The sequence below is a fragment of the Rhodococcus sp. P14 genome, assembly GCF_000256505.1.
GTDB classification, from domain to species: domain Bacteria; phylum Actinomycetota; class Actinomycetes; order Mycobacteriales; family Mycobacteriaceae; genus Rhodococcus; species Rhodococcus ruber.
On the sequence record NZ_AJFC01000126.1, the window covers coordinates 1 to 41,816 of the forward strand.

The following is a 41,816-nucleotide window of genomic DNA, read 5'->3' on the forward strand; positions in this document are numbered from 1 at the left end:
AGTCGAGCAGCCCGAAGCGTCCCGGGACGAGGCCCCGCGCGCGGTGCAGACCGGCGCGGTGGGACATCAGTTCCCGGACGGTGATGGACTCCTTTCCGGCGGCCCCGAACTCGGGCCAGTACGTCGCGACGGGTTCGTCGTAGTCGACGAGTCCGCGCTCGGCGAGCCGGTGCAGCACGGTGCTCGCGACGCCCTTGCCCGTGGAGAACGACAGCGCGACGGTGTCGTGGGTCCACCGCTTGTCCCGGGACGCCCAGCCCGCCCAGATGTCGAGCACCGGCTCGCCGTGCAGGTACGCCGCGAGCGCCCCGCCGCCGTTCCGGGTGTCGCGGAACATCTTGAAGAAGCGGTCGGCGACCGGCAGGAAGCGGGGGTCGACGATCATCTCGGTCCGGGGGTGCTCGCCGTCCACCCGCCTGGCCGCTCCGGTATCGGAACTCATCACGCCACTCCTACCGCAGTCTCCAACTCCGACAGAGACCGCTCCGTCAGAGGTATCAACGTCGCGATGTCCGGTATTGCTTCCCCGCCGGCCACATATCCGAAACCGATCCGGTCGGCATACGAGCACACCGTGACGTTGAGGGCCATCCCGTCGTAGACGATCGACACGGGGTACATCTCCTCGAGGTGGGCGCCGTTCCAGTACAGCTCGGTGCGCGGACCGGGCACGTTGGAGATCGGCAGGTTGTACCCGGGCCGCAGCCCCGGGTCGAACGGAAGCATCGGGGCGAGGACGGTCGGCAGGATGCTCGGTGCCGTCACCACCAGCGACGGCACCGGCCCCAGCGCTGCGACGCGGTCCTTGGCGACCTGCATCGAGCGGTGGATCAGCCGCAGCCGGTCGGCCGGGTCGGCGAGATCGGTGCCCAGGGTGCACACCGCCGTTCCGAACGCATTGCCCGCCGTCGCGCCGTCCTGCCGTCCGCGCACCGAGACCGGGCAGATCGCCACGAGGGAGTCGCCGGGGAGTTCGCCGTGCTCGCCGAACCACGAGCGCAACGCCCCGGCCACCACGGCCGTGACGACGTCGTTGCCGGTCACGCCCGCAGCGCGCTCGATCGCGCGCAGTCGCGACTTCGGCCAGCCGGCGGCGGCGAAGACGCGTCCGGTTCCGAGTGGCCCGTTGAGCCGGGTGCGGGGCGCCCCGAACGGCAGCACCGTGGTGTCGGTGGTCAGACCCTGCACCGTGGCCCCGACCTGCCCCTCGACGGTCCGGCGAACCAGGCCCACACCGGAGGTGAGGGCCCCGAGGACCGAATGGGCCAGGCCGAGCGGCGTCGGAAGACCACCGTGCCCGGCGTCGGGCCGCGGGTGCCTGCCGGTGGCGAAGAACGGGGACATCGACCGGCGATCGGGGTCGGGCGACATCGACTCCTCGATCATCCGCAGGCCCGCGATCCCGTCGAGCACCGCGTGGTGGACCTTCGTGTAGAGCGCGAACCGGCCGTCGGGAAGGCCGTCGACAAGGTGGGCCTCCCACATCGGGCGGGAGCGGTCGAGCGGTTCTGCATGCAGCTCCCCCACCAGCTGCCACAGCGCGTCCCGTCCGGCGCCGGGCGGCAGCGACGCCCGCCGCACGTGGTAGCTCAGATCGATGTCGTCCACGTCGCGCCAGGCCCACCACCCGCCGGTGTCCACACCCCGGTGCGCCCGGCGTCGCAGCACCGGATCCACCTCGTCGCCCCGGCCGAGCGCGTCCCGGTAGGCGTCGTCGACGAATCGCGAGCCGGCGTCCTCGGGTGGGTTCAGGATCAGCACCACCCCGACGTGCATGGGGTTCGCCAGCAGCTCTGCCGTCATGAGAACCGCGTCGATCGGGTCCATCAGACCCACTCACCCACCCCGCTTCCACGTGTCTGTGTGGCTTCGGTCACGGTAACTCGAGCGCGGCGTGTCGCGGGCGGAGACGGCCCGTCGCCCGTACGCAGGCCCGTGCCGGGTGCGAGGAATGGGTGTAAGGATGGACGGCATGACCATCGTGGAGCATCCCCGGGCCCGACACTCGGGCATCGACCTGACCCACCTCGACGAGAGCACCCGAGCGCAGGACGATCTGTTCGAACACGTCAACGGCCGCTGGCTCGCCGAACACGAGATCCCCGCCGATCGTGCCCTCGACGGCGCATTCCGCACCCTGTTCGACAAGGCCGAGGTCGACGTCCGCACCCTCATCGAGGAGGCGGCCGCGTCCTCGGCCGAGCCGGGCACCGACGCGCAGCGCATCGGCGACCTGTACGCCAGCTTCATGGACACCGAGACCGTCGAGGCGGCGAGCCTGGACCCGATCGCCGGCGAACTGGCCGCCGTGGCGGACGCCGCGGACCGGAACGCGCTCGCGGCGGTGCTCGGCCGGTTGCAGCGCGTCGGGATCGGCGGCGCCGTCGGGCACTACGTGGACACCGACGCGAAGAACTCGGCGCGCTACCTGATGCACACGACGCAGTCCGGTCTGGGCCTGCCCGACGAGTCGTACTACCGCGAGGACGGTCACGCCGAGATCCGGGCACAGTACGTCGCGCACATCGGGCGCATGTTCGAGCTCGCCGGCATCGGGTACGACCCGCAGCGGGTGCTCGACCTCGAGACCCGCCTGGCGGCCGGGCACTGGGACGTGGTCAAGCGGCGCGACGCCGACCTGTCCTACAACCTGGTGACGTTCGAGGCGCTGACGTCCGAGCGACCCGGTTTCGACTGGCGCGGCTGGATCGGCGCGCTCGGGGCCACCGAGGAACAGTGGGCCGAGATCGTGGTCCGCCAACCGGGCTTTCTCGACACGTTCGCGCAGCTGTGGGCCGAGGCGGCCCTCGACGACTGGAAGGCCTGGGCCACCTGGCGGGTCCTGCACTCCCGCGCGCCGTACCTCACCGAGAAGCTCGTCGACGAGAACTTCGCGTTCTACGGCCGCACCCTCACCGGGGCGCAGGAGATCCGCGACCGGTGGAAGCGCGGCGTGGCGCTCGTCCAGGACCTGCTCGGCGAGGCTGTCGGCAAGCTGTACGTCGAACGGCACTTCCCGGCCGAGGCCAAGGACCGCATGCAGCAGCTCGTCGCCAACCTGCAGGAGGCGTACCGGCGCAGCATCGCCGAGCTCGAATGGATGAGCCCGCAGACCCGTGAGGCGGCGCTGCGCAAGCTGGAGAAGTTCACGCCGAAGATCGGCTACCCCGACAAGTGGCGCGACTACTCGGCCGTGACCGTCGCCGCGGACGACCTGGTCGGCAACTACCGCAGCGGCTACGCCGCCGAGTACGACCGCGACCTGGCCAAGCTCGGCGGCCCGGTGGACCGCGACGAGTGGTTCATGACACCGCAGACCGTGAACGCCTACTACAACCCGGGCATGAACGAGATCGTGTTCCCCGCCGCGATCCTGCAACCGCCGTTCTTCGATCTGCATGCCGACGACGCCGCCAACTACGGCGGGATCGGGGCCGTCATCGGGCACGAGATCGGGCACGGCTTCGACGATCAGGGCGCCAAGTACGACGGCGACGGCAATCTCGAGAACTGGTGGACCGACGACGATCGCACCGAGTTCGGTAAGCGCACCGCGGCACTGATCGCGCAGTACGACGAGTTCGAACCGAAGGGACTCGCCGGGCACCGCGTCAACGGCAGCTTCACCATCGGCGAGAACATCGGCGATCTCGGCGGGCTGTCCATCGCGCTGAAGGCGTACGAGATCGCGCTCGACGGAGCCGAACCGCCCGTGATCGACGGCCTCACGGGCCTGCAGCGGGTGTTCTTCGGCTGGGCGCAGGTGTGGCGGACCAAGGTCCGCGACGAGGAGGCGCTGCGCCGGCTCGCCGTGGACCCGCACTCCCCGCCGGAGTTCCGCTGCAACGGGGTGGTGCGCAACATCGACGCCTTCTACGAGGCGTTCGACGTGCACCCCGGCGACGAGTTGTATCTCGACCCGGCGCAGCGCGTGCGGATCTGGTGAGCCGGACGCCGGTGCGCCGCGCCCCCCGACGGGGCGGCGTACCGGCGTCCGACTAGGAACGCGAGGACTGTGGTACGGATACCCCGCGCGAGCCGAACCAGGCCAGCGGGTCCATCTTGGCGCCGCCCGGCTGCCACACCTCGAAGTGCAGGTGCGGCCCGGTGGACTGGCCGCGGTTGCCCATCGTGGCGATCACGTCGCCCGCCCGCACCTGCTGGCCGACCGACACGAGCGACTGGTCGATGTGCCCGTAGACGCCGATCGTGCCGTCGTCCTGCTGGATGCGCACCCATAGTCCGAAGCCGGAGGCGGGGCCGGATTCGATCACGGTGCCGTCGGTGACCGACTTGATCGGCGTGCCGATGGCGTTGGCGATGTCGATGCCGTTGTGCGCCGTTCCCCAGCGGGGCCCGAACCCGGAGGTCAGCGCCCCGATGGTGGGGAAGACGGCACTCGGGCGGCTCGCGAGTTCCTGCGCGATCCGCTCGGCTTCCTCCCGGGCGAGGCGCTCGGCTTCACGCCGGCGCTCCTCGGCCTCCGCGGCGAGGCGGGCGGTCTCGCGCTCGGCGGCGCGCTGCAACTGGTCGACGTACCGGTCGGTGCCGGCGTCCGGGAATTGCAGCACCTGCGGTGCGGTCGAGAGCCCGACGGTCGGCTGCTGCCGCTCGGGGGCGGCCTCGGCCCGGGGCTGCCCGGGGGCGGCCTGGGCCGCGGCGCTGCCGGCCGCGAGCACGGCGCCGACCGCCAGGGGAATGGTCAGCAATCGACGCGCGGGCCCGGTCCGGGTCGAGCGTCGGTGTGCCCCACGCCGAGGCGCTGCGGGTTCGAGTGTTTCGCTGAAGTTGTCACCATCGGGGCGGGCGTACGGGGCCAAACTGCTGTCCTCGACGTTCGAGTAGTCCGTTCAATAACGGATTGGTCACGGTCGAGTCACAGATTAGCGCATGCTTCGGGCTGTGGGTAGCGCCGCCTACCTGACCGAATGTCACATCCGGTCGGTTCAGCGACCCGAATGTGACATTCGGTCCACAGCGGCCGGCTCCCGCCGGGGGCCGCCTCGCTCAGCCGTCCGCCACCTGACGCGACGACCCGCCACCCGAAGCCCGGCTGCGGGCCCGCTCGGCCAGCACCGTGTCCAGCCAGTCGAACATCCGCTGATCGGTGAGAGCGCGGGCGAGGGGCTGGCAGTGGAAGTTGGCGCCCTCCGCAGCGGTGAACGCGACGAGTTCCGTCACCCCCGGCAGCCCGTCCGCGAGCCGGCGGGACTGGCCGGGCCAGAACTGCTCGTCCTCCGGATCGGTGACCAACAGCGGCGTCGTGATCGAGCCGGCGAGGTCGCCGAGCCGGTACTTCAGCACCTCGGTGAGGGTGTCGAAGTACGAGTCCATCCGACGGTAGGGGCGCGCCCGGAACCGCCAGGTGCGTTCGAGCCGGCCCGACAGCCGCATGCCGAAGGCCATGTCACGGTCGAACTTCTCCCGGTCGCCCTTCTCGAGCAGCTCGATCATGTTCTTCGGCATGTGGGCGAGCCACGACGCGGCCACGTCGACCACACCCGGGTCGGCGATTGCGGCGGCGATCCGGTGCTCGAAGGCCAGTGCGCGCGGAACCCAGTATCCGCCCTGGCTGATCCCGTAGAGGGCGATGCGCGAGTCGTCGACCTCCGGGTATCGGAGGAGGAAGTCCACGATCGGGGTGATCACCGCCTCCCAGTCGTGCCGGAACGGCACGCCGCGCTCGAACAGCATGGACTGCTGGCCCGGTCCGTCGAAGAACAGCACGTTGTAGCCGCGCGCCAGGGCGCCGGCCCCGGCGGCGGTCCACAGGCTGCTGATCGGTCCGTCGCTGCCGTTGTTCAGGATCAGCGTGGGGCGGGGCTCGCGGGTCTCCTCACCGAGCGGACGGAGCAGGTAGCCCGGCAGGAAGCCGTCCTCGTAGGGAATGTCGACCCGTTCGGCCGGGTGCGGGGTGGTCTCGACGAACCGGTCCCACGCCGCCCGATGCTGCCGGAACGTCGGCAGCAGCGGGCCGTCGTCGCCCAGCCCGTCGACGGAGTTGACCGCGGTGGCGAAATACGTTGCCGCACGCAGGTATGCGCCCGCGGCACTGACCGCGTGCCCGGCCTCGGCGGAGGCATCGGCGAGGCGTCGGACGCGAGTGCCGAGCGCAACCCAGGCGTCGAACCACTTCTCGTGGTCCTTCTCGCCGAGCGGGGCGATCGTGGCGAGCACTTCGCCGACGTCCGCCGCGCCGTGCACGGCCTGCCCGAGCAGGAAGCGGACGTCGAAGTCGAAGTCCTCGTCGCGGTAGAACCCTGCCGTGAACGCCTGGTGGGGATGCGCGAAGAAGGATGCGGGCATGTGAGCTCCCTCGGGCGGTGGCGGGGCACACCCACCGTACGCCCGAACCGGTCGTCCGGCTCGATTTCCGGTCACAGGCGGTGCAGTGCGACCTCGCCCAGTGCGCCGTCGGCGACGGCGGCGGTCATGAAGGAGCAGAACGGTTGTCGCCGGCGGTCCGTCGGCGACCCCGGGTTCAGCAGCCGCAGCCCCGTGGCCGTGGTGGTGTCCCACGGGATGTGGCTGTGCCCGAACACCAGGACGTCGGTGTCCGGATACGCCGCCGACATCCGCCGGTCGCGGCCCGCCGAGGCTCCGGTCTCGTGGACGACCGCGAAGCGCACATCCTCCAGCGTCACGCGTGCGATCTCGGGCATCCGGCCCCGCAATTCGGCACCGTCGTTGTTGCCCCAGCACGCGACCAACCGGGCCGCCCGCTCGGACAGGGCGTCGAAGAGGGCGATGTCGACCCAGTCACCGGCGTGCAGCACCACATCGGCGCGGTCGACCTCCTCCCACACCCGCGCCGGCAGGTCCCGCGCGCGGACGGGGACGTGGGTGTCGGCCAGCAGCAGCAACCTCATGCGACCAGTGTGCCGCCCACCGGGACATCCGAGGTTTCGCACGGCTCCCACCGGGCACCCGGCCCCGAGTACGCGACGAACGCATACACGACGAACGATGCCCACGGCGGACGGCGGGCACCACCGGGAGGAACACCATGGCCAACGTCGCCGACGGGATTGTCGACCGGCTCCGGGCCTGGGGCGTGCACCGCGTCTTCGGTTACGCCGGAGACGGTATCGACCCCATCCTGGCCGCGCTCGACCGCGCGGGCGAGCACATCGAACTCGTCACGGCCCGGCACGAGGAGATGGCCGCGTTCATGGCAACCGGCCACGCCAAGTACACCGGCGAGGTCGGGGTGTGCCTGGCCACCCAGGGACCGGGAGCGGTGCATCTGCTCACGGGGCTGTACGACGCCAAACTGGACGGCAAGCCGGTGGTGGCGATCGTCGGGCACGTGGTGACGACGGCCCAGGGCAGCGGCTACCAGCAGGAAGTCGCGTTGCCCACCCTGTTCAAGGACGTGTGCGCCCAATACGTGCAGACTCTCGACACCCCCGAACAACTCGGCGCGGTACTCGACAACGCGTTCCGCACCGCCCGGGCGACCTCGAGCCCGACGTGCGTGATCGTCCCGCACGACGTGCAGCAGGCGGGCGTCGCGGAGGACGAGCACACGCACGGCGTGGTTCCCAGCGCCGCGACGGTCGCGGTCCCGCGGGTCCTGCCCACCGACGCCGACCTCGACCGGGCCGCCGACCTGCTGAACTCCGGGCAGCGGATCGCGCTGCTCGTCGGCCAGGGCGCATACGGTGCGGCCCGGGAGATCGACGAACTCGCCGACCTGCTCGGTGCGGGGGTGACGACGTCGCTGCTCGGCAAGCCGGTGATCGACGAGTCCCGGGACTGGGCCTGTGGTGTCATGGGGCATCTCGGCACCACCGCCGCGGCGGACCTGACGGCCGGCTGCGACACCCTGCTGATCGTGGGCAGCAACGACCCGTGGACGGAGTTCTATCCCGCTCCGGGCCAGGCGCGGGCCGTGCAGATCGACATCGAGGCCCGCAACCTCGGTGCCAAGTACCCCGTCGAGGTGCCGCTCGCCGGAGACGCCCGCGAAACCCTGCATGCCCTGCTGCCGCGGCTGCACCGGACCGACCGTCCGTGGCGCCGCGATGTCGAGCAGATGGTCCGGACCTGGCGGCGGATCGCCGCCGCACGATGCGCGGAGCCCGCGGACGGGCTCGATCCGCAGGCGGTCGTCGCGGCCCTGTCCGATCACCTCCCACCCGACGCCCAGGTGGCCGTGGATGTCGGCTCGGTCGTGTACTGGTACGCCCGGTTCCTGCGACTGCCACCGGGGGTGCCGGCACACCTGTCGAGCACCCTCGCCTCGATGGGGTCCGCGATGCCGTACGGGCTGGCCGCCAAGCTCGCCCACCCGGATCGCCCGGTGGTCGCGCTGGCCGGGGACGGCGCCATGCAGATGAACGGCATCTCGGAGCTCATCACTCTCGCCCACCGCTGGCGCGACTGGGCCGATCCCCGCTTCGCCGTCCTCGTCCTCGACAACGGCGACCTCACCGAGGTGTCCTGGGAGCAGCGGGAAATGGAGGGCGACGCCCGCATCCCCGCCTCGCAGACCGTCCCGCCGTTCCCCTACGCCGACTACGCCCGCCTGCTCGGTCTCGAAGGCATCCGGGTCGATCGGCCCGAGGACGTCGACGAGGCATGGCGCACCGCCCTGACCGCCGACCGTCCGGTGCTGATCCAGGCGGTCGTCGACCCGGCCACCCCGCTGCTGCCACCGCGTGCCTCCGCCGACAAGGTCAAGACGATGCTCGACGCCCTCGAGCGGGAGGGCGCCCACACGGCCGCACAGCGGCTGCGCCGGCAGCGCGAGCAGGAAACAGCGAACTGACCTCGGCGGTCGGACGAGGTTCCACCTCGGCGGTCGGACGAGGTTCCACCTCGGCGGTCAGACGAGGTTCCACCTCGGCGGTCAGACGAGATTTCGCGGGATCCGGCGGGGCCAGTTCTGCGAGTGGACCCGATTCTCCACCGGCCGCGGATCGACGTCCGGATTTCCCAACTCGAACGCGTCCAGTCGCGCGTCGATGATGAATTCGTCTGCCGTGCAGCGCAGCACGGTGTTCGTCGTGATCTCGGTACGCCAGTCGCCGCGTTCGAGGCGGCGCACGGTCCGCGTCTCGCCCCGTACGGAATCGACGTCGTTGCCCCGGAAACTGAACCATTCGGTGGTGGCGCGGCGGACCGTCGTGCCGACGTCGTCGAGCAGGATCGTGCCCTGATCGTTCTCGATCTCGAGGGTGGAGACCCCGGTCGCCAGATCCCGTTCGACCTTCCAGTGGTGCCTGCCCGGTTCCAGGTGCGTCGCGGGCGCCTCGGGAGCAACCTCGGGGGGACCGAACGCTCGTAGTCTCTCGTCGTCCCCGGGACGCTGGGGGCGGTGGGGCAGCGTCAGGGTGCTGGTTCCCGTATTCACCGTCAGCATCACAGGTTCCGGCGACGGCCATGCCAGCGGCCAGTACGACGAGGACACGGACAACCGGATGCGATGGCCGGCGGGGAACGAATGCGCCATTCCGTTGAGCGGGACACGCACGTGATACGTCCGGCCCGGCTCGAGGGGTTGCGGGTCGCCGCTGCCGTCGCGGTGGGTGAGATTCAGCAGGCCGTAGGTGACGCGGGTGGCCTCGCCGTTCGGCGCCACATCCGACAGACGCGCCGCCACCATCGCATTGGGCCGGTCCGCCGACACGTCCAACTCGAGCGTCGGCAGCCCGAACACCTCGAAGGTGTCGCCGAGCGGTTCGGTCTCGAACACCAGCGATCCGCCGTCGTCCTCCCGCTGATCGCCCGGCAGGTCCGGCGTCGCGGCATACGAGGCCCACTTGCCGGCGAACATGCCCACGCTGAGCGGCGACTGCAGCCGGATCCGATGGTGATCGGCTTCCTCGGCGGGCTTGTCGGACAACGAATGCCGGGTCAGGGTGTATCGCCGGTCCTCGATGTTCGGGGACGGCCAGCACGGTTCCGACACCCAGCGACCGGGCCGGTCCGCGTACGACGGCTGCGGCGGGATGCTGTCCTGCATCCAGGCCCGCAACACCGGCTCGTCCATGATCCCGGTGTCGCGGCCCTTGAGCCAGTGGTCCCACCAGCGGACGAGTTCCTGCAGGAACCCGATCGCCGGGCCGGGCACGCCCAGGTGCGGATACCGGTGCCCCCACGGGCCGATCAGACCGAGACGCGGAACGTGCAGATGCTCGAGCAACCGGAAGATCGCGTTGGTGTAGCCGTCGGCCCAGCCGCCCACCGCGAGCACCGGACACTCCACGTCGCCGTAGTTCTCGTTCACCGACGCGCGCTTCCAGTAGTCGTCGCGGTGCTGATGCCCGAGCCACTTCTCGATCCACAATCCGCTGCCGGACAGGCGCTCGTGCCACATCTCCCGCCACCGGTCACCGACGATCGCCGGATCCGGGGGCAGGCTGTTGAACGCGAACATCACCGTTGCCTCGGACAGGTTGTCCGAGAGCAGGCATCCGCCCATGTAGTGCATGTTGTCGACGTACAGATCCTCGGTGGCGGAGGCACTGACGATCGCCTTGAGCGCCGGCGGGCGGCGGGCGGCCACCTGCAGGCTGTTGAACCCACCCCACGAGATGCCCATCATGCCGACGTTGCCGTCGCACCACGGCTGTTCGGCGAGCCACGCGATGACGTCGCAGGCGTCGTCGTGCTCGGCGTCCAGATACTCGTCGGCGAGCACCCCGTCGGAGTCGCCGCTGCCACGCATGTCCACGCGCACGGACACGTAGCCGTGCCCGGCGAGATAGGGGTGGTTGAGGGCATCCCGCGCCCGGGTCAGGTCCCGCTTCCGGTACGGGATGTACTCGAGCACCGCCGGGAGCGGTTCGTCGGTGATCGGTCGCCACATCCGGGCGGCCAGGCGCGCGCCGTCGCGCATGGGAATGAACACGTTCTCGACGTCTCGCACCTCGTACGGGAACGACTCGACCGTGTGCACTAGGTGACCTCCTCGAATTCGAAGGGCAGTGCCTCGAGGCAGTCGCGGTACCGCTGCTCCAGTTCGTCGTGACCGGAAGCGCCGAGGTAGAGGGTGGCGAGCTTGTACCGGTAGGCGTCCTGGTTGGGCAGGTCCGACAGCCGGGTGCCGGGCCGCACATCGATCCGCACGACCGTACCGGGGAAACGTGCCTGCAGCGCGGCGATCTCACTCTCGCTCGGGACGCGGGTGACGATGCCGTCGTCGTAGCGGGGCACCATGCACTGGGCCGCCACCGCGAACTCGCCCTGCCGGTGCGGCATCCGCGGCCGGCGGCCGAGGGCGACGTCGATGGCCACCGCGTGGTTGGACGCTCCGTCCACCTTCGCGAACAGGTCGCTGTGCGACTGCGAGATGCGGGTGTTCACCTCGATGAGCCACAGTTTGCCCGTGTCGGCGTCCCACATGAATTCGGAGTTGAAGCAGCCGTTGTCGTAACCGGTGTGCCGCAGATAGCGCTCGGTGACGTCGATCATCTGCTGCTGCACCTCGGGCGGGACGGTGCGCGCGGGATAGTCGAGATGATCGAAGCTGTGGCCGGCCTCGTCCTTGCGCATGTCGAACACGCCGTGCACCCCGAACTCCCCTTGGAAGATCGACCCTTCCGGTGCAGCCTGCGTCCCGGTGACGATCTGTTCGGCCAGGCAGGTGCGTGCGCCCGCGGCACGCGCCTCCGCCGGGACGTCCACGTGAGCCAGCGCCTGGTCGAAGGGACTCGCGATGCGGCCGATCTCCTCTCGGATGCGGGCGGTGGCGGAGGCGAACTCCTCGGCGTTCGAGACCTCGAATCCCAGCTGGGACGAGTGCGCCTTGATCGGCTTGACCCAGAACGGGAACGGGACGTCGATCTTGTCGAGTGCCTCGGGGTCGAAGGGATCGAAGGCGTCGAAGGCCGGCACACACTCGGGCACGACCTCGCGTTGCAGGATGCGGCTCCACAGCTTGTGTTCGCTGCGGATCACACTCTCGAGGCTCGGGGACGGCAGGCCGCGTTCGGCCGCGAGAACGGGCACGAGCACGCTGGTCGGAAAGTCCCAGTGGGCGATGATCGCGTCGACACTGCCCTCGAAGGAATCGAGCTCCTTGTCCGCTCTCTCGAGCAAGGCGTCGAAGTCGAAGCTGTCGGCGGAGACCAGCGACTCGTAGTCGAGCAACCCGTGGAGGGTGAACCCTTCGGGAACCTCGACGGTGCCGAGCTCTCCTCGCTGCAGATCGGTCAGTCCGGGTACGAAAATGTTCTTACTCATCGTGAACTGGCTATCCCCGTCCGGTCGCCCCGAAACCTCGGCCGTCCGTTCGGACCGTATTGCGGGGATCGTCGGACTTCGTGCCGCGACGGTCGACGGCCGGTTCGGGGACAACTCGTCGATGCGGGTATACCGGCGGCCGGCTCGGGGTATGCCTTCCCGACAGCAACGGAGGACAGCGCAGTGGATCGGTACACATGAGGGCTTCGTTCGATCAGCAGTTGCGCGATCTCACCGATCGGCTCCGGGGCCTCGCCGAACTCGCGGCGAAGGCGCTGGAGCTGTCGACACGCGCGCTGCTCGACGGCGACGTCGTCGCGGCCGAGGAAGCGCTCGACCTCGGCGAGGACATCGAGACATTGCACACGGAGTGCAGCGAGCGGGCCGTGGCGATCCTCGCGTTGCAGCATCCGGTGGCCGGGGATCTCCGGTTCGTGTTCTCCGCGGTGCGCATGAGCAGCGATCTGGCGCGTATGGGCCAGCTCGCCCTGCACATCGCGCGCGCAGCCCGGCGCCGCACCCCCGGCGAGCTCGTCCCCGATCAGGTCCGGGGCGACATCACCCGGATGGGTGAGCTCACGGCCACGATGGTCCGCGCCCTGTGCGATGCCTTCCGCGAGCCGAAGCTGGAGCCGGCCTCGCAGATCCGGAACACCGACGCAGAACTCGACCTCGTCCACGCCCGCGTCCTCGGGACCTTGCAGGACCCGTCCTGGACGCACGGCGTGACCCCCGCCGTCGACCTCGCCCTGGTGGCACGCTTCTACGAACGCTTCGGTGACCAGGCCGTGGACGTGGCCGAACGGGTCGTCTTCCTGATCACCGGACGTCGCCCCGACGGCGATCCAGCTCTACCCGGGCGGCCCTGAGAATATGCCCGGGCCGGTCCGGGTTCACGGTCCGTTCGAGGTCGGCGACGAACTCCTCCACGCGCTCCGTGGGCCACGATTCCAGGCCCCGGCCCGTGCGCTCGGGGTAGGCGGCATGGACGACGTCGAGGATCCGGTGCGCCAGCCGGCTCGCGTCCGCCACGTCGAGACGGTGGGTCGTGCCGTTCAGTGTGACGTCCAGCCCGTCGCCGGTGTCGGTCACGGCAAAGGTGGTCATGTGCGCCTCCTGTGCTCCCCCGCGTGAGGTTACTCGAGACGACCACCCGCCGACCACCGATGACGTGTCGGCGCCCGGCGAGTGGGTACTCGCCGGTCATGAGCATTCCCGCACACGAGCGGCTCGCGATCGTCACCGGTGCCGATTCCGGAATCGGCAAAGCCACGGCCGAGGCGCTGGCGTCGGAAGGATTCGACGTGGGCATCACGTTCCATACCGACGACGCCGGCGCCCGGAACACCCGGGAGGGGATCGAGGAGCGCGGCCAGCGCTGCTTCGTCGTCCGCCAGGATCTGACCAGTCCGGACACCGCCGACGTCGTCGACACGCTCGCCGAGAAGCTCGGCGGGCTGGGTGTTCTGGTCAACAACGCCGGAACCGGGCACATGGACCGGGTCCTCGACCTCGGCTACGAGACGTGGCGCGAGGTGCTCGCGACGGACCTCGACGGTCCGTTCCTGTGCGCCCAGCGCGCGGCCCGCCGGATGATCGCCGGTGGCCGCGGGGGCCGGATCATCAACGTCACGAGCGTGCACGAGCACATCCCCCGGCTCGGGGCCGCCGCCTACTGCAGCGCCAAGGCCGGCCTGGGCATGCTCACCAAGTGCCTCGCACTGGAGCTGAGCCGGCACGGGATCCTCGTCAATGCGGTTGCGCCCGGCGAGATCTCGACACCGATGACGGGCATGGACGAGTCGCAGGCGTTTCACGAGGACCGTCCCGGAAATCCGGTCGGCCGGCCCGGGCACGTCCACGAAGTCGCCTCGGCCATCGCGTTTCTCGCCTCGCCGCGCTCGTCGTACCTCACGGGCGGTTCGATCCCCGTCGACGGGGGGCTGATGCTCATGGCCGCGCACGGTCACGACATGACCGAGGAGAGCTGGCGCGAGATCTGACGTCACACCGGCTCGACGTCCGGCAGCCGCCACGTCCTGTCGAACCACGGTGCGAGGGGACCGTACAGCCGGAACATGGCCCACCAGCTCTTGCCGGGCACGGTCTGGATCCAGTTGTGGCCGTCCTCGGGCTGCTCCGGACCGAAGTGGATGTCGACGGAACCGTCGTCGTTCGTGGTGAAATCGCGGTCCTGGCTCGTCACCGACGGCCACTCCTGCCCGGTCTGCAGCATGGACCGGGTCTGGGTGTCGTAGACGAGGACCGACCAGAAATCGGCTGCCGGAACGTCCGCAGGGACGCGGAGCCGGTAGGCGCTTCCGCCGTCGAACGGGGCCCCCTCGGAGTCGACGCAGGCGACGACGTACTGGGAGCCGGCGCCGACCTTCTCGACGTCCTCTGCCGGACTGATGCCGATGACCGAGAAGTTGAACTGCGCGGCCGCGTCGAGCAGGGCGACCCCGTCCTCCTCGAACCGGTGGCCGCCGAGGAAGATGGCGCGCCAGGCACCGCCCGGGTGGCGGTAGGCCGCCGGCTCCCGGAACCGGTAGGTGAGGGCGCGACCGGTGGCGTCGCCCACCGCGGCGGCCTCGGTGAGGATCGCCCGCATGCGCTCGTCGGGGTCGAACGGCCGGCCACGCCGGATGCCGATCGAGGCGAAGAATCCGAGGGTGAGCGGATCCGACGACTCGGCCGGCTCGGACTGCACCACCTCGTCGAGCATTTCCCACGCCCGGAAGTCGGCGGGCGGGACGCCGACCATCGGTTCCGGCGACACGTTCACGAACCGCATGGACGGTGGACGATCGGCGAGGGCGAGAGGGTAGGCCCGGGTCCGGGCCTTGACGACCTCGACGGCGGGGGGGGGATCGCCGTGCTCGTCGAGGAAACCCCGCGCGAACAGCACCATCCCGAAGCTGTCGGTCCGCACCACGAAGTAGCCGTCGGGGACCTCACCGTCGTAGCCCGGGGGCAGCAGCAGGTAGGCGCCGCCCTCACCCTTGTCGGGGCCGGACACGCCGACGTCGGCCACCCAGCGTCCCCAGCTGTCGTTGATCGCCCCCAGCACACCGGGCGGCGCCTCGACCACGAGCGGACCGTCGCGCAGGTCGATCCAGATGGCGGTGTAGGAGGTACTCGTGTTCGCCGTGAGCCAGACGGTGCACGGGTGCATCAGGTCTTCGAAGACGTACGCCGTCGAATTGACCGGGCCCCACTTCAGCAGGGCCGTGCGCATTGCTTGTATGTTCAGCACCGGCAGAGCCAGCAGGTATGCCTGGACGGCGCGCTGGAAGTCCAGGTTGTCGAACAACGTCCGGACCGTCGCGTCGTCCGGAACGCCGTCGAAGAACCGCAAGGTGCCCACCCGGGTGTGCACCTGGTCCGGCGACTCGATGCCGGGCGGGATGGGGGTTGCCTTCGTCATCGCCGGCCTCCTCGTCACGATGCCCGACTCCGACGCTACGAATCCCTGCACCGGCCCTCAAGGGCCGAAAGCCCACAGTTCGGCCCCTGCCCGTCGTTCGCCCCTGAGGATCGGCGTTCGGTGACGCCGCAGCGTAGGCGGTCCCGCTCGTGTCGCCGGGCTCGGATCCGAGGCCGCCGGGAGGAGGGACGACGGGTGCTCTCACACAAGCTTCACATTCCGGAACGGGAAGTCTTCACCGACGGTGCGTTGACTCGGTGGGGAGAGAAAGGTGGTGCCGGCAATGAACACACGGCGCAGGACTGTGGCCGCACTCGCGGCTGGGGTGGCGATCGGAATCGCCGGATTCGGAACGGCCGTTGCGACCGCCCAAGCGCCCGAGGGCAATACGAGCGGCGGTGCGCTGTCCACGCAGGAGCAGTCCGATCTGGTGGCGATGCGCGAGGAGGAACGGCTGGAGCGAGATCTGTACCAGCAGTTCGCGCAGAAGTGGGGGGTGCAGACCTTCGAGCGCATCTCCGACAGCGAACAGCGCCACTACGATGCCGTCGGCGGTCTGCTCGACCGGTACGGCGTGAGCGATCCGTCGGCCGGGCTCGCGGCGGGAACCTACGGCGACTCTCGACTGCAGGGCGCCTACGACAGTTGGCTGGCCCGCGGTCTGACCTCCGTCGAGGAGGCGTACGCGGTCGGCGCCGAACTCGAGGCCGCCGATATCGCCGAGTTGTCCCGCGCGATCGATGTCAGCGACGAGGACGCGATCGACCGCGTGTACGGCAGGCTGCGCACCGGTTCCGAGCATCACCTGCAGGCCTTCCAGGCAGCCGCGGCCGGCGAGGAGCTACCCGGCGGCCAGGGGCAGGGGCAGGGGCAGGGGCACGGCCAGGGGCACGGCCAGGGGCAGCAGGGGCACGGCCAGGGGCCGCAGCACCCGGAGTAACACCTGGCAGCCGGCTCGCTGTCGGAGTGCAGCCCGCCGGGAACCTACGGCACGCGGGCCGGTCCGACTCGGACCGGCCCGGCGTCAGTCTCCGGCCGGATGGCGGTTTCGGGTGGGCAACTGCAGTGTGAACCGTGATCCGTGACCGCGGCCGGGGGACTCGGCGGACAGGTCGCCGCCGTGGGCGCGGGCGATTCCCCGGCTGATGGTCAGGCCTATGCCCGAACCTGGATCGTGCTCCTGCCGGCGCCGGGACGGAACACGGTAGAACCGCTCGAAGATCCGTTCCACATCGTCGGGCTCGAGTCCCTCGCCGGTATCGGTGACGGTCACGGTGGCGACGTCCCGACCGGCGGGGACGTCGATGCTCACCCCGCCGGTCTCCGTGGCGGCCAGGGCATTGCCGAGCAGATTGGTCAGCACCTGCGTGATCCGGTCGGCATCTGCCCACACCACGACCGGGCGGGACGGCGGGAGTACGGTCACGGTCAGGCCGGCGTCGTCGAACTGGGGGCGCAGCCGGCCCGCGACCTGGGTCACCAGCCCGTACAGGTCGACCTCGACCGGCTGCAGGTCCAGCCGGCCCTCCTCCGCCCGGGACAGGGTGGACAGATCGTCGGCGAGCCTGCGCAGTCGACCCACCTCGGCTTCGATCCGGACCAGCTCTGCCGGCGCGAAGACCCCGTCGAGGACGCCCTCGGCGTAGCCGTCGATCACGGTCAGCGGGGTGCGCATCTCGTGCGCCACCTCCGACAGCAGCCGGGCCCGCCGGGCTTCCGTGTCGGCGAGTCGGACGGCGAGATCGTTGACGTCGCCGGCGACCGCGGCGAGTTCGGACTCCGGCGGCACCGGGATACGGTGCCGGTAGTCACCGGTGGCGATTGCCCGGGTACCCGACCGCACCGACCGCAGCGACCGCAGCAGGCGGCGGGACGCCAGCAGACCCAGCGCGGCGGCCGCGATCACTCCGGCGAGCACCCCGAGCAGCAATGCCGTCGTCACGGCATCGGACACGACCTCCCGCAAAGGCCCAGACCCGTTCGCACGACCGCGGCCGTTGCCGGGGCCGGCGGCGCGTTCTTCGAACAGCGCCGGTGCCGCGGCGCGGACGACGGCGAAGGTGACGAGCGCTCCGACCACCGCCACCAGCACGTGGGAGACGAACAGTCGCATCGTCAGGCTCGGCACCGGGAGCCGGAGACCGCGGTTCACCGGTCGACCTCGCTCGCGGCCACGAACTTGTAGCCGACACCGCGGACCGTCCCGATGAAACGAGGGGCGGTGGCATCGTCGCCGAGCGCCCGGCGGATGCTGCGGATGTGCACGTCCACGACCCGCTCGTCGCCGAAGAAGTCTCCGCCCCAGACCTTCTCGAGCAGCTGCCGCCGCGAGTACACCCGGCCCGGGGCCTGCGCCAGGGCCAGAAGCAGATCGAACTCGAGCGCGGACAGTTCCACGGGCATGCTGTCGACCGTCACCTCCCGGGTCTCGGGGTCCACCGTCAGACCGGCGGCCACGACCCGGGAGGGCGCCCCGCCGGTGCCGCGGGCGCGGCGCAGGACGGCACGGACGCGGGCCGCGACCTCGCGAGGCGCGAACGGTTTGGTGATGTAGTCGTCGGCGCCGACCGCCAGTCCCACCAGCTTGTCGACCTCCTCGGCGCGGGCAGTGACCAGCACGACGTACACGTCCGAGAACCCGCGGATCCGGCGCAGCACCTCGAGGCCGTCGAGATCGGGAAGGCGGATGTCGAGCAACACCAGGTCGGGGCGGCGGGACTGCACCGATGTCAACGCTTGTGAGCCTGTTGCGGCTTCGATGACGTCGTAGCCGTCCGCCTCCAGATAGCCGCGCAGGACACGACGGATGTGAGGTTCGTCGTCGACGACGAGGACGCTGTGGGGCACCGTCTCCCCTTTCGATCCGACGGACCGGTTCGGCCGGGCGTCCGGACAGCTGTGGACAGGAGGGTCCGTCGAGGTGTTCGACGGGCAGACCGAGGGTAATCCAGCCGTGCAGTCCTCCGTGGAGTTGCCGTCGCACGCTCCGTCCCCGGTGCGTCCGCCGATGTGTGCGCCGTTCGGTGGGGCTCGCATCACCGGTCGCCCGGAGGTCGAGGTGACGAGGTTGTGGACGTGAGACGAGGTGGAACGCGTGCCGTCGGAGACCGAGCAGAAGAAGAAGTTGTCGCTGACCGGGTCGGTCGCGCTGGGAACCGGGGTGATGATCGGCGCGGGCATCTTCGCCCTGGTCGGGCAGGTGGCGGAACTGGCCGGGTCCTGGATCCCCTGGGCGTTCGTCGCGGGCGCGGTGGTGGTGGCCTTCAGTGCCTACTCGTACGTGCGGTACTCGAGCACGAACCCGTCCTCGGGCGGGATCGCGATGATCCTGAAAGCCGCCTACGGCCCCGGGGTGGTGGCCGGGTCGTTCTCGTTGTTCATGTACGTGTCGATGATCCTGGCCGAGAGCCTGCTGGCCCGGACCTTCGGCACGTACCTGCTGCGTCCGTTCGGGATGCAGGGCTCGGCGGTGTGGGTGCCGGTCCTGGCCGTGGTGGCGATCGCGGCCGCGACGGTGGTCAACCTGGTCGGCAACCGGTGGGTGGAAGGGTCGGCGACGGTGACCGCCGCGATCAAGATCGTCGGGATCGCGGCGCTCGCGGTGGCCGGGATCGCCGCCACCGGGGTGTCGGCCTTCTCCCGGCTGGTCACCGGGGGTGCGGACGCGACGCCGCCGGACAGCGGACTGCTCGGATTCCTGGCCGGCATCGCTCTGTGCATCCTGGCGTACAAGGGCTTCACCACGATCACCAATCAGGGTGACGATCTGCGCGATCCCCAGCGCAACATCGCGCGCTCGATCGTGATCGCGATCGCGGTGTGCACGGTGCTGTATCTGCTGCTGACCGTCGCGGTCACCGGGAGCCTGTCGGTGCCGGAGATCGTCGCCGCCCGGGACTACGCACTGGCCGAGGCCGCCGAGCCGCTGTTCGGGTCCTGGGGCGTGTGGCTGACGGTGGCGGTGGCGGTGGTCGCGACCCTGTCCGGCTTGGTGGCGAGCCTGTTCTCCGTGTCGCGGCTGTACGACATGCTGCGGGAGATGGGACAGGTGCCCGGGTTGCCGGGGTCGGTGAACCGGCAGTCGTTGCTGATCACGGCCGCGCTGGCGTTGGTGACGGCGACGGTGTTCGACCTGAGTCAGATCGCCTCACTCGGGGCGATGCTGTACCTGTCGATGGACATCGCCATCCACTGGGGCATGGTCCGCCGCCTGCGCGACGAGGTCGAGTTCGCGACCTGGGTCCCGGCCGTGGCGATCGCGCTCGACGTGCTCGTGCTCGTGCCGTTCGTGATCATGAAGGTGCGCACGGATCTGTTCACGGTGGTTGTCACCGCGGTGGTGGCCGCAGCCGTCTTCGCGAGCCAATGGCTGATCGTGCGCCGCCACGTGGCACACCGCCGGCGGTCCACCGGACGCTCGGCGCAATGACGGTGGGCACCCGCCGATCGTCCAGCCCAGCGGCCGAGCGTCCGGTGTTCGCGGCAAGGGTGGTGACGGCGGACTCTCAGCCGAGGGAACCGATCAGGTCCCGGCAGGCCTGCTCGCATCGCCGGCACGCATCGGCGCACGTCTTGCAGTGCGCGTGACGGGAGGCGTGCTGGGCGCACTCGTCCCCGCAGGACTTGCACGCCGCCGCGCAGGTCTCGAGCACCGAACGGGTCAGGTCGGCGTCGTAGCCGGTATGGCGCGAGAGGACCCGGCCGGTGGTTTCGCAGATGTCGGCGCAGTCCAGATCGGTGCGGATGCACTTGATCAACTCCGCCACCGAATCCTCGCTCAGGCAGGCATCGGCGCAGGCGGTGCACGCCTGAGCGCATTCGATACACGCCTCGATGCACGCGGCGAGCTTGCCGGTGTCGACGCCGTCGAGGTCCTTCGGGTAGCTGTCGAGCATGGTCGCTGCAGTGCTCATGAATGTGCGTCCTTTCGTGGGGACTCGTTGTTCGGCTGATCCGGATCGGTGTCGACCGAGATCCGGTACCGACTCGCGTACCCACAGGATCGACGAGATAACACCAGACACACGATTCGTTCCCCGAGGCGATTCCGGTTGCAGGGCGTCCTGTTACGAGGCGCTCACCGGCCGATGCCGGTGGTCGTCAGCGAAGCGTTCGCAGATCTCGTCGACGGTTCCGCCGGTGTGGAGGAACCCGGTGTCCAGACGCCCGGCGAGGCGACGGGTCTGTTCGTCGAGGATCGCCGCGGCCCGGCGGACCTCGACCGCGGACGACCCGGCGCCCGCGGCCGCGAGTCGCGGTGCATACGACAGAGCGGCGGCGAACGAGAGGTCCGCGTCGGATTCGCGGAAGAAGTAGGTCTCGCCGTACTGCATCAGGTCCAGTTCGCACGTGATCAGCGACTCGGTGACCGAGTCGAGCCACTGCACGGCGATGCTCGCCTCGGCGGCGGGAAGAATCTGCTCGGTGCCGGTGGCCGTCAGAAGCACGAGCCGGCGGGCGGTGGCGCGGCGACGGCTCAGCGCCGGATAGATCTGCAGCACCCAGGAAATGGCCGCAGTGAACAGCACGAACCCCATCAGCGCCTGCAACGGAATCAGCAGTCGTAGCGCCGGATAGGCAGGGGTGATGTCCCCGAAACCGAGGGTGCCGACGGTCACCAGGGACAGATACAGCGCCATGACCGGGTCCGACGCGGCCGACGGGCGCAGCGCACTGGCGAAGTAGAACCCGTCGGGCATGTGCGGCAGGTAGATCAGTGCCCAGCCGAGCACGATCATCGTCGCCCACACCCCGGCGGTGACGACGAGTCCGGCCGGCCCGACCGAGCCCAGCAGCCGCCCTCGTCGCCCGGCGTGGTGCGCCCCACGCCACAGGACGACGAACACCCCCCGGGAGATCGTGCCCAATCCCCGGGGATGCCACAACGTGACGAAGATGTCCCGCAGTGCCCCGACGATCAACGCCGCGCCCACGATGCTCGAGATCCAGATCATGATGTCTGCCATCGTCCTTCGAGGGCGTCGCCTACCTGCCGGGTGAGCTCGTCGAAGTGCCCACGCGTCGCGGTACCGTGGCCCGGGATGTGCTCCCGCAGTCGACCGAGCTGGTCCGTGATCGCCGCACGCTGTTCCGCAGTGGTGGCCTTCCATGCCAGCTCCCGCAGCATCGACAGCAACGCGTCCAGCACCGCCGGATCGTCGGCGCCGTAGAGCCGCGGCTGAGTGCACACCAGGTCCAGCAGTTCGGCGAAGGTCGGTCGCGCCAGCACCACCCGGACCCGGTCGTGTTCGTCGCACAGGGGGTACGGGCCGAGCTCGAGGTCGAGCAGCTCGCCCAGGACCGCGGTGCACGAGACCAGGCCGTGCACCGCGGTGGTCGGATCGTTGATGCCGGGCGACAGGGCCCGCACCACCACGTCGGTCAGCTGCCGCAGTCCGTACCCGAGGTCCTGGACGGCGGTGCGTTCGCTACCGGTGCGCAGGGCACCGCGCACCCGGTCGCACAGCCTTCGGGCCTGGTCCTCGGTCAGGGGCTGCGGACGCAGGGACCACCACGACGCGACCGGCGTGCCCGCCAGCACCGGGCTGCCCACCGGTCGGTTCACCCACACCACGGCCTCGGCCTCCTCGGCCGCCGCGAGCAGCGCGTACTCGTCGAGCTCGACCAGGAATCCGGACGAGTCCGCTTCGACGACATGCGGGGCCGGCGGGGGGACGGGCAGTGTGGGCCGATCCTGCCGATCCGGAGGTAGCAACCTGGCGGCGGTCTCGCAGGTGTCGGCGCGCACCTGTTCGAGCACGGCCTCGACGCGGATCTGCCGGACTAGATGCCCGAGGAACAGCACGAGGGCGATGACGCTGGCGACCGCGAGCAGGTACCCCGTCGTGACCGCCAGCTGGGGGACGAAGGCACTGTCGTCGGTGTCGTCGGTGCCGCTGCGGACCGTGCGCAGCACGGTCAGCGCGTAGACGAACGTCGCGAGGAACAGTCCCAAGGTGCGTTGGACGACCCGGTCGGCGGCGAAGGTGCGCAGCAACCGCGGTGAATACTGACTACTGGCCAGCTGCAGGGTCACCAGGGTCAGCGAGAACGTCAGCGAGGTGACGGTGATCAGCGAGCCGGCGATCGCACTCAGCACCTCGCGGGCGGCGTCGGCACCACCACCGAACAGATACCCCGCCACCGTCGGTGGCAGCCGGTCGTCGATGGCGGCGTCGAGCTCGGGTATGCCGATGCCGGCCAGCACGGCCACCAGCACCGCAGCTGCCGGGACCGGCCACAGCCGCGACCGTATCGCTTCGACGAACACCTGCCGGCGTTTCAGCGCAGCCCCGATCGGTCCCTGTCGTGTCCGGGTCCGGGAGTCGTCGGTCATCGCAGGCTCACTCGGTGCTGCATCACCGAGCCCACCAGCAGCACCCGCACAATTTCCGACCACGTCTCGAACCACATCTCCTGCGAATACCCCGGGAACGGCCCGGCAATCACACTCGGAACCGGGGCGGCGCTCACCGGTGCCGCTCGGGGGACCGCGCCGCCGGAGCCGTGGCCCGCCGGTACAGCACCCGGCCGGCCACCGCGGTGACACCGAAGATCACCGTGCTCGCCGCCAGCACCAGCGACCCCGCCGCCAGCACCGTCTCGTCCGCACCCATCCGCTCCGCTTCGAGCGTCAGGTAGAACAGCGCCGACACCCCGATGGGACCGAACCAGCCCAGATACAGAGCATCCGGCATCGACAAGCGCAGCGGACGGCGCAGCAACAGCAGAACCGGCACCCGGCGCAACGCCAGCACCGCCACCACGAGACCAACCCCCGCCCAGCCCAGCTCGGCCCACTGCGGCCAGGGCAGCGCCGCCCCCAGCAGGACGAACAGCGGCAACACCGCAAAGCGGTTGATCGCCTCGTCGATCGGCACCTCTGCCGTCCGCTCGCTGCCGGTACTGGTGAGGTTGAATGCCAGCCCGCCGACGAACACCGCCAGCACCCCGTCGACATGGATCAACCCGGCGACACCCAGAATTCCCAGCGCGAGCACGACGGTGAAGAACAGGGCCGGCGCCGGATCCGTCGCCCCGTACCTTTCACCCCAGCGCAGGGCCCGGCCACCGGCCCATCCGCTCGCGGCCCCCATCAGCACGGCCCCGGCCACCTGCCACAGCGACTCCAGTGCCGCCGTGCCCGCTCCCATGCCTCCGGCGACGGCGACCGCGGCCAGCACCAGTGGCAACGCCAGACCGTCGTTCGCCCCGGACTCGAGCGAGAGGACCTGCCGGTTCCGGGCGGGCAGATCCTCCTCGGCCGCCTCTCCGGTGACGACATTCGAGGCGAGAACCGGGTCCGTCGGGCACAGGGCCGCGCCCAGCAACACGGCCGTGGCCAGGGGCATGGACAGCAACGCCCACCCCAACCCGGCGGTGACGGCCGCCATCACCGGCATCGCTACGGCCAGCAACACGGCGACGGGACGCCATTGCCGGAGCACGTCCGCCATCGGATACCGCAGCGCCACCGCCATCACCGATACCGCCAGCAGTATCCGGCTCGCCTCGTGCAACAACCCGTGCTCGGCCGTCAGCGGCGGTAGGGACAGCACATCGAGCACGTACGGTCCGAGCAGCACACCCGCTGCCAGTCCGAGCAGGGGTTCGGACAGCGGCAGGCGGCGCATCTTCGCCGACAACGCCGCCACACCGACCCCCAGCACCCCGACGGTGGCGAGAACGATGTCGATGCTCATGCGTGCAGTGTTGCCCGGAGAACGGCACCGTCAATCCTCTCCGGATTCGGAGAGGGGCAGGCACATCCGGACTTCGGTGCCGTGCGGGTCGTTGGGCAGATAGCGGATGCTGCCCCCGTGTCGCTCGACGATGTGCTCCGAGATGATCAGACCGATGCCGGAACTGTCCTGCTTGGCCGAGAACGCCCCGGAGGCCAGCCGGTTTCCCGAGGCATCATCCATGCCCCGTCCCTGGTCGAAAACGGAGACACAGGCCCACTCTCCACGCCGAGCGGTCCGGACGGTGAGCTCCTTGACGGCGGTCGAGGGCAACACGATCTCGTCGATCGCGTTGAAGCAGAGGTTGATCACCACCTGCCCGATCAGCACGCTCTCCCCTACCACGGGCAACGGCGAACGGGACCTGTCGAGCGAAATGTGCACCCCCCGTTCGGCTGCCCGCAGCCGAACGAAGTACAGGCTCTCGTCGACCGTCTCGTTGAGGTCGATGGCGGCCTTGGTGCTCTCGATCCGCCGCACATAGCGCTTCACGGAGGACACGATCTCCGCCGCCCGGCCGAGCTGCTTCTCCATCCTGTCCAGCCCGTAGCTCAGGGCCTCGGGGTCGAGGGATCCATCGGAGATCCGTGCCTTGAGGCCGCTCAGGTAGTTCGTCGAGGCCGCGAGGGGCTGCCCGAGTTCGTGAGCGAGGATCATGGCCATGTCCCCCATTGCGTTGTACCGGCTGAGGTACTGGAGGTTGGCCTCCTGGTAGGCATGACGGCGTTCCCACTCCACACGATCCGTGACGTCACGAATCGTCAGCACCCGTGACGTCATTCCGTCGTGCACCACGGCCTCGAGGAAGCCGGACAACCAGGTGGTCGTCCCGTCGCTCTTCTCGATCTCCTGCATGATGCCCACCGGTCCTGCCGCCGCGTCCAGTTTGGCCACGACGGGCTCGGCGGTCAGCCGGGGCTCACAACGGCCCAAATCCTCGAGATACACCCCGGACAGTTCGTCCGGGGTTCTGCCGAACAGCCGGGCCGCGAGCGGCGAGATGTCTTCGATGCAGTTCGTCTCGTCGAGCACCACGATGCCCGCCGACGTGTGCGTCATGATGCGCTGCAGCGACTGCGACACCCAGCTGAGTTCCTCCTGCAGCTCCACCTCTTCCGCGATGTTGCGGAACTCGACCATCACGACCTGCCCGTCCTGGAACGTCAGGCGTGAGGCGACCGCATCGGCCAGGAAGTCCTGCCCGTCCTTGGTCCGGTACTTCCATTGTCTGCGGCTCGAACCACGTACGACGGCGTCCTGCAGCCACGCCACCCCGACCGAGCGCCGGTACTGACGCTCCTGGCTGCTCATGTGGTGGGCCTTCAGCGGTCGCAGCTCCTCGAGCGTGAAACCGAACATCCGGCACGCAGCCGGGTTGGCCCAGAGGATGTTCTTCGACGCCGCCTCGTGGATGAGGATCCCCGTCTCCGTCTTCTCCACCATCTCCTGGAAGTCGCGGCCTGTCGGGAACATCGATCCTCACTTCCGGGTGCCGTGACGGTTCATTGTCGACCCACGATCGGCGGATCGACCATAGGGGATTGCTTTACGACCGGCGGAGGAAATCCCGATACCGCCTCGTCCGAACCTTTCCTAGCGTTCTCCTCAGCGCGACACGACGAGGTGGATGGAGACGACGATGGCGATCCGGAGCACGATGAATCCAGTGCGGGCCGCGACAGCGGGCCCCGCGCGGGAGAAGGCCTTCGAGGACGCTCTCGCCGTGCTGCGGGACCGGCGCGACGAGTTCAACCGGCAACGATTCGTACCGAGGGACTTCGTCGCGCTCCTCAAGCGCGCCGGGCTCTACCGCGCGTCGACCCCCGCACAGTTCGGCGGCGAACCGATGGCCCCCGCCTCCTTCATGAAGCAGGTCGAGCGGATCTCCGCGGTGGATCCGGCCACCGGCTGGGTGGCAAGTTTCGGGTCCTCACTCGTGTACTTCGCGGCCCTGCCGGTCGAAACCCAGGAGAAGATCTACTCCGACGGCCCGGACGTCGCCTATGCGGGCGGGCTGTTCCCCATGCAGAAGGCCGAGAAGGTGGACGGCGGCTACCTGTGCAGCGGCCTCTGGCAGTTCGCCAGCGGATGCCTGGGCGCCGACATCCTCGGCATCGGCCTCGCCGGCGGTCCGGAAACGAACGGCAAGCCGCTGACCGCCCTCGTCGACCCCGCCGACGTCGAGATAGTGGAGAACTGGGACGTCGCAGGCATGAAGGCGACGGGATCACACGCAGTGAAGGCCGACAGACTCTTCGTCCCCGAGGAGATGACGTTCGTCCGCGGCGGTGCTCCCCGAATCGACGAGCCGCTCACCCGGTATCCGACGCTCGCCTACGCGGCCCAGGTGCTGGCGGTGGTGACTCTCGGTGCCGCACGGGGGGCTCTCGACTACGCCCACGAGGTCGGGGCGGTGCGATCCAGCATCACCGGCGGTGACAGCAAGGGAAACCGTCCCGCGTACAAGACCGGGCTGGCCCGCGCCGAGGCCGATCTCCGCTCCGCTCGGGCCTTCTTCTACGAGATCACCGACGAGGTGTGGGATCTGGCGGTCCGCGGCGACGAGATCACCGCCGAACACACGGCCCTGCTCCGCCTGGGAGCGACCCAGGCCGCCCACGTCGGCCGCAATGTCGTGCTCGCCGCGTTCGACCTGGCCGGCACCGGGGCGATCTACGAGAGCCACCCGCTGCAGCGCTACCTGCGGGATGCTCTCGTCCCGGCCCAGCACGCCATGCTCCAGACCAACACCTTCGAGGCGGCCGGAGCCGTCCTGCTGGGCCTCGACCCCGGCATTCCCAGCTTCCCCTGACCGGGACACGACCGTTCGAGACCAGTTCCTGCCTTCCCCGCGAAAGGACGCCCATGACCGCCGAACCGTTGCGCACCCTGTTCTGCATCGGCAACAACCAGAACTTCTTCGACCTGCCGAAGGCGGAGATCGGCCCGGTGTGGGTCGGCATCTCCACCATGCTCTCGGCTCTCGCGAACATGGACGGCGTCCAGGTCATCGGCACCTTCGACGACGACGCCCACATGGTCGGCCCGTCCGACGGCTGGCCTTGGACCTGCTACGTCCTGGCCGACGTGAAGGACCAGGAAACCGTCCGGGCGGCGTGCAACTTGTTGCGGACGACGATGATCGGCGAGTACGCCCTGTGGAAGTACTTCAAGATCGAGGCCCGCATGGGCCGGGAACTGACGATCCGCGCGGACGTCGCGGTCTGACCCGTGACCGGCACCGACCAGCGCCTCGAGGTCGTCGAGGCGAAGGACGCCGTCCGTGACTGCATCGCTCGCTACCTGGACCTGTGCGATGTGCCCGGACCTCTGCAGAGCCCGGAGCAGCTCGGCGTCCTGTTCACCGACGACGCGACGTGGGAAGGGCTGGGTCCGGAGTACGCCGACAAGTTCGGAATCGCCCGTGGGCGAGACGAAGTCGTCACTCTCGTGTCCCGGTACCTGCCGCCGGCCGACCACTTCCTCCGCAACGTGCACCTCCTCGGCAGCGAGCAGATCCGTCTCGACGGCAACCGTGCGAGCGGACGGTGGATCATGCAGCAGTTCTCGCTCCATCCGACGGGAACGGCCGAACTTCTCTGCGCCCGGCTCACGATCGACTTCGACCTGGACCGGGCATCCGGACGGACGGCGGCCCGCATGAGCCGATTCCGCACCCGGCGGATGTTCGCTGCGCCGCTGCCGACCGACGCGATGGCCCACCTATCCGGGGCGACCGCCCGACCTCACGAACGAAGGATGACATGACGACGACAGAAGAACCCACCGCACGCACCTACGCGGACCTCGTCGCGAAGGATCGGGTCGCGGGCCGGCTGTACACCGACCCGGACATCTTCCAGGAGGAGATGAAGAGGATCTTCTACAAGACCTGGGTGTGGGTGGCACACGAGAGCGAGATCCCGGAAGCGGGTTCGTTCAAGACCACCCAGGTCGGGGATCAGCCGGTCATCGTGACCCGGGATCGCAAGGGCAACTTCAACACGCTGCTGAACCGGTGCCGGCATCGCGGTGCGACGGTCTGCGATCAGCGCAGCGGTAAGGCCAACGGCTTCACGTGCCCGTACCACAACTGGTCCTACGCACTCGACGGACGCCTTCGTGGCATTCCCTACCCGGACGGATACGAGGGCGTCGTCGACAAGAAGGACTTCCCGCTCCAGACCCTGCGTACCGAGAGCTACCTGGGAATGATCTGGGCAACATTCGACCCGGACATCGAACCCCTCGAGGACTTCCTGGGGGACGCGAAGATCTGGATGGAGCGCTTCTTCAAGCAGAGCAATGGATTTCCGACCAAGGTGATCGGAGTTCACAAGTTCCGTTTCAAGGGGAACTGGAAGATCCAGCTCGAGAACACCACGGACGGCTACCACTTCCCGATGGTGCACAAGTCGTGGATGGCCTCGGTCGACGCCGAGACGGCGGACATGATGTCGTTCATGGACGACCCCACGGCCGAGACCCACGCCCTCGGCAACGGACACAGCGTCGCGATCATGGCCGCAGCCCACGCGGATCTCGACATCGACGACGGCAGCGAGGAAATCCAGCCTCGGTTCCAGCACCTGGTCGACGAGCTCGCCGCCGCGGGAGAAAGCCCCGAACGGATCCGTCGCTACATGCGGTCCATGCACGGTTGCGGCTTCAATCTCAACACTTTCCCGAACGTCGCGATGTCGTCGTCGTTCTTCCGCGTCCTCATCCCCCTCTCCGTCGACGAGACCGAGATCTGGCACATGGCACTGGGAATGGACGGCGGACCCGAGAGCATCAACCGCGAGCGGCTGAGGATCCACGAGCACTTCCAGGGCCCGTTCGGTTTCGGCAGCCCCGACGACGCCGAGGGGTGGATCCGGGTGCAGATCGGGGCCGGCGGCAATCCGAACATGCCGATCCTCGTCAACCGCGGCGAGGGACGCGAGTACACGACCGAAGAAGGCTGGCCCACCTCACATGTCACCGACGAGACGGGCATGCGGGAGGCCTACGCGATGTGGAAGAAGATGATGAGCAATGACTGAGGCCCTGACGATGTCGACCCTGACGGACTCCCGCACCCTCCGCGCGATCGAGCTCGTCTGGAAGGAAGCACAGGTCCTCGATGCCAAGGACTATCGGACCTGGGAGCAGATGTACACGGACGATGCTCACTACGTGATTCCCATCGATCCGCACACCGACGACTTCGCCGCAGGCCTGAACATGGTCTACGACGACAAGCGCATGCGGCACCTGCGCGTCGAGCGGATGATGCAGGGCTATTCGCCTTCTGCGGTGGCCGCGGCCCGGACCGTGCGGATCGTCTCGCGGTTCACCGTGGAGGACGTCACCGACACGTCGGTCACCCTCCGGTCGGCCCAGATCCTCAATGCGTTCAAGCGCAACGAGTTCACGACCGTCGGTGCCGAGCTGACCCACCGGATCGCTCTCGGAGAGGACAGGGACGCGATCGCCCTCAAGGTCGTTCGGCTCATCGACAGCGAGGACGCGGTCAGCGCCTCGGGTTACCTGCTGTAGGGGGCCGATGTGATCTCTCAGTCCACCGGACCCGGCATCGCCGTCGTCACCGGCGCGGCCGGAGGTATGGGTGCGGCGATCGCCCGGAAACTCCACACCGACGGTAGGAGGGTACTGCTCACCGACATCGACACGGCCGGTGTCGAAGCCCTCGCAGCGGAGTTGTCCCGCGACGGGTCGACCGCACGTGGCCTCGAGCTCGACGTCAGCCGCAAGGACGGATTCGAGGAAGCGCTGGCGACCTGCCGGCAGATCTGGGGCGTCCCCACGATCGTCGTCAACAATGCCGCCGTCACGCAGGCAGCGGATCTGATGAACCTGGCGGAGGCGGACTTCACGAGCGTCCTCACGACGAACGTGAACAGCATCTTCTTCGGTTGCCAGGTGTTCGGTGCGGCCATGGCCGAGCGGGGCTTCGGACGGATCGTCAACATGGCGTCGCTCGCCGGACAGAACGGCGGGACGGCGACCGGGGGCCACTACGCGGCCTCCAAGGGAGCGATCCTGACCACCACCAAGGTCTTCGCGCGCGAGCTGGCGGGCCGGGGAGTGACCGTCAACGCGATCTCTCCCGGCCCGCACGACCTCCCGGTCGTGCGCGCGACGGTGCCCCCCGACAGACTCGAAGGCATCGTCGCCGGGATCCCCGTGGGACGCTCGGGAAATCCGTCGTTCGTGGCCGACATGGTCGGGCTGCTCACCTCGGACGACGCCTACTTCGTCACGGGCGCCTGCTGGGACGTCAACGGCGGACTGTATCTGCGCTGACCGGAATCCTCCTGCCCGGGAGGGTCCGGTCGGCACTTCCGTCCGGAGAAATTCACGAGGAGAAACGGACATGGCACTCATCGACGTCACCGTCGCCGAGATCGTTCAGGAATCACCCACCGTCAGATCGTTCACGCTGACGAAGACCGATGGGTCGCCACTGGGTACGTACCGGCCGGGTGCGCACATCGACGTCGTCGGACCCACCTCGATCACCCGTCAGTACTCGCTCTTCAGCACACCCGATGCGCAGGATTCGTTCGCGTTCGCGGTCAAGCGCGAGGAGAACTCCCGCGGGGGTTCAGCGGCCCTCCACGAGCTGCGGGTGGGCGACGCTCTCCGGATCAGCCCGCCACGGAATCTGCTGAGCATCGCGGCGGACGCCACGCACCACGTCCTGGTCGCGGCCGGCATCGGCATCACGCCGATGCTGAGCATGGCACGCTACATGGACGTCCACGGCATCAGCTTCGAACTGCACTACTTCGCCCGCAGCGAGACGGAAGCCGCCTTCCTGCCGCTGCTGCGCGAGCGCTGCCCGGACAAGCTCCATGCCCATCTCGGGGTGGGCCGGGACGAGCAGGACGAGATTCTCGGAACCATTTTTGCGGGAACGGATCCCGGAACCCACGTCTACACGTGCGGACCCGACGGGTTCATGACCAAGGTCGTTGCGCTCGCGAGCCGGCACGTCCCGGCCGGATCGATCCACCTCGAGAACTTCCACGCGACGGAACAGCCGGACGCATCCGAGAACTCCGCGTTCGAGGTGGAACTGGAAGGGGAGACCTATCGGGTCCCGGCCGACCGGAGCATCGTCGAGGTGCTCCAGGAGAACGGCTGCGACGTCGACACGTCCTGCCAGGAGGGCATCTGCGGTACCTGCATCATGCAGGTGGTCGCAGGGACTCCGGTCCACCGGGACAACGTTCTCACGCGGTCCGAGAAGGAGTCCGGCGAGGTCATGGCGGTCTGCGTGTCGCGGGCCGCCGGCGAGCGCCTGGTGCTGGACTACTACTGATCCTCCACCGGCACGTCCACCCCGTACCGGAGCACGTCCCGTACGAGGGTGCTGATGCTGTCGGCGTCGGTCTTGCTCTTGATGCGAGCGCGGTGGACGTCGACGGTCTTCACGCTCATGCCGAGTTTCCGGGCGATGTTCTGGCTGGGCAGACCTTCGACCACCAGGGCCAGGATCTGGCGCTCGCGCGGGGTGAGGGACGAGACCTTGCTCCGCACCGATTCTCGCAGTACGTGATCGGTGAAACGGAGGCGGGCCTTCTCCACCCCGGCCTGCACGGCGTCCAACAGCCGCTGCGGATCGTAGGGCTTCTCGAGGAAATCCAGAGCACCCGCCTTCAGGGTGGAGACGGACATCCGGATGTCACCGTGGGCGGAGACGAAGATGATCGCGACGTGCGGCGCGAACTCGTTGAGCTTCTCCTGCAACCGCGTCCCGCTCATACGGGGCATGCGCACGTCGAGGACGATGCAGGCCGGCCGGCTGCCGTCGTAGGCGTCGAGGAACTGCTCGCCGCTGTGGCAGACCACCGGTCTGATCCCGATGCTCTCCAGCAACCAGTCGACGGATTCGCATACTTCGAAGTCGTCGTCGACCACGTACACCGTCGTCTCGGCTCGGAGGTCTTCCGCGCTTTCCACCATGGCTCGTCACCACCTCCGAATTCGGGAGCCAGGGCTTCTCCCCGACTCCCGACATTGTCCCCGCCCCCGCCGGGCGGGAACGACCGGTTCACGCAACGTCCGCCGGAGCGTCGTCCCAGCAGGCATCGGCAGTCCAATAGTCCATTCCCGCGGCGCTCACCCGGTGCTGCCACTCCGTGGTCCGTCGCAGGAGCGGTTCCTCTCTGCGAACCGACTCGTCGGCCGCCTCCGGGCCGTCGGCCTCCACTGTCCAGTGGACCCAGTTGACCTCACGGCCGTACTCGTCGTGGACGAACAGATCGACGTGGTGCCAACCGCGGTCGAAGGTGTCCTCGTAGCAGGTGAGGAACATCCTGTGATGGTTGGTCGGGCGGGGTTCGAGCATGAGCGGTCCTTTCTACCGAGCGAGCAGATTCACCGAGCCGAGCGAGCAGATTCACCGAGCCGAGCGAGCAGATTTCACCGAGCCGAGCGAGCTTGCCGGCTCAGACGGCAATCTCCGGCAGTTCGCGAAGGAGCACTTCGAGCTTCTCGCCCACGGCGAGCAGCCGGTCCTCGTGCCCCGGTAGCCCGACGATCTGAAGACCCAGTGGCAGTCCCGCGGACGTGCGGGCACCTGGCACGACCACGACCGGCAATCCGAGCAGCTGCCACGGGCGGCTGAGTATCGGCGACCCGGTTGCGGACAGACCGAGCGGGGCCGGTCCCAGCGCTGCAGGGCCGACGATGATCGGATCGGAGGCCAGAATCGCGTCCAGCAGTTCCCGGGAGCGGTCCCGACGGGTCAGGGCCGCGGAATACTCGGTTCCGGCGATCCTGCGGCCGTTCTCCAGCAGATCCCGGATCGGCGCGCTCAGTGCACCCGCGTGTTCGTCGAATTCGTGGGCCCGCGCCCGCGCGGCTTCGTACGACATGACGGTGACGTGGTCCTCGGACAAGGTCTGGACATGATCGTCCCAGTCGAGAGGCTCGGCCTTCACCCCGATCTCCTCCAACAGGGCGGGCACATGTTCCAGCAACGCCGACATTGGGGGCTCCACGGGGTGGAGGGCACCGGCGTTCCAGACCAGGCCCCGAGTCACCGGCTCCGGAGCCGGGACCTCCGAGTGCCCGTGGCCGCTGAATGCGTTGTGCACGAAGCGAAGATCGGACACGGACCGGGTCAGCAGGCCGAGGGCGTCCAGTGACTCGCTCAGACCGGTGATGCCGGACATGTCCGTGGTGCCGTGCGCGAGAACCATGCCGGCGGCTCCGCAGTACGAGGCCGGCCGGGTCAGCGAGCCGGCCGTCTGGGTGCCGAGCGCGAGGGGCACGGTCCCCGCTGCGACGGCCGCAGCAGAGCCACTGGAGGACCCGCCGGGGGTGTGACCGAGGGCGTGCGGGTTGCGGGTGGGCCCGGGGGTGAAGTAGCCGAACTCCGTCGTCACGGTCTTGCCCTGGACGATCGCACCGAGGGAACGCAGGCGGCTCACGCAGGCGGCGTCGGTGCCGACCAGATTCGGGGAGGTCACTGCGGAACCGGCGCGCGTCGGCATCCCGGCGACGTCGATGAGGTCCTTGACTCCGACGGACAGCCCGGCCAACGGTGCAGAGCCGGGGTCCCGGTCGACGGCACGGGCCTGCTCCGCAATCGTCGACGACAGGCACACCCACGCACCGAGTTCCGGTTCCCGCAGCTCGATCGCTCGTCTGACCTGCGTAGCAAGGTCCTCGGCCGTCACCGACCCGGTTCGGACGGCCCCGACCTGCTCACCCAGGGACAGGTCCGACGCGCGCGTGCTCATAGTCCTCCTCCGGTCTCGACCCCTTCATTCTGGGTGAACACGGCGGGAGCCGACAGTAAAGGTTTCCCTCCTACCGCAGTAGGGATGCGTGGAAATAGCTTCTGAACCACTGTCGACTCGCCGACGGATTCAGCATCCGCGGCTCGCTAGGAAAGGTGGCTGCTCATGGCTTCGACCGTGGCGCCCGATGTCTCCGCCTCCCCGGAAAACGGGGAGAAGAGGATCGACTTCCACAGGATGAACCGCAAGGCGTGGATAGTGACGGCGCTGCTCGTCCTCTTCCAGATCGTGGCCTTCGCCGACAAGGCCGTACTAGGCCTGGTGGCCTCCGAGGCCATGCCCGATCTCGGAATCTCCGCCGTCGAGTTCGGATTCATCGGCAGTGCGTTCTTCTTCCTCTACGCAGTGGTCTCCGTGATCACGGGTTTCCTGGCTGCCAGATTCTCGGTCAAGTGGATCATCCTCACGATGGGCGTCGTCTGGGCGGTCATGCAGTTCCCGATGCTCCTCGGTGGCGGTGCTGCGGTGCTGCTGATGACCCGCATCGTCCTCGGCGGCGCTGAAGGCCCCGCGACGGCGATGTCCCTCACCTCGGCTCATTCGTGGTTCGAGCCGCGTCGTCGCGCATTGCCGTCCAACTTGGTTGCTGCCGGCTCGACCCTGGGACCGGTCATCGCCGCGCCTGCCCTCGCCTGGGTGATCGTCGCCTGGGGTTGGCGCTGGGCCTTCGGCGTCCTCGGCATCGTCGGATTCGTGTGGGTCGTCGCCTGGCTCCTGATCGCCGACGACGGTCCGTTCGCCGGGCACGGCAAGCAGAATCGCGCCGACGCCCGTACCGGCGACCGGAAGCCGGCGGACCGCACCGCGGAGGTCGCCACGGCCGATGTGGACGAGCAGAAGCCTGTCGTCGTCTGGCGTGCGCTGCTCAGCATGACCTTCCTCGCCGCGGTGATCGGAGGGGCCTCCAACTTCTGGGTCCAGGGTTTCGTCACGACCTGGTTGCCCCAGTACCTCGGCACCGTGGTCGGCCTGTCGCTTCCTCAGGTAGGCACCGTCACCACCATTCCCTGGATCCTCGGAGCCGGCGTGCTGCTGCTGCTCGGCTTCCTCGGCCACCGGTTGATGAAGCACGGCCACAACGCGCATCGCGCGATCGCGGTCCCGTTCGGTATCGCAGCGCTGGTGGCCGGAATCTGCTTCATCCTGGTCCAGACGACGTCGGGTGTGCCGGCCGTCGCCCTGCTGTGCCTCGCCGCCGGCTGCAGCCTCGCGTACCCGATGACCGCCTCTGCGATCGCTTATGCGGTCGGCGCCAAGCAGCGGCCGATTCTCATGGCCACGCTCGGCGGCGTGGCCTCGATCGGTGCCATCGTCTCCCCGACGCTCGTGGGCTGGCTGATGGCCCGCGCCGGTTATGTCTCGCCCCCTGCCGGCAGCACACTGGCTCCCGAAATGGCGACGAACATGGCGGTCGGTGTGCACCAGGCATTCACCATCACCGGCATCATCCTCCTCGTCGGCGGCGTGCTCTGCATCCTGTTCCTCCGGCCCGAGAGCCTCGGCCGGAAACTGCAGTCCGAGTACGTCAAGCATTGAACCGGCATCTCGATGCACGCCGGAGCCATCCCGTCCCCGAGATCAGGAGGACCGCAATGACGGATATCGCGACCCCGGTCGACCGAGGGCTCTTCCGGGAGGTGATGGGGCACTACCCGACCGGAGTGGCCGTCGTGACCGGCCGTGCGGACAACGGCGAACTGCTGGCGCTGGTGGTCGGGACCTTCGGGTCGGTGTCTCTCGATCCGCCCCTCGTCTCCTTCATGCCGATGAAGACGTCGAAGACGTTCGCCAAGATGCGGGAGTGCGCGTCGCTGTGCATCAACATCGTGGGCGGTGAGCAGGAGGAACTGGTCTCCACCCTCGCCCGGCGCTGGGAGAACAAGTTCGACGGAATCGACTGGTTCCCGTCCCCGTCGGGGGATCCGGTGCTGGCGGACTCGGTGGCATGGATCGACACCCGCATCACCGACACGGTGGAGGCGGGCGATCACTGGATCGTCCTGTGCGCTGTGGCGGACATGGCCGTCACCAACCCGGTGGCCCCGCTGATCTTCTTCCAGGGCGGTTACGGGAGTTTCGTCGGGACCTCCTTGATGGCTCGGATGGAGCACCGGCTGCTGTCGGCGATTCGGGAGGCGGACTGCGCACGGACGGCCGTCGAGGACCTCGCGCACGACATCGGTTGCGAGGTCACGGTCTACACCGCGGTCGGTCGGGACGAGATGGCAACGGTACTCTCGGCGTCGGCTCCCGGAGTCGATCCGGAGAACGGCCTGGCGCAGCGAGTTCCGATCGTGCCCCCGATCGGTGACTCGCTCGTGTTCGATCTCCCGCCGGAAGATCAGGAGCGGTGGCTCGCCAAGGCCCACGGCGTCGAGGAGCCCGGGAGGCAGCTCTACCGGGACCGTCTCGACTTCGTCCGCGCACACGGGTTCCTGCTGTCGTTCCTTCCTCGGGAAGGCGGAGCCGCATACGAAGGGATGCGCGACGCCACCCACCGTTATGCGAACGGGAGACTGACCCCGGCGCAGGAGCGGAACATCCGCGAGCGCGTGGTCGAATCGGCGGTCGACTACACGTTGCGCGACCTCGAGGAAGAGGAAACCTACGACATCGGTTCCGTCGTACTGCCGGTTCGCGACCGAGCGGGCGGCTACACGCGCACGCTGCGTTTGGGGCAGCTTCCCCGCCGGGTTTCCGGGACGCGAGTACGGGAGTGGATCGCCCGGGCCGAGAAGGTTGTCGACATCCTCGAACTCGGGGGCGGTTCCGACAGGTAATCCGTTCCCGCGGAATTGTCTTCACCACGGGAGTCGGTGCTCGTGGACGAGTACCGGTCAGCCCGTGACCATGATCTGCGCGGCGCTCTCCTTGAGTTTCGCGTTGGCCCAGCGCAACTGACGCAGGGTCTGCGGGTGGCAGCGTTCGGCCGTGGCGAGCAGTTCCCGGTCCTGCATGGCCTGCGCGGTCTGGGCCAGGATCTCCCAGTCCAGTGAGACCCCGGCTGCCATCCGGTGGATCTCGCGCAGGTCGTGCAGGAGCAGCAGGCCGGGCTCGTGGCGCCGGCCGAGCAGTTCGCTGCCCTTCTGCCGCAGGCGGGCCAGGATCGTGTGGTCGTCCTCCGGTTCGGCGTCGAGGTCGAGGTCGTAGTCGCGCCCGACCCGGGCGAGTTCGCGCACGTGTTCCTGGGACCAGCGTGCGAGATCCCGTCCGAGGTAGAAGATCTCGTGGTCGGCCTTCTGCCGGTCCGAGATCTGCAGCAATTCCCCCGCCAGGTCGTTCTCGGCGCGGTGCAGTTCGCGGATTGCCAGACCTACCTTGTTCACGATGCGCCTCCGCTCGTGTCGACGACGGTCTCGGTCGCGGTGCCGGCAGGACCGCCCACGGTGTCGGGAACGTCGGTGCCCACCGGTCGTGAGGCGGTGGTCGTCGGCGCGGCGGACGGTGTGCCGTCCCCGGCCAGGAGACGCTCGGCCCGGGCGGCGCCGGTCTTGAACAGTGGCTGTTTCGACGCCGGATCCCAGTCGGTGACGGTCAGTTCGTTGGCGGCGCGGCCCTCGGCGTCGCCCGGCTCGTGCCCGCCGGGGGTGTCCCAGTAGCCGTAGTGGAACGGCAGGAACAGCACGCCGGGACGGATGCCGCTGATCCGCAGCCGTGCCTCCACCCGGCCACGCGGGGTGGTGATGCGCAGCAGGTCGCCCTCCCCCCAGCCGTGCCGCTGGGCGTCGGAGGCGGACATCTCCACCCACACCTCGGGGGCGGCGTTCTGCAGTTGGGGCGCCCGCCCGGTCTTGGTACGGGTGTGGAAGTGATACAGGGTCCGCCCGGTGGTCAGCAGGTAGGGGAACTCCTCGGAGACCACCTCGTGCGGGGGCAGATACTCCCCTGCCCTGATCACGGCCTTGCCGAGGGGGTTCATCGCCTTGTACTCGGTCGGTTCGAGCGGGGCGCCGGTGACCATGTCGCGGCCGTAGCTCTCGCAGTAGTCCGGTGCGCTCCAGAACTTCCCGTCGGCGTAGAGGCGCTCGGTGCCGTCGGGGTGCTCGTCGTTGCAGGGCCATTGGATGCCGCTGCCGCCGCGGAGCCTGTCGTACGAGAGGCCGGTGTAGTCGCACGGCCGTCCCGCGGTGCACTGCTTCCAGGCTTCGAACGCCTCCTCCGGCGTGGACCACTTGACCAGGGGCTGCCCGTCCTTGTCCTGCAGTCCCAGCCGGCGGGCGTAGTCGAGGAAGATGTCCAGATCGGGCCGGGCCTGCCCGGGCGGGTCGACGGCCTTCTCCGACAGGTGCACGGTGCGGTCGACATTGGTGAACGTGCCGGTCTTCTCCCCCCACGTGGCGGCCGGCAGCACGACGTCGGCGAGTTGCGCGGTCTCGGACAGGAAGATGTCCTGCACGACGAGGAAAAGCCTTTTCTGGGACAGGATTTCGCGGATGCGGCCGAGTTCCGGCAACGACACCGCCGGGTTGGTGCCGTTGACGTACAGGAACCGGATCGAACCGTCCTCGACGTACCGCATCATCTGCATCAGGTGGGTGGGCGCGGTGTAGTGCGGGATCCGCATCGGGTCGATGTTCCACACCCGCCCCAGCTCCTGGATGTGTTCGTCGTTGGCCCAGTTCCGGAACGCCGGCAGGTCGCCGTCGGCCCCGCACTCGCGGGTGTTCTGCGCCGTGGGCTGGCCGTTCATCTGCAGCACCCCGCACCCCGGCTTGCCGAGCATGCCGCGGATCAGGTGCACGTTGTTCACCTGGACGGCAGCGGCGGTGGCCTGATGGGACTGGTAGAAACCCTGCAGCACGGTGGACAGCAACCGTTCGGCGGTGCCCAGGAGCCGGGCGGCCGCCCGCAGGTCGGCGAGCGGGACGTCGCACACCTGCGCGACCTTCTCCGCCGGGTAGCCCTCGAGTTGCTTCTCCAGCTCGTCGAAGCCGACGGTGTGGGCGTCGACGTAGTCGCGGTCGATCCAGCCGTGCCGCACGATCTCGTGCAGCAGCCCGTTCATCAGCATCACATTGGTGCCGGGCCGGGGTGCGAGGTGCACGGTGGCCGCGCGCGCCACCGGCGTCTCCCGCGGGTCGACGCAGACGATCGCCGGGGGGTTCGGGCCGGCGAGCCGGTCGAGCACCCGGGTCCACAGCACACTCTGGGTCTCGGCCATGTTGTGCCCGTACAGGGCGATCACGTCGGCGTGGTCGATGTCGGTGTACGACCCCGGTTGACCGTCGCACGCGAAGGACTCCTTCAGCGCCGCGGCCGCCGTCGCCGTGCACAGCCGGGTGTTGCCGTCCATGTGGTTGGTGCCGATGCCGCCGTGTCCGATCAGCGCCAGCGTGTAGTACTCCTCGAGGAAGAGCTGACCGGTGGTGTAGAAGCCGATCGAACTCGGACCGCGTTCGGCCAGCAACTCCTTCGTGCGCCCGGCGACGGCGTCCATCGCCGTGTCCCAGTCCGTCTCCACGAGCGCACCGTCGCGCCGGATCAGCGGTGTGGTCAACCGATCCGGCGAATGGTTCGCCTGCCAGCCGAACAGGTCCTTCGGACCGAGCCGGCCGTGATTGACCCGGTCGACCGCCCGGCCCCGCACGCCCACGATGCGCCCGTTCTCGACGGCGATATCCAGCCCGTCCCCGTTCGAGTGCAGGATCGTCGCCGACTGCACCCAGGTGTCGACGTCGTCCTCGTCCACCCCCTCGGCGAGATACATGTCCACCCTGGTCGGCCACGTCTCACCGGGACCGTAGGGAGTGCGAGCACCCCACGGGTCCCGGATCCGGTCCGTACGCGTCATACCGGAGGCGCTACCCCCTGCGCAACGAACCAAACCTGCCGCCGACGGAACTCAGTGGGAACGAGGAAGGCGCACGATGTGGAGGAAGAAGTTGTCGATCCGCCGGATCACCTCCGCGAACTGCGGGAAGTCGACCGGCTTGGTGATGTAGGCGTTGGCGTGCAGCCGGTAGCTGCGGAGCAGGTCCTCCTCGGCGGCGGAGGCGGTGAGCACCACCACCGGGATGTGCCGCAGTTCCGGGTCGGCCTTGATCTGTGCGAGGACCTCCCGGCCGTCGTAGCGGGGCAGGTTCAGGTCGAGGAGGATCAGATCGGGCCGCGGCGCGTCGGCGTAGGGGTCGCGCCGGAAGAGGAAGCTCAACGCCTGCTCACCGTCGCGTACGACGTGCAGTGCGTTGGCCAGTTTGTGGTCCTCCAGGGCCTCGCGGGTCATCAATTCGTCGCCGGCGTCGTCCTCGACCAGCAGAACGACGATGGGTTCGGCGGGCTCGGTCATGTGGTGGGCTCCTGAACCAGGGGTGCACGGAACGTTCTCCGACCGTACGCGGTACGGCAGCGACTGCGGTTCGGCCCCCATGACCGGCCGCCGCGCCGGCAGTCGGAGAGCACGGCGTGTCCGATGTTGTGCCAGACTCCGGAACATGGCTGTCGATCCACGTGGTGCCGACCTGAAGCGCTTTCTCGCCGAGGACCCGGGCGGGCCGGTGGTGATGCTGAACCTGCTGCGGTTCGGCACCGGTGGTCGCGAGATCTACGCCCGCTACGCCGACGCCCTCCACGAGACGTTCCTGCCGCGCTACGGCGGCGAGGTGCTCTACGCGGGCGACGGGTCGACCGCGCTCGTGGCGGAGACCGGGCAGGACTGGGACGCGGTCCTGCTCGTGCGCTACCCGACGCGGCGTGCCTTCTCCGAGATGGTCGCCGACCCCGAGTACCAGCGGGTCACGGCGTGGCGCACCGACGCGCTGCAGGAGGCTGTCCTGCAGGCGACGGTGCCGTGGCCGGTGCAGTCCTGACACCGGCCGTCAGTAGCGCAGCAGGGCGCCGATGCCGTCCGCCGGCGTGAGGCGCTCGTCCATGCGGAGCACGGCGGCGCCGGTGGCCACGGCCGCGAACGGCAGGGCTTCGTCGGCGCGGCAGACGCGCTCGCTGCCCGAACCCATCTCGGACAGCGCTCCTGCGTCGGCGGCCACGAGCGACGGGTCGTCGCCCACGAGCACCGTGGTGTCGTCGAGGTCCCCCAGGATCAGCGTGTCGACCCGCCGTTCGCGCAGCGCCGCCGTCACCTCGGTCACCCCTTCGACGGCCAGGCCGGTTCCGGCGCCGGCCCGATAGCGCTCGGCCACGTCGTCCATCTCGGCGAGGCGACGCTGCGCCAGTTCCTCCTGGATGACATCCCGGATCCGCTCGCGGTCGGAGCCGTCGGCGCGAGAACCGGTCTGCACCTGCACCAGGACGTCGCCGGTGCGCTGGGGCAGGGCCTCCGCCAGGTCCGTGCGGGAGCGGACCTCGCCGATCACGAACACCGGCTCGGCGTGGTGCTCGTCGGCCAGTTCGGTGATGCGGTCGGCGGCGGCGGCGATGTTGCGGCGCCGCTGCTCCTCGACGTTGGGTTCGGGATCCCCGTAACCGGGCGACTGGGCGCCGGCCGCCTTGTGGATCGGGTAGCCCTCCCCGGCGACCGTCTCCTCGTGGAGCACGCCGCCGTGCCGGTCGTAGACGGTCAGGTCGCCGCCCGCGTGGTCGACGGCGGCCACGAGGTAGGGCCGGCCGCTCGTGCCGTGTTCCACCAGCGGGAGCAGGTAAGGCATGTCGGACAGTCGCACCTCGGTGCGCAGCGGCGGGGGG

Annotated in this window: 39 protein-coding genes; 16 read left to right on the plus strand and 23 right to left on the minus strand. The window is 69.1% G+C overall.

Features of this window, described 5'->3' with window-relative positions:
• Both OEY_RS0109265 and OEY_RS0109270 read right to left on the minus strand, forming a co-directional pair.
• The coding region (locus OEY_RS0109265) for a serine hydrolase domain-containing protein (protein ID WP_010593605.1) at positions 1 to 442 on the minus strand (442 nt) is incomplete at its 3' end.
• A complete protein-coding gene (locus tag OEY_RS0109270; protein ID WP_010593606.1) occupies positions 442 to 1,836 on the minus strand; it encodes a WS/DGAT/MGAT family O-acyltransferase in 1,395 nt (464 codons plus the stop codon). The genes OEY_RS0109265 and OEY_RS0109270, both read right to left, overlap by 1 nt.
• A gap of 136 nt (positions 1,837 to 1,972) precedes the next feature.
• Between OEY_RS0109270 and OEY_RS0109275 the strand changes: the two genes are divergently transcribed.
• Positions 1,973 to 3,946 carry a M13 family metallopeptidase gene (locus tag OEY_RS0109275; RefSeq protein ID WP_029539972.1) on the plus strand — a complete coding sequence of 658 codons (1,974 nt, stop codon included), beginning with the start codon at positions 1,973 to 1,975 and terminating at the stop codon, positions 3,944 to 3,946.
• 52 nt (positions 3,947 to 3,998) lie between these two features.
• Here the strand turns inward: OEY_RS0109275 and OEY_RS0109280 are convergent, their stop codons facing one another.
• The 3 genes from OEY_RS0109280 to OEY_RS0109290 form a co-directional block, all read right to left on the minus strand.
• Positions 3,999 to 4,709, minus strand: coding sequence for a M23 family metallopeptidase (locus tag OEY_RS0109280; protein ID WP_010593608.1), 711 nt, complete (start codon positions 4,707 to 4,709; stop codon positions 3,999 to 4,001).
• A 298-nt stretch (positions 4,710 to 5,007) separates the two neighbouring features.
• The gene (locus tag OEY_RS0109285) at positions 5,008 to 6,306 is read right to left on the minus strand and encodes an alpha/beta hydrolase family protein (protein ID WP_010593609.1); all 1,299 of its coding nucleotides are present in this window, start codon (positions 6,304 to 6,306) and stop codon (positions 5,008 to 5,010) included.
• 71 nt (positions 6,307 to 6,377) lie between these two features.
• Positions 6,378 to 6,869 carry a metallophosphoesterase family protein gene (locus tag OEY_RS0109290; protein WP_010593610.1) on the minus strand — a complete coding sequence of 164 codons (492 nt, stop codon included), beginning with the start codon at positions 6,867 to 6,869 and terminating at the stop codon, positions 6,378 to 6,380.
• 137 nt (positions 6,870 to 7,006) lie between these two features.
• On the opposite strand from OEY_RS0109290, the gene OEY_RS0109295 reads away from it, so the two are divergent.
• Entirely contained in the window at positions 7,007 to 8,773 is a 1,767-nt protein-coding gene (locus OEY_RS0109295) for a thiamine pyrophosphate-requiring protein (RefSeq protein ID WP_010593611.1), read from the plus strand.
• Between the two features lie 81 nt (positions 8,774 to 8,854).
• On the opposite strand, the gene OEY_RS0109300 is transcribed toward OEY_RS0109295, so the two are convergent.
• Both OEY_RS0109300 and OEY_RS0109305 read right to left on the minus strand, forming a co-directional pair.
• The gene (locus OEY_RS0109300) at positions 8,855 to 10,906 is read right to left on the minus strand and encodes a CocE/NonD family hydrolase (RefSeq protein WP_010593612.1); all 2,052 of its coding nucleotides are present in this window, start codon (positions 10,904 to 10,906) and stop codon (positions 8,855 to 8,857) included.
• Entirely contained in the window at positions 10,906 to 12,192 is a 1,287-nt protein-coding gene (locus OEY_RS0109305) for an ATP-grasp domain-containing protein (RefSeq protein WP_010593613.1), read from the minus strand. Before OEY_RS0109305 ends, OEY_RS0109300 begins: the two co-directional genes overlap by 1 nt.
• Positions 12,193 to 12,389: 197 nt before the next feature.
• Between OEY_RS0109305 and phoU the strand changes: the two genes are divergently transcribed.
• The gene (gene phoU / locus OEY_RS0109310) at positions 12,390 to 13,061 is read left to right on the plus strand and encodes a phosphate signaling complex protein PhoU (protein WP_010593614.1); all 672 of its coding nucleotides are present in this window, start codon (positions 12,390 to 12,392) and stop codon (positions 13,059 to 13,061) included.
• Here phoU and OEY_RS0109315 read toward each other — a convergent pair.
• Positions 13,012 to 13,299 carry a hypothetical protein gene (locus tag OEY_RS0109315; RefSeq protein WP_010593615.1) on the minus strand — a complete coding sequence of 96 codons (288 nt, stop codon included), beginning with the start codon at positions 13,297 to 13,299 and terminating at the stop codon, positions 13,012 to 13,014. The genes phoU and OEY_RS0109315 overlap by 50 nt on opposite strands.
• A 98-nt stretch (positions 13,300 to 13,397) precedes the next feature.
• Between OEY_RS0109315 and OEY_RS28235 the strand changes: the two genes are divergently transcribed.
• Positions 13,398 to 14,195: an SDR family oxidoreductase gene (locus OEY_RS28235; protein ID WP_010593616.1), complete on the plus strand. Its 798-nt coding sequence runs from the start codon at positions 13,398 to 13,400 to the stop codon at positions 14,193 to 14,195.
• A 2-nt stretch (positions 14,196 to 14,197) separates the two neighbouring features.
• On the opposite strand, the gene OEY_RS0109325 is transcribed toward OEY_RS28235, so the two are convergent.
• A complete protein-coding gene (locus OEY_RS0109325; RefSeq protein WP_010593617.1) occupies positions 14,198 to 15,619 on the minus strand; it encodes a DUF1254 domain-containing protein in 1,422 nt (473 codons plus the stop codon).
• A gap of 283 nt (positions 15,620 to 15,902) precedes the next feature.
• Here OEY_RS0109325 and OEY_RS0109330 point away from each other — a divergent pair, with 283 nt between their 5' ends.
• The gene (locus OEY_RS0109330) at positions 15,903 to 16,559 is read left to right on the plus strand and encodes a DUF2202 domain-containing protein (protein WP_192811067.1); all 657 of its coding nucleotides are present in this window, start codon (positions 15,903 to 15,905) and stop codon (positions 16,557 to 16,559) included.
• A gap of 84 nt (positions 16,560 to 16,643) precedes the next feature.
• On the opposite strand, the gene OEY_RS0109335 is transcribed toward OEY_RS0109330, so the two are convergent.
• Together OEY_RS0109335 and OEY_RS0109340 are read right to left on the minus strand one after the other, a co-directional pair.
• Positions 16,644 to 17,771: a sensor histidine kinase gene (locus OEY_RS0109335; protein ID WP_010593619.1), complete on the minus strand. Its 1,128-nt coding sequence runs from the start codon at positions 17,769 to 17,771 to the stop codon at positions 16,644 to 16,646.
• Positions 17,768 to 18,466 carry a response regulator transcription factor gene (locus OEY_RS0109340; RefSeq protein ID WP_010593620.1) on the minus strand — a complete coding sequence of 233 codons (699 nt, stop codon included), beginning with the start codon at positions 18,464 to 18,466 and terminating at the stop codon, positions 17,768 to 17,770. The genes OEY_RS0109335 and OEY_RS0109340 overlap by 4 nt, the downstream gene beginning before the upstream one ends.
• Before the next feature lie 238 nt (positions 18,467 to 18,704).
• On the opposite strand from OEY_RS0109340, the gene OEY_RS0109345 reads away from it, so the two are divergent.
• On the plus strand, positions 18,705 to 20,048 hold the full coding sequence (locus tag OEY_RS0109345; protein WP_010593621.1) for an APC family permease: 1,344 nt from the start codon (positions 18,705 to 18,707) through the stop codon (positions 20,046 to 20,048).
• A gap of 76 nt (positions 20,049 to 20,124) precedes the next feature.
• Here the strand turns inward: OEY_RS0109345 and OEY_RS0109350 are convergent, their stop codons facing one another.
• From OEY_RS0109350 to OEY_RS0109375, 5 genes are all read right to left on the minus strand, one after another.
• The gene (locus OEY_RS0109350) at positions 20,125 to 20,532 is read right to left on the minus strand and encodes a four-helix bundle copper-binding protein (protein ID WP_010593622.1); all 408 of its coding nucleotides are present in this window, start codon (positions 20,530 to 20,532) and stop codon (positions 20,125 to 20,127) included.
• A 153-nt stretch (positions 20,533 to 20,685) separates the two neighbouring features.
• Positions 20,686 to 21,585: a potassium channel family protein gene (locus OEY_RS0109355; protein WP_234574855.1), complete on the minus strand. Its 900-nt coding sequence runs from the start codon at positions 21,583 to 21,585 to the stop codon at positions 20,686 to 20,688.
• Positions 21,570 to 22,955: a DUF2254 domain-containing protein gene (locus tag OEY_RS0109360; RefSeq protein ID WP_010593624.1), complete on the minus strand. Its 1,386-nt coding sequence runs from the start codon at positions 22,953 to 22,955 to the stop codon at positions 21,570 to 21,572. The genes OEY_RS0109355 and OEY_RS0109360 overlap by 16 nt, the downstream gene beginning before the upstream one ends.
• A 133-nt stretch (positions 22,956 to 23,088) precedes the next feature.
• On the minus strand, positions 23,089 to 24,321 hold the full coding sequence (locus OEY_RS0109370) for a cation:proton antiporter domain-containing protein (protein WP_010593626.1): 1,233 nt from the start codon (positions 24,319 to 24,321) through the stop codon (positions 23,089 to 23,091).
• 30 nt (positions 24,322 to 24,351) lie between these two features.
• Positions 24,352 to 25,833 (minus strand): PAS domain S-box protein, encoded by a 1,482-nt coding sequence (locus OEY_RS0109375; protein ID WP_010593627.1) that lies wholly within the window; start codon positions 25,831 to 25,833, stop codon positions 24,352 to 24,354.
• 154 nt (positions 25,834 to 25,987) lie between these two features.
• On the opposite strand from OEY_RS0109375, the gene OEY_RS0109380 reads away from it, so the two are divergent.
• The 7 genes from OEY_RS0109380 (at position 25,988) to OEY_RS0109410 (ending at position 31,690) form a co-directional block, all read left to right on the plus strand.
• Positions 25,988 to 27,172 (plus strand): acyl-CoA dehydrogenase family protein, encoded by a 1,185-nt coding sequence (locus OEY_RS0109380; protein ID WP_010593628.1) that lies wholly within the window; start codon positions 25,988 to 25,990, stop codon positions 27,170 to 27,172.
• Positions 27,173 to 27,225: 53 nt separating this feature from the next.
• Positions 27,226 to 27,588, plus strand: coding sequence for a hypothetical protein (locus tag OEY_RS0109385; RefSeq protein WP_010593629.1), 363 nt, complete (start codon positions 27,226 to 27,228; stop codon positions 27,586 to 27,588).
• Positions 27,589 to 27,591: 3 nt separating this feature from the next.
• Positions 27,592 to 28,128 carry a nuclear transport factor 2 family protein gene (locus OEY_RS0109390; RefSeq protein ID WP_010593630.1) on the plus strand — a complete coding sequence of 179 codons (537 nt, stop codon included), beginning with the start codon at positions 27,592 to 27,594 and terminating at the stop codon, positions 28,126 to 28,128.
• Positions 28,125 to 29,405 (plus strand): aromatic ring-hydroxylating oxygenase subunit alpha, encoded by a 1,281-nt coding sequence (locus OEY_RS0109395; protein ID WP_010593631.1) that lies wholly within the window; start codon positions 28,125 to 28,127, stop codon positions 29,403 to 29,405. The genes OEY_RS0109390 and OEY_RS0109395 overlap by 4 nt, the downstream gene beginning before the upstream one ends.
• Positions 29,398 to 29,901, plus strand: coding sequence for an aromatic-ring-hydroxylating dioxygenase subunit beta (locus OEY_RS0109400; RefSeq protein ID WP_010593632.1), 504 nt, complete (start codon positions 29,398 to 29,400; stop codon positions 29,899 to 29,901). The genes OEY_RS0109395 and OEY_RS0109400 overlap by 8 nt, the downstream gene beginning before the upstream one ends.
• A 9-nt stretch (positions 29,902 to 29,910) precedes the next feature.
• Positions 29,911 to 30,669, plus strand: a complete 759-nt coding sequence (locus tag OEY_RS0109405) for an SDR family NAD(P)-dependent oxidoreductase (protein ID WP_010593633.1) — start codon at positions 29,911 to 29,913, stop codon at positions 30,667 to 30,669.
• Between the two features lie 70 nt (positions 30,670 to 30,739).
• Positions 30,740 to 31,690: a PDR/VanB family oxidoreductase gene (locus OEY_RS0109410; RefSeq protein WP_010593634.1), complete on the plus strand. Its 951-nt coding sequence runs from the start codon at positions 30,740 to 30,742 to the stop codon at positions 31,688 to 31,690.
• Here OEY_RS0109410 and OEY_RS0109415 read toward each other — a convergent pair.
• From OEY_RS0109415 to OEY_RS0109425, 3 genes are all read right to left on the minus strand, one after another.
• Entirely contained in the window at positions 31,684 to 32,334 is a 651-nt protein-coding gene (locus OEY_RS0109415) for a response regulator transcription factor (RefSeq protein WP_010593635.1), read from the minus strand. The two genes, OEY_RS0109410 and OEY_RS0109415, sit on opposite strands and share 7 nt — an antisense overlap.
• Positions 32,335 to 32,422: 88 nt before the next feature.
• Positions 32,423 to 32,719 (minus strand): hypothetical protein, encoded by a 297-nt coding sequence (locus tag OEY_RS0109420; protein WP_010593636.1) that lies wholly within the window; start codon positions 32,717 to 32,719, stop codon positions 32,423 to 32,425.
• A gap of 100 nt (positions 32,720 to 32,819) precedes the next feature.
• Positions 32,820 to 34,118 (minus strand): amidase, encoded by a 1,299-nt coding sequence (locus tag OEY_RS0109425; protein ID WP_010593637.1) that lies wholly within the window; start codon positions 34,116 to 34,118, stop codon positions 32,820 to 32,822.
• Positions 34,119 to 34,283: 165 nt separating this feature from the next.
• On the opposite strand from OEY_RS0109425, the gene OEY_RS0109430 reads away from it, so the two are divergent.
• Positions 34,284 to 35,714 carry an MFS transporter gene (locus OEY_RS0109430; RefSeq protein WP_010593638.1) on the plus strand — a complete coding sequence of 477 codons (1,431 nt, stop codon included), beginning with the start codon at positions 34,284 to 34,286 and terminating at the stop codon, positions 35,712 to 35,714.
• A gap of 56 nt (positions 35,715 to 35,770) precedes the next feature.
• Positions 35,771 to 36,958 carry a flavin reductase family protein gene (locus tag OEY_RS0109435; RefSeq protein WP_010593639.1) on the plus strand — a complete coding sequence of 396 codons (1,188 nt, stop codon included), beginning with the start codon at positions 35,771 to 35,773 and terminating at the stop codon, positions 36,956 to 36,958.
• A gap of 57 nt (positions 36,959 to 37,015) precedes the next feature.
• On the opposite strand, the gene OEY_RS0109440 is transcribed toward OEY_RS0109435, so the two are convergent.
• From OEY_RS0109440 to OEY_RS0109450, 3 genes are read right to left on the minus strand one after another with little or no spacing between them, the layout of a single operon-like run.
• Positions 37,016 to 37,504, minus strand: a complete 489-nt coding sequence (locus OEY_RS0109440) for a hypothetical protein (protein ID WP_010593640.1) — start codon at positions 37,502 to 37,504, stop codon at positions 37,016 to 37,018.
• Positions 37,501 to 39,969 (minus strand): molybdopterin oxidoreductase family protein, encoded by a 2,469-nt coding sequence (locus OEY_RS0109445; protein ID WP_043805072.1) that lies wholly within the window; start codon positions 39,967 to 39,969, stop codon positions 37,501 to 37,503. Before OEY_RS0109445 ends, OEY_RS0109440 begins: the two co-directional genes overlap by 4 nt.
• A gap of 51 nt (positions 39,970 to 40,020) precedes the next feature.
• On the minus strand, positions 40,021 to 40,464 hold the full coding sequence (locus OEY_RS0109450; RefSeq protein ID WP_010593642.1) for a response regulator: 444 nt from the start codon (positions 40,462 to 40,464) through the stop codon (positions 40,021 to 40,023).
• A gap of 145 nt (positions 40,465 to 40,609) precedes the next feature.
• On the opposite strand from OEY_RS0109450, the gene OEY_RS0109455 reads away from it, so the two are divergent.
• Positions 40,610 to 40,984: a DUF1330 domain-containing protein gene (locus tag OEY_RS0109455; RefSeq protein ID WP_010593643.1), complete on the plus strand. Its 375-nt coding sequence runs from the start codon at positions 40,610 to 40,612 to the stop codon at positions 40,982 to 40,984.
• Positions 40,985 to 40,993: 9 nt separating this feature from the next.
• Here the strand turns inward: OEY_RS0109455 and OEY_RS0109460 are convergent.
• Positions 40,994 to 41,816 (minus strand): Rv2629 family ribosome hibernation factor (locus tag OEY_RS0109460; protein ID WP_010593644.1); only part of this gene is annotated, 823 nt, incomplete at its 5' end.

Bases quoted from the DNA above. Each gene is read 5' to 3' on its own strand.
- OEY_RS0109385 (WP_010593629.1), top strand. From the start codon at position 27,226: ATGACCGCCGAACCGTTGCGCACCCTGTTCTGCATCGGCAACAACCAG.
- OEY_RS0109415 (WP_010593635.1), bottom strand. From the start codon at position 32,334: ATGGTGGAAAGCGCGGAAGACCTCCGAGCCGAGACGACGGTGTACGTG.
- OEY_RS0109450 (WP_010593642.1), bottom strand. From the start codon at position 40,464: ATGACCGAGCCCGCCGAACCCATCGTCGTTCTGCTGGTCGAGGACGAC.
- OEY_RS0109285 (WP_010593609.1), bottom strand. From the start codon at position 6,306: ATGCCCGCATCCTTCTTCGCGCATCCCCACCAGGCGTTCACGGCAGGG.
- OEY_RS0109380 (WP_010593628.1), top strand. From the start codon at position 25,988: ATGGAGACGACGATGGCGATCCGGAGCACGATGAATCCAGTGCGGGCC.
- OEY_RS0109425 (WP_010593637.1), bottom strand. From the start codon at position 34,118: ATGAGCACGCGCGCGTCGGACCTGTCCCTGGGTGAGCAGGTCGGGGCC.
- OEY_RS0109395 (WP_010593631.1), top strand. From the start codon at position 28,125: ATGACGACGACAGAAGAACCCACCGCACGCACCTACGCGGACCTCGTC.
- OEY_RS0109420 (WP_010593636.1), bottom strand. From the start codon at position 32,719: ATGCTCGAACCCCGCCCGACCAACCATCACAGGATGTTCCTCACCTGC.
- OEY_RS0109325 (WP_010593617.1), bottom strand. From the start codon at position 15,619: ATGACGAAGGCAACCCCCATCCCGCCCGGCATCGAGTCGCCGGACCAG.
- OEY_RS0109350 (WP_010593622.1), bottom strand. From the start codon at position 20,532: ATGAGCACTGCAGCGACCATGCTCGACAGCTACCCGAAGGACCTCGAC.
- OEY_RS0109455 (WP_010593643.1), top strand. From the start codon at position 40,610: ATGGCTGTCGATCCACGTGGTGCCGACCTGAAGCGCTTTCTCGCCGAG.
- OEY_RS0109290 (WP_010593610.1), bottom strand. From the start codon at position 6,869: ATGAGGTTGCTGCTGCTGGCCGACACCCACGTCCCCGTCCGCGCGCGG.
- OEY_RS28235 (WP_010593616.1), top strand. From the start codon at position 13,398: ATGAGCATTCCCGCACACGAGCGGCTCGCGATCGTCACCGGTGCCGAT.
- OEY_RS0109370 (WP_010593626.1), bottom strand. From the start codon at position 24,321: ATGAGCATCGACATCGTTCTCGCCACCGTCGGGGTGCTGGGGGTCGGT.
- phoU (WP_010593614.1), top strand. From the start codon at position 12,390: ATGAGGGCTTCGTTCGATCAGCAGTTGCGCGATCTCACCGATCGGCTC.
- OEY_RS0109375 (WP_010593627.1), bottom strand. From the start codon at position 25,833: ATGTTCCCGACAGGCCGCGACTTCCAGGAGATGGTGGAGAAGACGGAG.
- OEY_RS0109445 (WP_043805072.1), bottom strand. From the start codon at position 39,969: ATGACGCGTACGGACCGGATCCGGGACCCGTGGGGTGCTCGCACTCCC.
- OEY_RS0109305 (WP_010593613.1), bottom strand. From the start codon at position 12,192: ATGAGTAAGAACATTTTCGTACCCGGACTGACCGATCTGCAGCGAGGA.
- OEY_RS0109400 (WP_010593632.1), top strand. From the start codon at position 29,398: ATGACTGAGGCCCTGACGATGTCGACCCTGACGGACTCCCGCACCCTC.
- OEY_RS0109410 (WP_010593634.1), top strand. From the start codon at position 30,740: ATGGCACTCATCGACGTCACCGTCGCCGAGATCGTTCAGGAATCACCC.
- OEY_RS0109355 (WP_234574855.1), bottom strand. From the start codon at position 21,585: ATGGCAGACATCATGATCTGGATCTCGAGCATCGTGGGCGCGGCGTTG.
- OEY_RS0109435 (WP_010593639.1), top strand. From the start codon at position 35,771: ATGACGGATATCGCGACCCCGGTCGACCGAGGGCTCTTCCGGGAGGTG.
- OEY_RS0109315 (WP_010593615.1), bottom strand. From the start codon at position 13,299: ATGACCACCTTTGCCGTGACCGACACCGGCGACGGGCTGGACGTCACA.
- OEY_RS0109330 (WP_192811067.1), top strand. From the start codon at position 15,903: ATGAACACACGGCGCAGGACTGTGGCCGCACTCGCGGCTGGGGTGGCG.
- OEY_RS0109295 (WP_010593611.1), top strand. From the start codon at position 7,007: ATGGCCAACGTCGCCGACGGGATTGTCGACCGGCTCCGGGCCTGGGGC.
- OEY_RS0109275 (WP_029539972.1), top strand. From the start codon at position 1,973: ATGACCATCGTGGAGCATCCCCGGGCCCGACACTCGGGCATCGACCTG.
- OEY_RS0109430 (WP_010593638.1), top strand. From the start codon at position 34,284: ATGGCTTCGACCGTGGCGCCCGATGTCTCCGCCTCCCCGGAAAACGGG.
- OEY_RS0109360 (WP_010593624.1), bottom strand. From the start codon at position 22,955: ATGACCGACGACTCCCGGACCCGGACACGACAGGGACCGATCGGGGCT.